This window comes from Rhizobium sp. P1_C7, from assembly GCF_056406295.1.
Genome location: NZ_JBFUAL010000027.1, coordinates 1 through 57,671, shown reverse-complemented (window position 1 = coordinate 57,671; position 57,671 = coordinate 1). Strand labels below are relative to the sequence as shown.

The following is a 57,671-nucleotide window of genomic DNA, read 5'->3' as shown; positions in this document are numbered from 1 at the left end:
TCCTTCTCGAACCGATGGCACGCAACACCGCTGCCGCGGTCGCCGCCGCCGCCACGCTGGTACGCGACCGTTTCGGCGAAGATACGATCATGCACGTGTTGGGTTCCGACTACGAGATTGTCGCGGACGGCTCCTATTTCGACGCTGTGCGCATGGCGGCCGCAGCCGCCGCGGACGGCAAGCTGGTGACCTTCGGCATCAAGCCGACCGAGCCCGCAACCGGCTACGGCTATATCGAAGGAGGCGAAACCCTTCCGAGCGGAGCGCAGACGGTCAAGCGCTTCATCGAGAAGCCGCCGCTGGCCAGCGCGGAGGAAATGCTGGCGGCGGGCGGCTTCTACTGGAACTCGGGCATGTTCATGTTCGCCGCCTCGCACCTGCTCAGCGAAATGGGCAGCTATGCACCCGCCGTTCTGAAAGCCGCGAGCGAAGCAGTCCGCCGAAGTGCCACGGATCTCGATTTCATCAGGCTCGACAAGGCCGCCTTTGCAGAGAGCCCCAACATTTCCATCGACTATGCGATCATGGAGAAGACAAGCAATGCCGCGGTCGTCCCCTCGCCTTTCAAGTGGTCTGACCTTGGTAGCTGGGATTCTGTCTGGAAGAGCGGCAGCCGCGATCACCATGGCAATGTCGCAGCCGCCAATACGACCCTCGTCAACACCAAGAACTCGCTTGTCATGACCCACGGCGTACACCTTGCCGTGCAGGGGATGGAGGACATCGCAGTCGTCGCCAGCGAGGATGCCGTCTACGTGGGCCGGCTGCAAGACAGCCAGGACGTCGGCGCCCTCGTCAAGATGCTCGCCTCAATGCCGTCGACCTCGAAGCTGACGGAGACGCATCCCACCTCCTATCGCCCCTGGGGCGGCTATACGTCCATCCTCAACGGCGACCGCTTCCAGGTGAAGCGCATCTTCGTCACCCCGGGCAAGAAGCTTTCGCTCCAGAAGCATCATCACCGCTCGGAACACTGGATCGTCGTCAAGGGAACCGCGGAGGTGACGATTGGCGAGACCGTCCAGATGCTGCGCGAAAACGAGTCGGTCTACATCCCGCTCGGCGAGGTCCATCGGCTGGCCAACCCTGGCAAGATCCTGCTCGAACTGATCGAGGTACAGACCGGTTCCTATCTCGGCGAAGACGACATTATCCGCATCGTCGACGAGTTCGGACGCAACTGAGCGCCTTTGTCTTGAACTTATAAAATTACCTCTGTAACACCATCGCGACCCTGCCGGTCGGCGGGTCGCGGTCGCTGTCCCAGGGAATGAATCCATGCGTATTGTGATGATTGGCTCGGGCTATGTCGGCCTGGTATCCGGCGCCTGCCTTGCCGATTTCGGCCACCATGTGACCTGCGTCGACAAGTCAGCCGCCAAGATCGACGCGCTGGAGGCCGGCGAAGTCCCTATCTTCGAACCGGGCCTGGAAACGATCATCGCCCACAACCGAAGCGCCGGGCGGCTGGACTTCTCCAAGGATGTCGCCGCTCCGGTTGCCGCGGCCGACGTGGTCTTCATTGCTGTCGGCACGCCGTCGCGCCGTGGCGACGGCCATGCGGATCTGACCTATGTCTATGCGGCAGCACGCGAAATCGCCGCCGCTGTAAACGGCTTTACCGTCGTCGTCACCAAATCGACGGTTCCCGTCGGCACCGGCGACGAAATCGAACGCATCTTCCGCGAGGAGTTCCCGGACAAGGACATCGCCGTCGTCTCCAATCCCGAATTCCTGCGGGAAGGTGCAGCGATCACCGACTTCAAGCGGCCCGACCGCATTGTTCTCGGCACCGAGGAGCCCCGTGCCGTGGAGATCATGCGCGAGGTCTATCGCCCGCTCTATCTGAACGAGGCGCCTCTCTATTTCTGCGAGCGCCGCACTTCCGAACTCATCAAGTATGCCGCCAATGCCTTCCTCGCCATGAAGATCACCTTCATCAACGAAATCGCCGACCTCTGCGAACAGATCGGCGCCGATGTACAGAAGGTCGCCAAGGGTATCGGCATGGACAAGCGCATCGGCGACAAGTTCCTGCATGCCGGCCCGGGCTACGGCGGCTCCTGTTTTCCGAAGGACACGCTGGCGCTCGTCAAGACCGCGCAGGATTTCGACAGCCCGGTCCGCCTGATCGAGACGACCGTGGCCATCAACGACAACCGCAAGCGCGCCATGGGCCGCAAGGTCATCGCCGCCTGCGACGGTACCGTGCGCGGCAAGAAGATCGCCATCCTCGGCCTGACCTTCAAGCCGAACACCGACGACATGCGCGACGCCCCCTCGATCACCATCATCCAGGCGCTGCTCGATGGCGGGGCTGCGGTGCACGTCTACGATCCCGAGGGCATGGACGATGCCAAGGACGTTCTGGGACCGGTCACCTACGGCAAGGATCCCTATGAGATCGCCGAAGGTGCCGATGCCGTCGTGCTGATCACCGAGTGGGATGAATTCCGCGCGCTCGATTTCAAGCGCCTGAAGACGCTGGTGCGCAAGCCGGTGCTCGTCGATCTGCGCAATATCTATCCGATCGCCGAAGTCGTCAGGCATGGCTTCAGCTACTTCGCAGTCGGCAAGAAGAGCGGGCAATAGAGATGCGCTATTTCATCACCGGAACCGCCGGTTTCATCGGCTTTCACCTCGCCCGCCGCCTGCTGCAGGACGGCCATGAGGTGACCGGTTTCGACGGTATGACGCACTATTACAACATCAACTTGAAGCACATGCGCAACGCCGCGCTGGCGCAGTTTCCGGCGTTCCGCCCTGTGACCGCGATGCTGGAGGATCGCACGGCGCTCGAACACGCCGTGGCAGCCGCCAAGCCCGACATCATGATCCATCTCGCGGCCCAGGCCGGCGTCCGCTATAGCAACGAAAATCCGCAGGCCTACCTGTCGTCGAACCTGGTGGGGTCGTGGAACATCCTGGAGATCGCCAAGAATGCGGGCGTCGCCCACCTGTTGCTCGCCTCCACCTCTTCGATCTACGGCGCCAATCCGACAGTGCCGTTCCGCGAGACTGATCGTGCCGACGAGCCGCTGACCTTCTACGCCGCGACGAAGAAGTCGATGGAGCTGATGGCGCACAGCTATTCGCACCTTCACAAGATCCCGACCACCGCATTCCGTTTCTTCACGGTCTACGGCCCCTGGGGCAGGCCCGATATGGCCCTCTTCAAATTCGTCAAGAACATGTTGGAGGACCAGCCGATCGAGATCTATGGCGAAGGCAAGATGAGCCGGGATTTCACCTACATAGACGACCTGGTCGAATCGATAGTCCGGCTCTCGGCAATCATTCCATCGGAGGCCAACCGGGTCGCTGACGAGCGCGTCGAAACGCTGTCGCACCAGGCGCCGTTTCGGATCGTCAACCTTGGTGGCGGCCAACCGACCAGCCTCTTGGACTTCGTCGATACCGTCGAGAAGGCGCTCGCGCGGCCCGCCAGGCGCATCATGCTGCCGATGCAGAAGGGTGACGTGCCGCGCACCTTCGCCAGTCCCGATCTCCTGTTGGCGCTTACCGGCTACAAGCCCGACACGGCCCTCGCCGTCGGTGTCTCAGCCTTCGTCGATTGGTATCTCGAAGCCAGAGCCGAACTCGACACGCCGGCATAGCCGCCGCAATGAAGGCGTTGGACGTGCCTCACCGCTGCCGGCTAACCGGCAACCGGTGTGGCAAACATTTGATCTATCTCCGACGCCGGAAGCGGACGACCAAGCGCAAAGCCCTGCAACGTTTCGCAACCGAGCTTGGCAAGCGTCGTAGCGTGTCCTTCGGTTTCGACCCCTTCGGCAATGACCTTGACACCCAGGGTCTTGGCAATGTCGACGATCGACTTGACGACGCGGCGCTGCTCGTCGGAGGTGTCGATTGCATCGACAAGCTGCCGGTCGATCTTCAGCCTCGTCGGCCGCAGCCGGACAAGCCCGATCAGCGAAGCGTGGCCCGAGCCGAAATCGTCGATCTCGATCTCGATTCCCATCTGCTTGATCTGCTCGACGCTCTGAAGCATTTCGTCGTCGCAATCGTCGAGGAAGATCGTCTCGACAAGCTCGAAGACAATGGCGTTCTGCGGAATGTCGAGGCTCAGCAGATCGTCCTTCAAGCGGGGGTCATAGAGGCGCTGGCCGGAAATGTTTACGGCGATCCGGGGCACCGGCAAACCACGCCCCTCCCATTCGAGGCGATCCTCCAGCACGCGCCTCAGGATCGCAGCATCGATATCGCCCGAAAGACCGTATTCATCTGCGACCTTCAGAAAATCTCCGGGCAATAGGATCCCCCGTTCCGCGTGTTGCCATCGAACAAGGGCTTCAAGGCCGACAATCTCGCGCGTGCGGGCATCGAGCTGCACCTGGTAGAATGGAACGAACTCGCCCGCCTCAAGCGCAAGCTTCAGCTCTTCCCCGATCCGGCGCTTGGCCATGAGTTCGTCCTTCAGCTGTTGCGCGAAGAACTCTATGCGATCGCGCCCGGAGGCCTTTGCCTGGTACAGCGCGATATCGGACTCGGCCAGCAGGTTGGATTCGCTGCGGTCCGCACACCACGAAATCCCTATGGATGCCCCCGACTGCAGCAAATCCGCACCGAAGCGTATTTTCTTGCGCAAGCGCCGCTGCACGTCTCGTGCGATCTGCCGCAGCACGTCCACGCTCCCGAAATTGATCAGGATGATGACGAATTCGTCGCCTCCGATGCGTGCTGCGACGCTGCCGTCCGGAAGCGCGGCCTCGATCCGCATGGCTGCCGCCTTCAACACGCTATCGCCGGCCTCATGGCCATACCCGTCATTGATCTGCTTGAACTCGTCGAGATCGAGGTGCAGCACGGCGAGCGTTGAGACCGCCGGATCCTCGGACAATTGCGCCAGTCGCTTGTCGAAAAGCCGACGGTTCGGCAGGCCTGTCAGGTAGTCGTGCTCGGCGGCATACTCGATACGGGCGGCACTCTGTTCCAAAGCGAGTGCACGCGCTTCGGCGACCGCTCGCTGGCGAGCCGCCTCGGCATTGAGACGGACGTCCGCCGTCACATCCCATTCCGCGCCGATGAAGGAAGGCGCTCCCTCCTCGCTGACATAGAAATGCGCCCGCGACCGGATATATCGAACATCGCCGTCCGGCCAGACGATGCGGAACTCGGAGTTATACTGGCCGCGCCTCGCCACAGCGTCGCTGAATTCGCGTTCGGCACGCTCGCGATCGTCGGGATGAATGGCATCGGACCACACCACCGTCGCAACAAGCCCGCTCTTGCGACCCGTTTGGTAGAGACGGTGCATCTGTGTGTCCCATGAGATTTCGTGCTTCTCCAGGTCGTGCTGCCATACACCGATTTGCGACGCGTCGAGCGCGAGCTCAAGGCGGCGCAAGAGATCCTGAAATTCCCGCTCGGATCGTTTGGAATCGTTAGGGACCAAAGCCGTCTAAGCCTCATGCAGCTTCAAAGCAACAGACCTCCACGTGCCCGACGAGGCGTTCTGTATGTGCCGACCAATCGCTGCGCTAGAGTTTAGTGAGAACCCTCTAAAAATCCATCAATGATTGTGCCGCGCCTCATCATCATTTCTGCTTATCCAATCCATGCCTCGCCGGATCGCTTGTGAGTCACGGCCGCTTTCGCGAGCGTGCGTTCTTCTCTTCAAGATGCAGCAGCAACCCGCTGTGATCGATCTCTCCGCCGCCGCCTTCGACAAAGGCGGCAAATTCCGCGCGAACGCCTTCGGTGAGCGGCAAGGTCAGCGATAGCCTTTCGGCCTCTGCGATAATGTTGTTCAGATCTTTCAGCTGCAGCTTCGATGGACCCGCGTGACCGAAATTGCGCTCGACCATCCGCTGGCCATGAATGTCGAGGATCCGGCTTTCTGCAAAACCGCCGCGGATCGCCCGGCGAAATGCCTCGCGCGAGCCGCCGCCGGCCTCGACCAGCATCATGGCCTCGGCTATGGCGCCGATCGTCACTGCGACGATCTGCTGATTTCCCAGCTTGGCAAGCTGGCCCGTGCCGCTCGGCCCGACATGGGTGACACGACCGAGCGGCGCGAAGACGTCCGCGACCTCCTCGACATCGCCCGCGCCGCCGCCCGCCATGATCGCGAGCGTTCCGGCCGCCGCCCCGACGACACCGCCGGAGACCGGCGCATCGAGGTGCCGGATGCCCTGTTCAGCCAGTCTCGCCGCATGCTCGCGCGCGGCTTCCGGTGCAATCGAGCTCGAGTCGATGACGACGGCTCGCGCTTCAAGGGCGGGAGCGACGCCTTGCGAAAACAGGACATCCCCCACCGCCTTGCCGTCGCTCAGCATCAGGAACACGACGGAAGCCCCCCTCACCGCCTCTGCGGCCGTATCGGCGACGACCGCGCCATCCTCAAGAAGCGCTTCGGCCTTTGTCCTGTCGCGGTTCCACACCGTAACGGCGAACCCGGTTTGCAGCAGGCGGCGCACCATCGGCGCGCCCATGAGCCCGGTCCCCAGAAACGCGATCCTGCGCACCGTGTCCACCATCAGAGATTTCCTCCCATTTCATCATCGATATGCGCCCGGATGATATCGTCGAACGACGCATCGGCCTTGAAGCCCAGCTCCGTCGCTCGCCGCGCCTCGAATGCCTGCGGCCACCCCGCGACGATCTTCATGACCAGTGCATCGGGTTCGCGGCGGATCAGGCCGACGGCTTCGCGGCCCGCAACGCGCCGCAGGGCATCGATCTGATCTGCCACCGTGGCGCTGACACCCGGCATCGTCAGGTTGCGCCGCGAGCCCAGGGGCTGGAGATCAATGCTGGCGGCATGAACGAGGAAGCCGACGGCGGAGCGCGGCGACGCGTGCCAGTGGCGGACCGTATCCGGCACTGGCAGGATTGCCGGCTGCCCGGCAAGCGGTTCACGCAATATGCCGGAGAAGAAGCCGGATGCCGCCTTGTTCGGCTTGCCGGGGCGAATGCAGATCGTCGGCAATCGAATGCCGATGCCATCGATGAATCCGCGGCGGGTATAGTCCGCGAGCAACAGCTCGCCCATCGCCTTCTGTGTGCCGTAGCTCGTCAGTGGCGTCAGATTGAAATCGTCCGGTATTACCTCCGGGAATGGCGCGCCGAAGACCGCGATGGACGACGTGAAGACCACGCATGGCCGGTACCCGTCCTGAAGGTGGGCAAGACGGATCGCCTCGAACAGCAGACGTGTCCCATCGAGGTTGATTCCATATCCCTTTTCGAAATCCAGCTCCGCCTCGCCCGAAACGATAGCCGCAAGGTGGAAAATCACATCCGGCCTGGCTTTGACAAGGTGCGCCGCCTGCCCGGGGCTCGATATGTCGGCAGCACTCGTGTCGAAGCGGCCGCCAAAGCCTTGCGGCACGGCGGGCTCGATCACGTCGACGAGCGAAAGACGCGAAACGACCTGCCCTGCCAAGCGGTTATCGGACACCAGCCGCGCCGTCAACTTGCGCCCGATCATGCCGGCAGCCCCGACGATCGCAATATGCATTGAACGCCTCCATCAACCGATACCGCGCGCGACTCCTCTCGCCCGATGTACGTCAATCAAGACTAGCCGTAGGATCGGCGCATGAAAATAGAAAAGGCGGGATCATGCCCCGCCTTTTGCGTTCGTGACAACGGATCCTACTCGGCAGCCAGTCGTATCACCTCTGCGCCGCCCTCGTCTTGATGCTCCTCCTTGTGCTGCACCAGTGCACGGTTGCCCGTCAGCTTGCGGATCAGCACGTAGAAAACAGGCGTCATGAAGATGCCGAAGAAGGTGACCCCGATCATGCCCGAGAACACCGCGACGCCCATGGCCGCACGCATCTCTGCGCCGGCACCCGTCGAAGTGACCAGCGGCACGACGCCCATGATGAAGGCCATCGAGGTCATCAGGATCGGACGCAGGCGCAGCCGGCTTGCCTCGACCGCCGCCTGAACCGGCGTCCGTCCCTCGAACTCCAGCTCGCGGGCAAACTCCACGATCAAGATCGCGTTCTTCGCCGAGAGACCTACAAGGACGATGAGGCCGATCTGCGTGAAGATGTTGTTATCTCCACCGGTGAGCCAGACGCCGGTCAAGGCGGCCAGAACACCCATCGGCACGATCATGATGATCGCCAGCGGCAGCGTCAGGCTTTCATACTGGGCGGCAAGCACCAGATAGACCAGCAGCAGCGCCAGCGGGAAGACGAGCACGCCCGAGCTTCCGGCAAGGATCTGCTGGTAGGTCAGGTCCGTCCATTCGTAGCCGATGCCCTTCGGCAGTGTCTCGTCCGCAATCCTCTCGATCGCCGCCTGCGCCTGGCCCGACGAGAAGCCCGGTGCCGGACCGCCGTTGATGTCGGCGGCCAGGAAGCCGTTGTAGCGGTTCGTTCGTTCCGGCCCGGTGGTGGCATCGACCTTCAGCAGCGCCGAGAGCGGGATCATCTGGCCCGATGCCGAGCGAACCTTCAACTGGCCGATATCGTCCGCGGTCGCACGGAACTTGGCATCGGCCTGCACCCGGACGCTGTAGGTGCGGCCGAAGGCGTTGAAGTCGTTCACATAGAGCGAACCGAGGTAGATCTGGAGCGTTTCGAACACATCGGTCACCGATACGCCGAGCTGTTCCGCCTTGGCGCGATCGAGGTCCGCATAGAGCTGCGGCACGTTGATCTGGTAGCTGGAGAACAACCCCGCCAGTTCCGGCGACTGATAGGCCTTGGCAAGGAATGCCTTGTTGGCCTCATCGAGTGCCTGGTAGCCGAGGCCTGCACGATCCTCGAGCTGCAGCTTGAAGCCGCCGGTCGTGCCGAGACCCTGGACGGGCGGCGGCGGGAACATGGCGATGAAGGCATCCTGGATCGCACCGAACTTCTGGTTCAGCTGCATGGCGATCGCACCGCCCGAGAGATCGGGCGTCCTGCGCTCGTCGAACGGCTTCAGGCTGACGAAGACGATACCGGCGTTCGAGCTGTTGGTGAAGCCGTTGATCGAAAGGCCCGGAAACGCGATGGCGTGCTCGACGCCCGGCTGCTTCAGGGCGATGTCGCTCATGCGCTTGATGACGTCTTCGGTGCGGTCGAGGCTTGCAGCATCCGGCAGCTGTGCGAAGCCGATCAGATATTGCTTGTCCTGCGCCGGAACGAAGCCGCCGGGAACGGCATTGAAAAGGCCATAAGTCGCTCCGGCCAATGCGAGGTAGATCACCATGACGATGCTCTTTCTCGACAACAGACCGCCGACACCCTTGCCGTAGGCGTTCGAACCGGCACTGAAGGCGCGGTTGAAGCCCCGGAAGAACCAGCCGAAGACGAAGTCCATGCCCCGCGTCAGCCAATCCTTCGGTGCGTGATGGTCCTTGAGAAGAAGGGCCGCCAGAGCCGGAGACAGCGTCAGCGAGTTGATGGCCGAGATGACGGTCGAGATCGCGATCGTCAGCGCGAACTGGCGATAGAACTGTCCGGACAAGCCGGTGATGAAGGCCAGCGGCACGAAGACGGCCACCAGAACCAGCGCGATCGCAACGATCGGGCCGGACACTTCCTTCATTGCGCGATAGGTCGCCTCACGCGGACTGAGCCCGTTTTCGATATTGCGTTCGACGTTTTCCACGACGACGATAGCGTCGTCCACGACGATGCCGATAGCCAGCACGAGCCCAAAGAGACTAAGCGCGTTGATCGAGAAGCCGAAGACATACATGACTGCGAACGTACCGATGATCGATACCGGAACCGCAATCAGCGGAATGATCGACGCGCGCCACGTCTGCAGGAAGAGAATGACGACGATGACGACCAGCGCGATCGCTTCCAATAGCGTGTCAACCACCTTCTCGATCGAGGCACGGACGAACTTCGTCGTATCGTAGACGATCTCGTACTTCACGCCCTCAGGCATCGCCAGCTGCAGCTCGTTCATGGTCTTGACGACCTCGTCCGAGATGGTGATGGCGTTGGAGCCCGGCGCCTGGAAGACCGGGATGGCGACCGCCGCCTTGCTGTCGAGCAGCGAACGCAGCGAGTAATCGGCGGCACCAAGCTCGACGCGGGCGACATCGCGCAGGCGGGTGATCTCGCCATTTGCGCCGCTCTTGACGATGATGTTGCCGAACTCTTCCGGTGTCTGAAGACGGCCCTGCGCGTTGACGTTCAGCTGGACGTCGATGCCCCGCAGGCTCGGCGATGCGCCGATGGTACCGGCGGCCGCTTGGACGTTCTGCTGGCGGATGGCGTTGGTGATGTCGCTTGCGGCAAGGCCATGTTCGGCCGCCTTCTGCGGATCGATCCAGACGCGCATCGAGTAATCGCCCGAACCGAAGATCTGCACCTGGCCAACGCCCTGGATGCGTGCCAGCCGATCCTTCACGTTCAAGACACCGTAGTTGCGCAGATAGGTGATGTCGTAACGGTTGTCAGGCGAGGTCAGGTTCACGACCATCATCAGGTCAGGCGAACTCTTGACCGTGGTGACGCCGATGCTCTTCACCTCTTCCGGAAGGCGGGGTTCTGCCTGCGAGACGCGGTTCTGGACGAGCTGCTGTGCCTGATCGGGGTCGGTGCCGAGCTTGAAGGTGACGGTGAGCGTCATCACGCCGTCCGATGTCGCCTGGCTGGACATGTAAAGCATGCCCTCGACGCCATTGATCTGCTCTTCGAGCGGCGTGGCGACGGTTTCGGCGATCACCTTCGGGTTGGCTCCGGGATAGGTGGCGCGCACGACGATCGACGGCGGGACGACTTCCGGATATTCGGATATCGGCAGCGATCGCATGCCGATGAGGCCGGCGACGACGATGAGGACCGACAGAACCCCGGCGAACACAGGGCGGTCGACAAAGAATCTTGAGATGTTCATTTCAAAGCCCTCTCCGGGATGAAATTGGGATGCAACGGCCCTCTCCGGCGGTTGGGATGCCGCCGGTGGGTCAGGTCATTTCGAGTGAAATCCCTTTCTCCGCCGAGGAGAAGGGAGATCCAACAAGCGGCCTACTGAGCGGCCGCGACTTTCTCTTCCATCTGCGGCGCCACGACCGCGCCGGGACGAATGCGCTGCAAGCCGTTGACGACAATCTTGTCGCCGACCGCAAGGCCGCTTTCGACAACGCGCTCACCCTCGGCAGCTATGCCGAGCTGTACCGGCCGGTAGCTCACCTTGTTCTCGCCATCGACGACGAAGACGAATTTCTTGTCCTGGTCGGTGCCGATGGCGCGCTCGCTGATCAGCACCTTGTTCTCAGCCTTGGGCTGGCCCATCCGGACGCGGACGAACTGGCCGGGGATCAGTTTGCCGCCCGGATTGTCGAAGACGGCGCGAACACCGATCGTACCGCTTGCGGCATCGACCTGGTTGTCGATCAGCTGCAGCTTGCCCTTGATCGGCGTACCCTGATCGGCAAGCGTGCCGACTTCGACGGGAACCTGTTCGAGGGCGGGCACTGCACCGTCGCCGGCAGGAAGCTGCGCGAGCGCCTTGGCGACCATCTCTTCGCTGGCATTGAAGCTGGCGTAGATGGGATCGACGGAGACGAGCGTCGTAAGTGCCGGCGAGGTCGATCCTGCCGCAACCAGGTTGCCGACGGTGATCTCGAACTTGCCAACGCGCCCCGCGACCGGTGCGCGGACTTCTGTGTAGCCAAGCTCCAGCTGAGCCGATTGAAGGGCGGCCTGGGCAGTACGTTGCCCAGCCTGCGCTTCGGTAAACGCATTCTGGCGCTGGTCCATGTCGCTTTGCGAAATGGTCTTGTTTTCGGAAAGCCTGCGGCCGCGTTCAAGCTCGATCTGCGAGAGATTGACCTTTGCTTCGGCGGAAGCCAGCTGCCCTTCCGCCTGCGAGACGGCGGCCTGGTATGGCGAAGGATCGATGGTGAAGAGCAGATCGCCCGCCTTTACCAGCGCCCCTTCGCGGAAGTGAACCGACTGGACGGCACCGGCAACGCGCGAACGGATCTGTACGCGGTCGACGGCTTCAAGCCGGCCCGAGAATTCTTCCCAGTTGGTGATGTCGCGGCTGGCGACGACGGCAACCGTTACCGGCACAGCGGGAGCCTGTGCTGGAGCGGAAGCGGCCGTGGCGGTCGCGCTCATCGGCAGTTCGAAAAAGATGGCTGCGGCCGAAACGGACGCAGCAAGGCCCAAGCCGGCGCCCACAAGGGCCCAGCGCTTCTTACTGGACGTCATTGGTACTCTCCTTACGGCCCTCACGGCCGGAAATGATCAGTTCGTCTTCAATGCAATGGGTTGAACGCTAAGGGTCTTGACGAAGCTTGCGAACTCGCTGCTGACAGTTTCCTGCCAGGTGGAAGCCTCTTCGGACGTCCCGCCATAAATAGATGGCCAGCCTGTCCCGGCGGGAAGGACATGCTGACGAACTCCGACGCCTGCCTGCTTGAGGCGATCGGCATAGCCGAGCGCCTCGTCGCGGAGCGGATCGTCTTCAGCCGAAAAAACCAGTGCAGGCGCAACGCCCGAAATACGCGAACACAGACACGGTGCCGCATAGGGATGGCAGCCGCCACCGCTGAGATAATGGCTCCAGCCTTCGGCCCAGCGCTGACGCATGCCGATGCCGTCGGCCTTTCGAATGGACGACGTTCCCATGAAGGGATCAAGCAGCGGCGAAATCAGGATCTGACCGTCGAGCGCGTCGGCATAATGGTCGCGCGCCTTGAACGCGACACCGGCCGCAATGTTGCCGCCCGCTTCCTCGCCGGCAACCAACAGGAGCGAATTGCGATCGCCGAGACCCGACGCGCGCTTGTTTGCCATGTAGGAAAACAGCGAATAGCCGACTTCCAGTGGCTTCGGGAAGACATTGCCGAGCGGCGCGTTATAATCTGCGACGACGACGATCGCACCGGTGCTTGCAATAGTTTCAGCAACGGGGCTGTCCTTGACGCCAGACTGCTGAAACGCGCCACCGTGGAAAAACAGCACAATGGGCGAACCCTTGCCATATTCGGCGCCCTGATAGACGCGTGCAGAAACGGGGCCGATGGCCACCTTTTCAAACACCATGTCTTTCACCTGCACCGCCATCGCTCCGGCTTTCGCTTCATCGGTGTAACGTATTGCTTGCCGCCACGGCTTGCAATTTCTGAAAAAAAGATATTGTTATTCCAGTCTCGGAATAAGAAGCGCCATCGCGATTACACTGTTCCGAATTTCGAACAATACCGCAGTGCAACCTTCTTAGGTGTTTTCCGATGGACCAGCTCTCGGCAATGCGCGCCTTCATTCGCGTCGTAGAGACGGGCAATTTCACACGGGCCGCCGACACGCTCGCCATGCCCAAGGCGACGGTGACCAATCTTATTCAAGGGCTTGAGGCGCATCTGCACACCAAGCTTCTCAACCGCACCACCCGACGCGTCATGGTAACGACAGACGGCGCGCTCTATTACGAACGAGCGGCACAAATCGTTTCCGAACTCGAAGAGCTGGACGGAAGCCTGACGAACTCGCAGGGCCTTCCGAGCGGACGCCTGCGCGTCGAGATGGCCGGCGCCTTTGCGGACTGGATCGTCGTGCCTGCGCTCTGCGATTTCTACCAGAAATATCCTGATATCCGCATCGATCTCGGCGTCGGGGACCGGACTGTGGACTATCTCGCGGAGAACGTGGACTGCGCGCTGCGCGCCGGCACGCCGGCCGACCAGTCCCTGATCGCAAGACGCGTCTCGGAAGTCGATCTGATCACCTGCGCTTCGCCGCTCTACCTCGAGAAATTCGGCAGGCCGGAGCGGCCGGAAGATCTTGAAAACGATCATTATTCCGTGAGCTATTTTCGCGCACAGACCAACCGGACGCTTCCGTTCGAGTTCCGCAAGGATAACGAACAACTGGAGATCAGCCCGCGTTACATGGTGTCGGTCAACGACAGCAGAACCTTCGTGACCGCAGCAATGACCGGCCTCGGTATTGCGCAGCTGCCTCGCTTCATGATCCGCGAGGCGTTGGCAAAGGGAGAACTGGTGCAGGTGCTGCCGGAATGGAACCGCGAACCGCTCGCGCTCTACATCGTTTATCCGCCCAACCGACACCTAAGCAACAAGGTACGCGTCTTCGTGGATTGGTTGGTCAAGCTCTTGGTGGAAGCCAAGCTAAACGAGACCTGACAGAAGTGCGGCCCGGAAGGGAATTCCTTCGACGGGCCGCAACTGTCTGATTTTTATTTTATTCTTGCATGGCCTGCCGCGTCACCAGGGGAAATGGCCCAGCAGGTATTTGAGGCCGGAGATCCGGGATTGGAGGCGTCCCGGCTGCCCCTACTCCGCTAATATAGACAATACGAATACAAATGTAAGAGCCCATTGTCTCGCTCGATCATTCGCGGAAGTGAACAATGCCGGCCAGGAGGGCCAGCTTTCGATCCTGAAAGCCGGCGCGGGGGGCTTGCATGGTCTCAACCGATAGTCGCCGGCTTCAGCAGATCGCCGAGACCTATATTGCGGAACATCTCCGCCCGGACACGGTCAGCAACGCCGTTGACAATCTCGGCGCCATCCTGAGACGGATCGACGTGGACGCGGAAGGGGCGCTTGCCGAACGGCATGGCGACGACATCGACGATGGCAACCGCGACGGAGCCTGCGTCGGCATCCTCTGGCTCAAGGGCAGCCAGACCTTGCAATGCCTGTTCCGGCACGCCCTTGTAGGGGCCCTCGTTGTATTCGGCGGTCCGCGCCGTGTCGGCCGGCGAGCCTGCATGGGCGAAATGGTTGGTACCCTTGGTGAAAGCGCCGGGAACGATGATCGACGTCTCGATGCCCCACCGGGTCAGCTCGGCAGCGTAGGAAACGGCCAGCGAATCCATCGCTGCCTTGGCTGCGAAGTAGGGCGAGAGATAGGGAGGCGTTCCGCCGCGGGTGCTGGAGTAAGAGACCCAGACGACCAGGCCCCTACCCTGCTTGCGCAGGTAGGGAAGTGCTGCACGGTTCACCCGCTGCGTGGAGAGCACGTTGATGTCGAAAAGTTCGGCAAACTGTTCCGGTGTGAACGCTTCCGCCGGGCCGAACGACATATGGCCGGCATTGTGGATGACGACGTCGAGGCGGCCGGCCTCGGCGATGATCTTGGCGATGCCTTCTTCGACGGAGGCGTCCGAGGCAACATCGAGTTCTACCGAGCGCAGGTCCACGCCGTTCTCCTTGGCGAAGGCTGCGGCATCGGCCACCGCCGTGGCGTTGCGACCTTCCGTGGCGCGCATGCCGGCGTAGACGATATGACCTTCGCTGGCGAGAGCGCGGGCGGTGAGAGCGCCGAAGCCGCTGGATGCACCGGTGATGACGATAACTTGCTTGCTCATTGTCGTGTTCCTTCTTCGTGATGGGGGGCTTGCTGATCGGCTCGTTTGGGGTCGGCGGCGCGATACCCGCCGCCGGTTGTTGAAGGATCAGACCATGCCGCCGTTGGCGCGCAGCACCTGGCCGTTGATCCACGAACCGTCGGGACCTGCCAGGAAGGAGACTGATGCCGCAATATCCTGCGGTGTCCCCAAGCGTTCGAGCGGGTTCATCTTCGACATGCGGGCAACGAGTTCGTCGGACTTGCCGTTCAGGAAGAGATCGGTGGCGGTCGGGCCTGGTGCGACGGCGTTGACGGTGATGTCGCGGCCGCGCATTTCCTTCGACATGATCGCCGTCAACGTTTCTACGGCGGCCTTGGTGGCGGCATAGACGCCATAGGTCTCAAGCTTGGCGCCGACAACCGAGGTCGAGAAGTTGACGATCCGGCCGCCGTCCCTCAGACGCTTGCCAGCTTCGCGCAGCGTATTGAACGTACCCTTCAGGTTGACGCTGATCTGTCGGTCGAAGTTGGCATCGTCGGCGTCGGCGATCGAGGACAGCACCATGATGCCGGCATTGTTGACGAGGACATCAATCCCGCCGAAAGCTGCTTCGGCTGCATCGAACATGCGGCGAACCGCTTCGGCGTCGCTCACATCGGCCTTTGCCGTCAGTGCCTTGCCGCCGTTCCTTTCGATCTTCGCTGCCAGTTCCTCGGCCGGAGCTGAATTGCCGGAGTAGTTGATGACGACGGTGAACCCGTCCTTGGCCAGACGTTCCGCGATCGCTGCACCGATGCCTCTGGAAGCGCCGGTAACCAGTGCAACTTTGTTTCCTGATGTGGCCATTGTCTTTCTCCTTCAGTCGTTTGCGCCGCAGCGCGTTTTCGATGTGCAGAAGATGACGCTTTTCTTTACACGGATAATCATCCATAATTCAGCATCACTATCCGGGAAATACGAACAAATAAGATGGACAGATTCGATGCCATGCGGGTGTTCTCCCGTGTCGTGGAGCGCCGCAGTTTTACCGCCGCCGCCGAAGATACAGGCCTGCCGCGCTCGACCGTGACCGATGCCGTCAAACGGCTGGAAGCCCGCCTTGGCGTCCGCCTGCTGCAGCGGACGACGCGCCATGTGAGCCCGACGCTCGACGGGCAAGCCTACTACCAACGCTGCCTGACGATCCTATCCGATATCGAGGATGCTGAGGGTGCCTTTGCCGGCGCCAAGCCGAAGGGCATGTTGCGGGTCGATGTGCATGGCACGCTCGCCCGGCATTTCGTTCTGCCCAGCCTGCCCTCCTTTCTGGAGACCTACCCAGACATCGAATTCTATATGAGCGAGGGAGACCGGCTGGTGGACCTCGTGCGCGAAGGCATCGACTGCGTGCTGCGCGTCGGCACCCCGCAGGACAGCGACATGGTGGCCAGGCGTGTTGCCATGCTGGAGGAAGTCACGCTCGCCTCGCCCAGCTATGTCGAGAAATACGGCATGCCGGAGCATCCGGAAAAGCTGGACGGGCACCGCATGGTCGGCTTCCGATCGACGGCGACAGGAGGCGTTCTGCCGCTCGAGTTCATTGTTGACGGCGCCGTCCGCAACATCGCGCTGCCTGCCATCGTGACCGTGAATGCAGCCGAGAGCTTCGTCTCTGCCGCACGCCTCGGCCTCGGCCTGATCCAGGTGCCGCGCTATCATGCGGAAAAGGATCTGGCATCCGGCGCGCTCGTGCACGTCTTGTCGGATTTCCCGCTGACGCGGACGCCGGTCTCGCTGCTCTATCCCCGCAACAGGCAGCTCTCGCCGCGCGTACGCGTCTTCATCGACTGGCTGATGAAGGTCTTCGCTCGACAATCCTAGCAAAAAGCGCTTCACTTCCCGCAATTGTCCGAACCGGGAGACACGTCCATGGCCATCACAGATGTCACAGTCCACCCGAAGGACGGCGGCTTCGTCGTTGCCTTCGGAGATCAGTCGGGAAACGGTATAGCAGTCACCCTCTATACCGCAGCCTCTCCGGGACTGACGAGCGACAACGCCATCACGCGCGCCAGGGCGCTGCTCGCGACCGCGCTCCAGAGCTCGCAGACGGATGGCCCGCGCGGCAAGGATCGAGCGCTTCTGGAAGAGGAGCTGGAGGAAGGCCTTGAAGATACGTTCCCGGCAAGCGATCCGGTTTCGGTGACCGGGTCGTCTATCGCTCACTCCAAAGCCGGCCAATAGCCAAGCCAATCAACAGAACGCCACGGTTCCGAATCGTCTCGGCCGCGGTCGCGGCAGAACATCGTGCCAAAATCCGAAGGACAGATGACGCAAGCGCTTGGTGCAATCGGCACCGCCCCCCTCACCGGCCACGAGCTTCAGAGCTTCTTCGAGCGCGACGCGATCACCGTCGCGCGGGATCTGCTGGGCTGCCATCTCCTCGTGGGCAATGCCGGCGGCCGTATCGCGGAGACGGAGGCGTACTTCCCCGGCGACGAAGCCTCTCATGCCTTTCGCGGTCCGACACCGCGAAACGGTGCAATGTTCGGTCGCCCCGGCAACGTCTACATCTACCGCATCTACGGAGTGCATTGGTGCCTGAACTTTGTCTGCACCCCGGGCTCGGCAGTGCTCATTCGGGCAATGGAACCGGAGATCGGGCTTGCCGGAATGATCGCGCGCCGCGGCACCGATGTTCCGACGCAACTTTGCAGCGGCCCGGGCAAGCTCTGCCAGGCGCTCGGCATCGACATCACCCTGAATGACCGGCTGCTCGACCGCGATCCCTTTTCGATCGCGCCGTCCGCGCGGCCTGCGGAGATCGTCTCCGGCAAGCGCATCGGCATAACGAAAAATGCCGAAGTACCGTGGCGCTTCGGCATTTTGGGGTCGCGCTATCTCAGCAAGCCGTTTCGGTGATCATTCCATGACGGCACTGTGGTCCATCACAGGCGCCACCTTCGGCTTGCGCAGCAAGAGCGCCAGCGGAATGACCGCAAGCGACATGATCATCAGCAGCTTGAAGTCGTCCATATAGGCGATGATGGTGGATTGCAGCGTGATCAGCTCGTTCAGCGATGCTCGTCCGGCCGCAGTCAGCGGGCTCAACCCATGTGCAGCTGTTGTCTCGAATGCCCGGTTGAACGGCGTCACATAGGCCGCAATCGTCTCGTGGTTCACCTGCGCGTTTTCGACCAACAGAGCGGAAACGATCGAGATGCCGACGCTGGAGCCGATGTTTCGCGACAAATTGTAGAGACCCGTTCCTTCACCGCGCAGGTGCGCGGGCAGCGTCGAGAACGCGATCGTCGTCAAAGGCACGAACAGGAAGCCGAGCCCAGCGCCCTGGACGAAGCCGACCGATACGATGGTCCACTGCGACACGTCGGGCGTCCAGCCGGTCATGTCGTACATCGCCCATGCCGTCAGGCTGAGCCCGAGCACGAGGAGGAGGCGGGTGTCCACCTTGCCGATCAGCCTGCCGACGATGAACATGCAGAGCATGGTCCCCAGTCCGCGCGGCCCCATGACGATGCCGGCGGTGATCACAGGGTAGCCCATCAGCGTCTGCAGATAGGGCGTCATCAGCGCCAGCGATGCAAGATAGGTGATCCCGATGACGAAGATGAAGATCATGCTGACGCTGAAGTTCCGGTCCAGAAACAGCTTCGGATTGACGAAGGATTTCTCGGTCGTCAGCGTGTGCACGATCAACAGATAGAAGGCCGCTGCGCAGACGATCGCCTCGATCATGATTTCGCCCGACGCGAACCAGTTGAGCTGCTCGCCGCGGTCGAGAAACAGCTGCAGCGACGCGATCCCGAGACTCATCATCCCGAAACCGAACCAGTCCAGCTTGGCCAGCATGTCACGCTTCGTCTCCGTGACATAGATGACGATGCCCGCGAACGCCAGCGCACCGATCGGCACGTTGATGTAGAAGACCCAGCGCCAGCTGATGTTGTCGGTCAGCCAGCCGCCGATGACTGGCCCGAGGACCGGCCCGACCATGACCGAGACGCCGAATAGGGCCATGGCCGAGCCGCGCTCCTCGACGGTATAGATGTCGAGGAGGATGCCCTGAGACAGGGGAACCAGCGAAGCGCCGAACAGCCCCTGGAGGAGACGGAATGCGACGATCTGGTTGAGGGACTGCGCAAGACCGCAAAGAACAGACGCAACGACGAAGCCGACAATCGCGGTCAGCAGCACGCGCTTGCGCCCGAACTTGGCAGCCAGGAAACCCGACGGCGGCGTCATGATGGCGGCCGCGACGATATAGGAGGTCAGCACCCAGTTGATCTGGTCGGCGCTCGCCGACACGCTGCCCTGAATATAGGGCAGCGCCACGTTGGCGATCGTCGTGTCCAGCGCCTGCATGATGACGGCCAGGATGACGCAGGCCGTGATCGCGCCTCGGTTGGCAACCGGGGCGACCGGAGAAGACGCGACGCTACTCATGATCCTTGCCGCCGGCGCGGCCCAAAAGCTTGGAGACAAAATCCGGAAGACCGCGGGCACGGCCGGTGTCGACATCGACGACGGTGCTCATGCCAACGCGAAGCGGCGGCTTGCCTGTCGTGTCCTCGATGCTGACGCGCATCGGAATGCGCTGCACGACCTTGACCCAGTTGCCTGTGGTATTCTGCGCCGGCAGCAGCGAGAAGCTGGACCCCGACGCGGGGCTGATGCTCTCCACCTTGCCCTTCCACTCGACGCCCGGATACGTATCGACATAGATGCTGACCGCCTGGCCGGGCTTTACGTATGTCAGTTCCGTTTCCTTCGGGCTTGCCGCAATCCAGAGGTTGCTCGTCGACACCAGCGCAAAGGCCTGCGACGACGCCTGCAGGTAGGAGCCCGGCTGAAGAGAGTTCACATTGGTCGCGATACCGTCGAACGGCGCCTTGACAACGCTGTGGTCGAGTTCGCGCTGGGCATCGTCGACCTTGGCCTTTGCCTCGAGGTAGAGCGGGTTCTGCTCGACAGGCTGATCGGCGTTGCCGCCGAGCTGCGCCAGCGTTGCCGCGGCGTCCGCCTTGGCGACGGCGACCTTCTGGTGGCCGGCATCGAGATTGTGCTTGGCCTGATCGAAGGCGGCACGCGTTGCAGCCGCGCTGTTGATGAGGTTCTGCTGGCGATCGAACTCGCTCTGATAATAAGGAATATCGGCTTCGGCCTGGGTGATCTCGGCAAGCGACTGCTGATAGCTTGCCTTCAGATTCAGGATCTGGTTGCGCACCGCCCCGAGCTGAGCCTCAGCGCCATCGAGAGCGATCTTGAAGGAATCCTGCCGCAGGCTGAAGAGGACCTCCCCCTTCTTGACCGCCTCGTTTTCATGAACGTTGATCTGGTCGACGATACCGGAAACATCGGTCGTCAGGCCAACCATGTCAGCCTGAATATAGGCGTTGTCCGTCGACATGATCTGACCGCCGTTGACGTAGTAGTATCCGCCAACGACGAGCGCGACCGGCAACAAGGCAAAAAGAACGGGCCGTGAGAGGCTGCGCCGGCGGCGGACCTTTGTGCCGCCGGGCGCAGCCACGGCAGTAGCGGGCGCTGAATTGGATGAAGGCGCCTCGGCTACCGTTTCCTTGCGTTCGGAAACGTCGATTTCTTCAGCTGGGGTCTTGGTCTTGGCATTTGCGTCGGTAACGACGCGCAGGGAGTGTTTGTCAGCCATGGTTGGTCTCATTTTCGGCCAGGGGGGTCCGGCAGGCCTGCACTAGGTTGGTTTTCATCAGGGACAGGATCTGGAACAGCGCGTCGCGCTGTTTAGGCGACACGCCGTCCAATGCTTCCCCGCGCGTCAAATCTCCGATCTCGCGCATCGCCGCCAAAAGCGGGCGGGCTTCGTCTCTCATGTAGAGAAGCCAGATCCGGCGATCGGTCGGATGCTGGCGTCGCTCGACAAGCCCACGCTCGGCGAGCTTGTCCAAGCTACGCACAAGTGTGATCGGCTCTATTTCAAGGATCTCGGCGAGCCCGCCTTGGTGGATTCCCTCGTTGTTCGAGAGATACGCCAGCGTCTGCCACTGCGACCGCGTCAATCCCAGGCATTTGGCACGCTGCTCGAACCGCTTGCCCAGCAGGCGAGCGATATCATGCATGAGAAAGCCGAGGGTCGGATTGCCGTTCATTGATGTCTGCACCAATCATAAGCACACTTATAATGTGCTCAGATATATTAAGCGTGTACGGCGCACAAGTGCGCCGACTACAGATTCGGCCGCCGCGACCAAAATGCCGCACCGGCATACCCACAGCAAAACGATCCAGTGGCGGAAGCTGCCCAGAAACAATGAAACGATAATCGCCACACGCTGCGATTATGACGCTCACTCGAAATTGCAACCGGTTGGCATTTGCTATTTCCTCTTCAGGCCGTTTATATACCCTGCACAGATACTTAGCCGCATGCCCCTGGCCTGCGCGCACTGATTTCGAGCACGGCAGGTACCCACGAGCATCATCGCGGACGCTCTAGACAGCAGTCAAAATGCGGGCGAAGCATTTTCGTCCGAATGCAGCAAGACATGACACGCATTATCTCATCGACATAACGGGCGGTGCCGGCCAGCCGCCTCAACCGGGGGACTGCTATGCCTTTCTCGCTCAGACACGCGCTTCTGCTGAGCAGCCTAATTGTGCTGCCGATTGCGAACGCGGCAGCCCAGGACGCGCCGCCTCCTCCGCCGGTCACCGTTGCCAAACCCGTGGTTCGCGATGTCATCGACAAGGACGAGTTCATCGGCCGGTTCCAGGCCGTGGACGAGGTGGCCGTTCGCTCGCGTGTCGGCGGTTATCTGCAGGAGGTGCACTTTACCGATGGCACTCTGGTCAAAAAGGGCGATCTTCTCTTCGTCATTGACCAAAGGCCATTTGTCACGGCCTTGAATGAGGCAAATGCAGCCCTGGAAGTCGCCAAATCCACGCTGGTCTATGCCGAAGCACAGTTCAAGCGGGCGGAAAGCCTGGCCACCAGCGGCAGCCAGTCGGTTTCCATACTGGATGACCGTCGCCGCGAATGGGTCTCCGCCCAAGCCAACGTGCGCGGCGCCCAGGCAACCGCTGACCGCGCGTCGCTCGACCTTGAATATACCAAGATAACGGCTCCGCTCAGCGGACGCATCGACCGGCGGCTGATCTCCACGGGCAATCTCGTCCAGGCGGATCAGTCCATCCTGACGACAATCGTTTCGCTCGATCCGATCGACTTCTACTTCGATGTCGACGAACGGCGGCTGCTAAATTTTGCACAGACGGCGCGCGAACGCGGCAGCGACCTGCAGCAGGGCGGCGGCGGCGTCGACGTCAAAGTGAAGATTGCCGACTCGAGCGAGCATCCGTTCGAGGGCAAGATGGACTTCGCCGAAAACCGCATCGACACTCAAACCGGCACGATCCGCATCCGCGCCCGCTTCGACAACCCGGACTACATTCTTCAGCCGGGCCTTTTCGGCCGCGTCTCCGTCGAGGCATCGAATACGTACAAGGCCATTCTCATACCGGACGAAGCGATCGGCTCCGACCAGAGCCAACGGGTCGTCTATATCGTCGGGGATGACGGAACAGTGTCGGCAAAGCCGGTGCGGCCCGGCCCACGGCTTTATGGCTACCGCGTTATCCGCGAGGGGCTGGATGGAAATGAAACGCTCGTCATCAACGGCCTGATGCGCGCCCGCCCCGGCAGCAAGATCACGCCGCAGCTGATCGAGCTGCCACAGAGCCGCGACGACATGCCGCCGGAAGCGGCAGGCATGGAGCTCAGCCGATGAGGTTTGCACACTTCTTTGTCGATCGGCCGATCTTCGCCTCGGTTCTCTCCATCGTGCTGCTCATCGTCGGCGGCATCGCCTATTTCCAGCTCCCGGTCGCCCAATATCCGGAAATCGCACCCCCAACCATTGTCATCCGCACGGCCTATCCCGGCGCCGATGCCGAAACGATCGCCAATACGGTCGCAACGCCGATCGAGCAGGAAGTGAACGGCGTCGAGGACATGCTCTACATGTCTTCCTATTCGACCGCGGACGGCTCCATGGCGCTCACGGTCACCTTCAAGCTCGGCACCGATCTCGACAAGGCGCAGGTCCTGGTTCAGAACCGCGTGGCAATCGCGGAACCACGCCTGCCCGAAGAAGTCCGGCGCATCGGCATCACGACGGCGAAAAGCTCACCTGACCTGATGATGGTCGTGCACCTGCTCTCGCCGAACGAGCGTTACGATCAGCTCTACGTATCCAACTACGCGCGCACCCGCATTCGCGACACGCTCGTTCGCCTCGATGGCGTCGGAGACGTCATTCTGTTCGGGGAGCGCGAATATTCGCTGCGCATCTGGCTCGACCCGCAGAAGCTTTCCGCCTATGGGATGACGTCGGCCGACGTCGTGCAGGCATTGCGCGATCAGAACGTACAGGTCTCCGGCGGTTCCATCGGCGGACCGCCGACATCAGGTACCAACGCGTTCCAGTACACGGTCACGACGGAAGGCCGCTTCTCCGATGCCAGGCAGTTCCGCTACGTCATCGTGAAGGCAACGCCCGATGGCCGTCTCGTTCAGCTGCAGGATATCGCCCGCATCGAGCTCGGCGCCAAGGACTACGTCACCAACAGCTATCTCAACGGCAAGCCGGCGGTCGCGCTTGGCATATTCGCCCGTCCCGGCACCAATGCCCTCGACGCAGCCGCCTCGATCAGGAAGACAATGGACTCCGTCTCGCATGATTTCCCGCAGGGCCTGTCCTACGACATCGTCTATAATCCCACGGAGTTTATCGCGGAGTCGATCCACGAAGTCTACAAGACGATCGCCGAAGCCGCGATCCTCGTCGCCATCGTCGTTCTCGTCTTCCTGCAGTCCTGGCGCACCGCGATCATTCCGATCGTCGCCATCCCGGTCTCGCTGATCGGGACCTTCGCTTTCCTGCTCGCCTTTGGGTTTTCGTTGAACATGCTGACCCTCTTCGGCCTCGTGCTGGCGATCGGCATCGTTGTGGACGACGCCATCGTCGTCGTGGAGAATGTGGAGCGCAACCTTGCAAAGGGCATGACGCCCCGCCAGGCCGCCCATGTCACAATGGATGAAGTCGGCACAGCCGTTATCGCAATCTCGCTGGTGCTTATCGCCGTCTTCGTGCCGACGGCCTTCATCCCCGGCCTCTCCGGACAATTCTACCGACAGTTCGCGGTGACCATTTCGGTGGCAACGGCGATTTCGGCTCTCAATTCGCTGACCCTGTCGCCGGCGCTCGCAGCTCTCGTTCTCAAGCCGCATGAAGAAAATCACAAACACCGCAACGTCATTTCCCGCTTCGGCGGCGCGTTGGCGGATGGTTTCAACACGGGCTTCGACAAGGTCAGCGCGGGCTATTCCTGGATCGTTCGGCACACGGTCCGGACCGTTGCGGGCCGCTGTATCGCCCTGCTCGCCTTCGCCTGCCTGCTCGGCGCCACGTATTACATGAGCCGGATCGTCCCGAGTGGCTTCGTACCTGTCATGGACCAGGGCTACGCCATCGTCGTCGTGCAACTGCCCGATGGCGCTGCCCTATCGCGCACCGACGCGGTCATCGAACGTGCCTCTGAGATCATCAGAAACACACCGGGCGTCAAGAATGCCGTCGCATTTTCTGGCTTCAGCGGCGCAACCTTCACCAACGCTTCCAATGCGGGCGTCGTCTTTGCCGCCTTCGACACGTTCGAAAACCGGCTTGAACACGGGCAGACCGCCAACAAGATCATCGGACAGCTCTACGGCAGCCTGCAGGCGATCCAGGAAGCCTTCATCATCGCCATTCCGCCACCGCCGATTTCCGGCATCGGCAACGCCGGCGGCTTCAAGATGCAGCTGGTGGACCGCGAAGGATCCGACATGCGTCGCGTGCTTGGCGCCGCCTACCAGCTTATGGGAACCGCGAACAAGACGGCTGGGCTCACCGGCGTCTTCACCACCTTCTCCGCCAGCAGCCCGCAGTATTTTCTCCAGATAGACCGCGACAAGGCGCGCGCGCTGAACGTTCCGATCCCAAATATCTTCGACACGCTCTCGATCAACCTCGGCACGTCCTATGTCAACGACTTCAACGCCTTTGGCCGCGTCTACCAGGTGCGCGCGCAGGCCGACCAGCAGTACCGCGTCGAGCGCGACGATATCCTGGCGCTCAAGGTGCGCTCGGCCACCGGCGCCCTCGTGCCGCTCGGAACACTGATAGACATTCTCGACACCAGCGGCCCCTCGCTCGTCCAGCACTACAATATGTACGTTTCGGTGCCGGTGCAGGGTAACGCCGCGCGGGGCGTTTCCACCGGAAGCGCGCTCGACACGATGGAGGGCCTCGCCAAAGAGATCCTGCCGGCGGGAACGACATTCGAATGGACAGAGATCGCCTTTCAGGAACGAAACACCGGCAATACCGCGATCTACATCTTCGCGCTCTCGGTGGTCTTCGTGTTCCTGGCGCTGTCGGCACAGTATGAAAGCTGGGTTCTGCCGCTCGCAATCATTCTGATCGTCCCCCTCGCCATCCTTGCCGCGCTGATCGGCGTGCACCTGCGAGGGATGGACAACAATATCCTCACGCAGATCGGCCTGATCGTGCTGATCGGTCTGGCGGCGAAGAACGCGATCCTGATCGTCGAGTTTGCAAGGCAGGCGCAGGACGAAGGAAAGTCGGCCGTCGAAGCCGCCATCGAGGCCAGCCACCTGCGTCTGCGTCCGATCCTGATGACGGCCTTTGCTTTTATCTTCGGCGTCGTGCCGCTGATGCTCGCCACCGGCCCCGGCGCCGAAATGCGCCAATCACTGGGGACGGCCGTTTTCTCCGGGATGCTTGGCGTAACGATCTTCGGCCTGTTCCTGACACCCGTTTTCTATGTCGTACTGCGTGCACGCTGGCGGAAGTCTGCCCCGACCGCCGGAGCCGAAACGTCCGCCGCCGAAGAACCGGCGGTCGAACCCTCGTCATAAGGGGCGCCGCGCGAGTGCGCCCTGCTTCGGTCCGGTGCGGGAAAACAGCTTTCTCAACGGCTTCTCTACAAGTTCGAAGGCCGCGGCGCCAAGGATCGTACCGCCGATGACGGCGGCAACGACGGTGGCGGCCGTCGAGAGGCCGACCACGCCAGCCGCCTTGACGATCACCGAGATTGCCAGCGTGTGCCAAAGATAGATCGAGTAGGACGCATCGCCGAGATAGGTCAGAACCGGAACGCGACCGATGCTTCCATCGGTTTCGAGCGACACCATGCCGTAGACGAGGGCCATCGCCAGCGGGCCGCAGATCGCCTCATCGAACTCGGCTCCGATCAGGAAGATGGCGGCAAAGCCGGAGAGCGACGCGCCGATGCAGGCCAGCCCCAGACTTGTCCCGGCAATCCACCGGCGCAGCCAGAGTTCCGCCAGGAACACACCCCCAAGAAACTCGAGGATGATCGGCCGGGTGTAGGTATAGAGGGCTGGCGACGCCGGTTGGACGATCAGCCCGATCAGGAAGAAGCCGCCGAAGGCAGCCGACAGGAAAATCAGCCTCCAGTGTCGTGGCAGAAAGAGCGCGCCCGCAAAGAGCACATAGAAGAAGATTTCGAAATTCAGCGTCCATCCCTGCACGAGAACGGGCCAGATCTCGCCGTTGCTCGGCGAACGCATCGGCATGAAGAACAGCGAGCCGAGAACATGCGCGCCCGTCAGCTGCAGGTTCGGAAAGAGCCCCGTGACGGCACCGACGATCATCACGGCGGTCACCAGCCAGTAGGAGGGGGCGATGCGCCGAATGCGGTCGAGCAAAAAACCCTGCGGCGTCATCGGCCGGCGATCGCTGATCACCCACATGATGAAGCCGCTGATGACGAAGAACACATCGACGCCTGCAGCACCGATCGCAAAGTGCTCGCCCGACTTTTCCGCCGCGTGAAAGACGACGACGGCAAGCGCCGCAAAGGCGCGCAAATATTGGATGCCGTAAAGAGTCTTCATCCGGTTCCCTCGAATAACCGGTCAGAGCCGGTTCAAAAATGCAAATGTCGTTATGATATGGCGGGTTGTTGCGGCCTCTCGCGCCGCCATGTCCCGGCAACGGGCTGGCGACGCGAGACCGCCAATTTCCCACCCGCGAAATAGAAGAGGAACGTGCCGACGTTATAGGGCGTCAGAATGTCGATCTCGACGAAGGAGCGGATCGTGAGCAGCACTGCAATCGAGAACAGCAGATGCGACTCGTCGTTCCTGACGTCCTCGATCAGGCGGCGAAGATGCCCCCACAGGATCTTCAGGAGCGTCACCGCAAGGATCAGCACCCCGGCCAACCCAAGCTCGACGGCCGTCTCGATGTAGGTGTTGTGGAAGTGGAAACCGCTGCGTGAGCCGATAAAGAACTCTTCCCACAGGCGCTCTGGTTCGGAAAAGCCCTGCACCCAGTAGGCCTGGTATCCGACACCGAAAATCGGGTTCTGCGTTGCCGCCTCGATGCCCTGCTGCCAGAGATAGGTACGCCCTGTCAGCGTCGAATCCTTGCCGAAGATGCCGAGCACGGCGTCGACCGCACCGAGATAGACGCCCGCGACCGCCAGCACGACGACGGCCACGCCTCCGCCCACGACCAGCAGCTTTCGCTGATCGGGCGACAAAGACAGGACGACCCGAAGTCCCAACATCAGCGCAATGACGACAACCGTCGTCAGCACCGATGTCGCCGACTGGCAGGCAAGCAGACAATAGGCCGACAGCAGTCCGACAACGCCCGCAGCCGCCATCCAAAGTCGCCGTTCGCCGAAGATGAAAACTGCGGCAACGCAGACGATCAGACCAAGCGACGCATAGAAACCAAGCTGGTTCTTGGATGCGAAGGCACCGACGAAACTGAACGTGCCATCGAGCGGGTCATACTCGTAATAGCCGAACAACAGCGAGTAGATGAGTACGATGCCGACGCCCGCGATCATGCCGACCGTCAGCGTCCGCACATCGAGGACCCTGACCGCAACCAGTGCGCAGATCACCTGCGTCAGATACTGGATACTGGCACGCATCGAAATACCGGGAACCGCGGACCAGAAGACCGACAGGAACGCCAGCGCGGCGAAGGCAAAGAGCCAGAGGTATCTGTTATAGTTCCCGAGCACGGTCCGATAGTCGACCACTATCAGCGGCAGCCAGAGCGCATAGTACAGCAGTATCGCCACCTGCCCGAACTTGATCGAATAGGCAAAGCAGAAAAGCGATAGCGCCACGGCGGGAACGGCATAGGCTTGATTCCCGCCGGGCTGAATGAGCGCCGACTTTGCGATACGCATGCCGCCCCGTTACCTCATGTACAGTCCGGCAGTCACCTTGATCAGGTCGCCGGGCTGCAGTGCGGTGTTCTCCTGCACCGGAATTTCCTTCGGCTGTCCGTCGACTTCGCGAATGATCGAATAGGCGATGCTCGCAGCACCGCTCGTATTGTCGAAACGCGCCGCATCGGTCGACTGCGTGAGAGCCTCGGACATCAACGAATTGCTGGTCGCAAGCTTGAGGTTGAGTTCGTCAAGCTGGGCATCGGCATTCTGGAGCTCCTGCGCAATCTGGGCATCCCGATCGTTTCGAAGCGTGATCTCGTCCTGGTTGGCCTTGCTGATGTCCTGCTTGGCCTTCAACGAATTGGTATCGATATCGAGAAGCGTCGCCTCGATATCGGCGGCACGCTGTTCGGCTGCTATCTTGCGGGCGCTGAGAGCCAGGCCCTTCTCCGCCAGATCCTCGACCTTGTCGCGGTCTTCTGTCGCAAGCTGAAGCTGGCGGCTCTGCGTCTCGGTCTTCTTGGCCAGCGTCTCGACTTCGCTCTGCAGCAAAGCCCGCAGGTCATCGAGCGCCTGAAGCTGTAGCGTCAGCCGCTTCTTGCGCGAGGTCATGAGCGCTGACTCGCTTCCGAACAACGCCTTTGCCTCGGGCTTGTCCTGAAGCTCCTTCGGCATATCGAAGGAATCCTGGTTTGCGGCTTCGGCGCGCAGCCGGGCCTGCTTCACCAAAAGCCGCGCCCGGTCCGCCATGTAAACGACGGCATCGCCCTTGGCGTTGATGAAGTCGCGGGCGAACCGCTGGCCGGCCTCTGCGCGGCGTAGCCCGCCGGCGATACTCACCGCCTTGACGACCGTGAGGTTCGGGGCAAACGGATATTCGCCTGGCTTTTCGATATCACCGGATAGATAAACCGGCCGGAACTGCGACAGCTCGACGGATGCAGACGGTCGATCCTTCAGAGCGAATTGCTTCTGCAGAGCCGAACCGATCTCCTTGGCAATCGCATCGGTCGTCTTGCCCGAGGCCGGCATGTCGCCGACGAACGGCAAGGAAATGCTTCCGGATGGCCCCACCGTGTAGTCCCCGCTGATGACAGACCAGTCGCGGATCGTTCCATCGGCCGTCTGCCACTCGGCTACGCGAATAGCGAGCTTGTCCATCACCCCAAGGCGGTACTCATCCGCGCTGACAATGCAAGCGGATAGCAGAAAGGCACCCAACCCGGCCGCAACTGCGATACCGGATTGCAGAACACGGGTTCGCCCTGCCTTGTCATCCCCGGCCTTGCCATCAATGAAGCGTTTTTCCATAACTTTACCCGTATTTCGGCACGACAAAGCCTAAGCGTTGCCGCGCAGTTTCTCGTTGAGCTTTGAATGCGCGGCTCAGTAGCTGCCGCGTTGGGCGCAAACCGCGGGGATGGTGCGTGCGATGATCACGACATCCCGGACCAGCGACCAGTTTTCGACATAGTGGGTGTCGAAAGCAACGCGGGCTGCATAGGAGACATCGTTGCGTCCGCTCACCTGCCAGAGGCCGGTCAGGCCCGGGCGCGATTGCAGATAGTAGACGGCCGCATGTTCGTACATTTCAAGTTCGTCTTGCACGACGGGACGGGGACCGACGATGCTCATTTCGCCGCGCAGGATGTTGAAGAGCTGCGGCAGCTCATCAAGGCTCAACTTGCGCAACACGGCTCCGACAGCAGTCACCCGGGGGTCATGCTGCAGTTTGCGCGTTGCACGCCATTCTTCCATGGCTTGGGGATTGTTTCGCAGGTACTCCTGCAAGACCTTGTCCCCTTCGGTGACCATTGTCCGGAATTTCAGGCAACGGAACTCCTGGCCGTTATGGCCGATACGGCGATGCCCATAGAAGGCCGGACCTTTGTCCGAGAGCTTCACAAGCAACATCACCATCAAAAATATCGGGCTTAGAAAGACAAGCCCGAGGAAGGCAGCGGACACATCGAATGCCCGTTTTGCGAAACCGCCCGTGGGCGGAAACGCGCTTTCGTGAACTACGCCATAAAATGGCGAACTGTCCGATCTCGTCGCAGACTTCATAGAGGTAACTCCACTTATGTTTGCCGTTTGGTCGGTGGCTCAGGACGCTTAGCTAGCGCTGACGAGTTCGGAGTGTATGAGCGGATTTTGTTTTTTTAAGCCACATTTTTAAAACCAATTGTTTTCGAAGGGTTTTGGCAACGTTTGTTCAACTTTTTGTTTTTCAGAAATCACTTAAACAGATCTACATCCGATAGACTTCTTTGAAATAACCTTCATGCGTTGAAATAGAACTTGCCCTCATTGCTTCCGCGTCCAAAACTACTGAAGTCTAGGTCGTTGCGGCGCATCGGCGCAAAGTCATCGTTTGCACGAATGGCTTCTGCACCAGTCGCAGATTTGATCTTGCCACGACGATTTCTATTGCATCGCAGCATTAATTTTGCGCCGCACTCACAAATCGTTTGAAATTAAAACTTTGTAATAAAAGTTGAACGCACAACGACGTCTACGCCGCCCCGGGAGAGGGAATTGTGGCACGAACAAGAACGTGCATTGCCAAATTCGACGCAACCTTTGCGTATAACGTAACTTTAATGATGTTGCGCGTTTCGGGCAGTTCGGCACCGATAAGTGGCATTTTTACCAATCGCCGGAACAAACATTTAAGATGGTTCCAGTACTACCGGACCGCGGACGCAAAAAACGTCTCCAGAGCTTCTGTTATACGGCGAAGTCCTGTAAACATATCTACACAAGGGTCCTGGGGGAGCGGTCGTATTCAATGGATGTTCATTGAACGAGGCCCCGATGGGGAGGCAACACAATGTATGCACCTCGCGTTTTTGTCAGCATGCTCGGCGCACTGGGCGTTTTTGCTGTCGCGACCTATTTCCTGAGCGGTTCCGTGTCCGGCACCCTTATCAAGACGCTGATTTGTGCGATTCTCCTGCAGGCGGGTTATTTCGGCGGCGTCTTGTATCTCGTCTGGAAAGAATCCAGGAGCCGCAACGTCAACCAGGCTGCTCCCAGCCGAAGCGAAGAGCCTGAAAAGCTGCACGTCACGCCCTTCAACGGCTCCGAACCTTTCAATCGCTGAGCCCTCTGCCAGGCGAATATTATCCGCCGCCTTCAGCCCCGGCGCCCTTTCCCGTAACATCATGTGAACCGGCATGCGTTGTGTGCTGCGCTCCGACGGCCTAGTTCTGGGACGAAACAACGGAGGTAAAGCGTGGCTCAAACGGCTAGCATATGTGTGATCATCGCCGCAAAGAACGCGGCCGAGACGATCCAGACCGCTGTAAAATCCGCTCTCCTCGAGCCTGAAGTAGCCGAGGTTGTGGTCGTCGACGATGGATCCGATGACGGCACTGCCGAAGTGGCAAGGCGCGCCGACGACGCCAGCGGCAGGCTGACAATCGTCAGGTTCGAAAGGAACAAGGGGCCGTCGGCCGCCCGCAACCACGCAATCGACATCTCCTCTGCCCCCCTGATCGCAATTCTCGATGCCGACGATTTCTTCTTCGCCGGGCGCTTCCGTCGTATGCTCGCGCAGGACGACTGGGAGTTTGTTGCCGACAACATCGCCTTCGTGGACGCCGAGACCGTGGCACAGGCACCTGAGCGACTCGACCAGTTCGCGGAAGACCCGCTTGTTCTCGACCTTGCGACCTTCGTGGACGGAAACATCTCCAAGCGCGGCGTCCGGCGCGGCGAGATCGGCTTTCTGAAGCCGGTCATGTTGCGGAGCTTTCTCGACAAGCACGCGCTCCGCTACCGGGAAGACATGCGCCTTGGTGAAGACTACGACCTCTACATCCGCGCGCTGGCTCACGGCGCGCGCTACAAGGTCATCCATAGCTGCGGCTACGGCGCCGTCGTGCGCGGCGATTCCCTGAGTGGCAGCCACCGTACCGAAGATCTCGGTCGACTGTACGAAGCTGACCGGGCGTTGCTCAAGGCTTTCAAACTTCCGCCGCAAGCCGCCGAAGCGGTGCGGCGACACGAGCGGCATGTCCGCGGTAAATACGAGCTGCGCCGGTTTCTCGACATAAAGGCCAAATCAGGACGATCGGCCGCTATCGCCTATGTCGCAGCACACCCTTCGGCCCTTCCGGCAATCGCAAAAGGCATCCTGTCGGACAAGACCGAACGCTGGCGCAATCCGGCTGGCGTATCGGTCACCTCGCGAGGCGACCGGCTGAGATACCTCCTGGACGCTCCGGCGAAGTAGCCCGGCTACTTCACGAGCTTTCCCGCCGCAAGCTGCAGAGCGCTCTGCAGCAGGAGCGGATCCTGAAAACACCAGCGCGCAAGCAAGGCGAAATCGGGGCGACGGCGCAGGCGCAGCAGGCCAATCTGGCTCCATAGCGCCTGCTTTCGAGCCTGGCTCTTGTGCGCCTTGATGGTGGCGATCTCACGCGGCCTCGCCGAGAACCGGCTTTCGAGCCGATCGAGCGCCATCCAGGTGATGAACTGCTGCTTCAGGAATTCCGGAGAGGTGTTGTCGACGCCGTGGAAGATGTTGATGCCCTCCCCGCGCAGCGCACCTGAATCGGCGCAAAGCAGGACGTGGCGAGCCGCCAGCATGCAATCGCAGAAAAACAGCACGTCTTCGGCGGCCAGCCGCAGGGCTGCGTCGAAGCGCACGGTCTCGATCAGTGGCCTTGCGATGACCATGCACGACATGTGGAGGAAGGCCCAGTTGTTGACCATCACGCCAGCGATGTCGGGAACGTCCAGGACCAGCGGCTTTTCCATCAGCCGTCTTGCGCCCTCGATCTGGCCCAGCGCGGCAATGCCGAAATGGTAGTCGAATTCCTCACCACCCTCGATCGACGCCCAGTAGCAATCGCCGTCGAGCGTCCGCATCGCGGTGAAGGCGTTCGCCAGGTGATCGGGCGTCCAGATATCGTCGGAATCGAGAAAGGCCACATACGTCGTCTCGGCCGGAACATGGTCAAGACCAGTGTTGCGGGCCCCGCCCGGTCCGGCGTTCCGCTGGCTCACGACTGTAATGCGCGCGCGCTCCTCGTCCGTCAAAGGCGCCAGCTCGTCTGCAGGCGAATACGGCGACTGATCGTCGACGACAATGACCTCGAAATCCTGGAAGGTCTGTTGGAAAGCCGACGCAAGCGCGCGCCGGAGAATACCGTCATCCCGCTGATAGAACGGAATGATGATCGTAAACGTCGCCATACTCTCTCCTTGAGAGGTTCGAATTGGTGCTTCAGCCGGGCATCTAGCGGCCAAGAGGTCGGCGGCAAGCTGCTGCACTGCACAATCATCAGGGTCATTTCGTCCGAAATTTGTCAAAGCCTGCAAACAGCACCAAAGCCGGTCCCTGCTCCAAAATGGAGCATCGACACCCCCGATTGCCCCATTCCGGCCACAAAAGGCGCGTCGTGCGCCAGCCGCGATTGTAACATTCTTCACCAACGCGCAAAAACTTTCGTGTTCGCCAGCGGGTCGGAAACGGCTAAGTCAGTGAATATAATCATTTTCTTGAATGCACTGCTGACGCTGGCTTTAACGCCGCCTCACGACGCTCTGCAGACCACCGATTGAGCTGCCGTAACGGCGGGCCGGGATCGTTTCAAAGCGGGACCGACGATCACTTTTTGCTGCGGTGCCATATTTTCTTCCGTGAATTAGCCCTAGCTTCTGGGCTGCGGGCTCGAGTCTGCTCTGATTGAAACGGTCGCAAGGGGAGGTGCGGCCCAAAAGGGGTGACTGATAACGTGAATGTTGATGCCAACGTATCCTCACGGATCAACCTGATGCGGATCGTGCTCATTTCGGGCATTGTGTTCGTTCATATACCATTCGATGTCGCGAGCAGTCCGTTCAATGGGACCTACGGTACCTTTGACTGGATCAGGGTGTTTCTGACGGAAGCGCTGTTTCGAGTCGGCGTGCCATGCCTTAGCGTGATCTCCGGCTATCTGCTGTTTCGCGGCGGACTGGAGAACTTCAGCTATCTGAAAACCGTCCGCACGAAATCGCAGACGGTTCTCTTGCCATTCCTGCTTTGGAACTGTGCGTTTTTTCTGGTGGTCCTTGTCGCGCTCGGCATGGATCTCGGCAATGGCTACGTACCGGATCCCTGGCACGCATCCGCCCGCGATCTGATGACGCAACTGTTTGCAGTAGAGGATTTCCCGGTCAATGTTCCGCTCTATTTCCTGCGCGATCTTTTCGCCTGCGTCCTGCTGTCGCCTGTCCTGGCGTGGCTTATCCTTCGTGTGCCCCTGCTCACACTATCAGTCTTGCTGGTGCTGGCGTTGATCCCGGAGATGCCGCTCTATGTGGTTCTCAAACGCTCGATCCTCTTCAGCTTCAGCCTCGGCATCTATATTGGCCTCTACAAGGTTGATCTGAAGGCGCTCGATCGCTTCGCGCCGGTCGGCGGGGCGCTTTTGATTGCCAGCTCGGCGCTTCTGGCAACGGCGATCTACACCACGGGACCGGTCATGCCGGACTGGGTGCAGCTGTTCCGAAACACGCTGGCGATCGCCGGCGCGCTCGGCTTCTGGCTGCTCTCGGCGCCGCTGATCAAAACGCAGATCGGCCAACGCCTATCGAAAACCGGGAGCCTCAGTTTCTGGATCTTCTGCGCTCACTACCCGCTCCTGATCCTCCTCTGGATCGTCTGGGGCAAGACGGGCGCAACCAACTATCCATTGTTCTTTGTGCTCTCGCTGGCTCTGCTGTTTCCATTCCTGACCCTCACCAACAGCCTCTGCCGCAAAGCGGCCCCGCGCCTATACGCGGTGCTGACGGGCGGGCGCACCAGGAAACAGCCCGAACGCCCCGTATCCGCCAAGAACATCTCCTCCGAACTCATCTCACAGCAAAGGTGACACATGACGACAAAAATCGCCCATGCGCGAAAACCTTGCCCGACCCTCAGCCTGTTCGGCGCCCTGTTGCTCGGCGCCTCGTCAGCGATTGCCCAGCAGGCCGGCAGCACCTCTTTCGTCGAAAACTTCGACAAGCTCGACCGCGGCATTTGGTACATATCCGACGGCTGGAACAATGGCGCGCATCAGAACTGCACATGGTCGAAGAACCAGGTGAAGGTCGATGGAGGATCGCTTCGACTGTCATTTGCGGACGGAAAATCCAAGGATCGCAACTATCTCTGCGGCGAGATCCAGACCAAGAAACGCTACGGATATGGAACCTATGAAGCGCGCATGAAGGCCGGCACGGGCTCGGGCCTGAACTCCGCATTCTTCACCTACATCGGCCCCGCCGACAAACAGCAGCAGGACGAGATCGACTTCGAGGTTCTGGGCAAGAACGCCAGCCAGGTACAGGTCAATCAGTACGTCAAGGCGAAGGGCGGCAACGAAAAGCTCGTTCCCATCGGCAGCAGGGCCGACGGGGAATTCAACGATTACGCCTTCGTCTGGGAGCCGGGCCGGCTGCGCTATTACCTGAACGGCAAGCTCGTCCAGGATGTCACCGACCCATCGAAGATACCGAGCAGCCCGCAGAAGATCTTCTTCAGCCTCTGGGGTTCCGACACGTTGACCGACTGGATGGGCCACTTTGCCTATACAAAGCCGACGACGCTTGAGGTCGAGCGCGTTGCCTACACGGCCGTCGGCGACAAATGCCAGTTTCCCGAATCGGTTGCGTGCGCGCTCAACTAATCGAAGCCATCAGCTCGTAAGGAATATTGATGCTCAAAGTCCTCTATCTCGTGCACGATCTGGCCGACCCCGCCGTCCGGCGCCGGGTGCTGATGCTGCGCGAGGGCGGTGCCGACGTGGTGCTCGCCGGCTTCCGACGGGGAGAAAACCGCCTGGCCGAGGTGCATGGGGTGACGCCGATCGAACTCGGGCGCACAGCCGACGCAAAATTCCCCCAGCGCATGGCAGCCGTCGCAAAGGCGATGGCAGCACTCAAGACCCTGCTGAATGGCGTCGACAAGCCCGACGTCATCATCGGGCGCAATCTCGAGGCACTGGCAGTCGCACATCGGGCCAACAAGCTTTTCGGGGGCAACGTCCCTGTTGTCTACGAGTGCCTCGACATTCACCGCCTTCTGTCGCGCGACGATATCGTCGGCCAGGCGATGCGCCGAGCCGAGGCGTATTTCGGCCAGGACGCCAAACTCGTGATCACAAGTTCGCCCGCATTTGTCGAAAACCACTTCGCCAGGCGTTCCGGCATCCGCGCAGCCAGCCTTCTCGTCGAAAACAAGGTCATCGCGCTCGATGAAGCCACGATCACCCAGTCGATCGCCCGCCCGCTCCGACAACCCGGCCAACCCTGGAAAATCGGCTGGTACGGCGCCCTTCGCTGCCGCAAGTCGCTTGGCCTGCTCGCCGCCTTCTCTCGCCGCTTGGAGGGTCGCGTAGAGATCGTGCTGCGCGGTCGCCCTGCCTATTCAGAATTCGAGAATTTCGACGCCTTCGTCCGCGACGAACCCTATGTCAGCTTCGAAGGTCCCTATCGCAACCCGGAGGATCTGCAGGCGATCTACGACGATGTCGATTTCGCCTGGGCGATCGATTTCTTCGAAGAAGGCCTCAATTCGAGCTGGCTGCTGCCCAACCGGCTGTACGAGGGTTGCCTCTACGGCACAGTCCCGGTCGCGCTCGAGGGTACGCAGACCGCGCGCTTCCTGAGCGAAAGGGGCATCGGCCTTGTTCTGCCAGAGGCAAGCCCATCGGGGCTGGAAGCACTGTTCGAAGGCCTGACGGGAGAGCAATACCGCGCCTTGAGCGAGGCCGTTGCTGCCCACGACCGTAAAACCTGGCTCGCCGACCGCAGCGACTGCGAAGCGCTCGTGGCAAGCCTTTCCCGTCTTGTTCCGGCTTTCGCAGATCAGCGTGAAGCCGAAACAACCAGTCTCCAAACAATATCTCAAGAAGGGTGGACCACCATGAAGCCTGATGTTTGTAAAAGCGTCTCCAGTCTCATCATCATCCCCTGCCTGAACGAAGAGAAACATATCGAGCCCCTGCTTGCAAAGCTGAGCAAGGAGATCGACCACATGAACGCGACGATCGTCGTCGCCGATGGCGGCAGCAAGGATGCAACGCGCGAGATCGTGGCCCGCGTCAGCACCACCGATCCGCGCACCCTCCTGCTGGACAATCCGCGTCGGATTCAGAGCGCCGCCGTCAATCTGGCCGTTGCAACCTTCGGCCGCGATCATGACTACATGATCCGCATTGACGCGCACGGCGACTACCCCGACGACTACTGCCGAAAACTGGTTGAGGAGGCTGTGTCGACGCAGGCCGATTCCGTCGTCGTGGCAATGGAGACGGTCGGCTTCGGTACATTCCAGAAGGCGACGGCAGTCGCCCAGAACTCGAAATTGGGCAACGGCGGCTCCAAGCACCGCGAGGGTGCCGAGGGCCACTGGACCAACCATGGCCATCATGCCTTGATGCGCATCGCGGCCTTCGATGCCGTCGGCGGTTACGACGAGACCTTCAGCCACAACGAGGATGCAGAACTCGACTACCGCCTGAAGAAGGCCGGCTTTGGCATCTGGATGACCGACAAGACCCGGATGGTCTATTATCCGCGCGCGAGCGTCGGCAAACTCTTTCGCCAATATCTCGGCTACGGCCGCGGCCGGGCAAAAAACATCCTGAAGCACGGCAGCATGCCCAATCTGCGTCAGATGCTACCTCTTCTCGTCGTACCGGTTTTCATCGGCGCCTTCCTCGCCGTGTTGAACTGGGCGGCAGTCATCCCCTTCAGCCTCTGGGCGGTTGCCTGCGTCGGCTACGGCTTCTGGATGGCCGTCGGGCAGCGCAATCCCTACGGGCCGCTGGCAGCGCTCTCCGCCATGGTCATGCACTTTGCCTGGTCGGCCGGCTTCTGGATGGAGCTTCTGAGCTTTCGCGGACGAAAGGTCTCCCAATGATCAAAGACAGATCCATCCAGATCGATATCGGCATTTGCACCTATCGCCGCGCTTCACTTGATGAAGCGCTGCTTTCGCTTGCGGTCCTTGCAGTTCCGGCGGACACGAAACTGCGCATCATCGTCGCCGATAACGACAAGGTGGCAACCGCGAGAGAACGCGTCGATGCGCTGCGTCCCACGATTCCGCACGAGATCGCCTACGTCCATTGCCCGGCCGCAAACATTTCGATCGCCCGCAATGCCTGCCTCGACAACGCCACCGGCGATTTCCTGGCATTCATCGACGACGACGAGGATGCCAGCGAGGAATGGCTGATCGAGCTCCTCGCCACAGCCGAGACCACCAGGGCGGATGCCGTCCTCGGCCCTGTTCGCAGCGTCTATTCGTCGACCGCCCCTGACTGGATGCGTGAGGGTGATTTCCACTCGACGCTACCGGTCTGGGTCGACGGCGAGATTCGCACCGGCTACACCTGCAATGTCCTTTTGCGCCTTGCCTCCCCACCTGTCGCCGGCCGCCGCTTCAACCTCGCGCTCGGGCGCACCGGCGGCGAGGACACGGAGTTCTTCAGCCATATGCATGGCGACGGCGGCAAGATCGCATTTGCCGAGAAAGCCTATGTCTACGAGCCGGTGACGGAAAGCCGCGCCGGTCTGGGCTGGCTCGCCAAGCGCCGCTTCCGCTTCGGACAGACGCATGGGCGACTGCTCCAGGAGAAGAGCCCGGGCTTCACCCGGCTAAGGCAGCTCGGCCTTGCCTCGGCAAAAGCGCTGTTCTGCTATGCGGCCGCCATCGGCTGCATTTTCTCGACTGTTCCGCGCTATCGCTATGCGCTTCGCGGCGTCATGCACTCAGGCGTCGTCAGCGGCCTGCTGGGGGTCCGAGAAATCCGTCAGTACGGAACGGCGGAGGCTGTATGACGCAAACCCAGCCGGACGTCAGTTTCATCATTGCCGCCTACAACGCGGCCGGGACGCTTGCCAAGGCGATCGACAGCGCCCTTGCCCAGCGCGGCGTGTCGGTCGAGGTGATCGTGGCTGATGATTGCTCGACGGACGAAACGAGAGCGGTGGCGGAGAGTTATGGCGCACACAATGTCCGCCTGTTGGTGCTTTCGCGCAACGGCGGCCCCTCCGTCGCTCGCAACACAGCGATTGCGAACGCCAGCGGCCGCTGGCTTGCGGTTCTCGATTCCGACGATACGGTGGAGCCGGACAGGCTGCAGCGCATGATCGCGCGTGCCGAGAAAGCCGGAGCGCAGATCGCGGTCGACAACCTGCGTGTCGTCAGAACCGATGGCACGCCGCCTGAAACGATGTTCGCCGAGCGATCGCTGTCGCAGACCCCGGAGCTGACGCTGCCGGCGTTCATTCGCTCCAACGCCCTTTTTCAAACCACGCATAATTTCGGCTATCTCAAACCAATCTTTCAGCGCGCCTTCATCGACAAACATGCACTTCGCTTCAACGAAGCCTTGAAGATCGGCGAGGACTATCTGTTCCTGGCGGCGGCAATGGCACTCGGCGGACGCTGCGTCATGGAGCCGGTCGCCGGCTACGACTATCATATCCGGGACGGTTCCATTTCACGCGTTCTCGCCCTTCATCACATCGATGCCATGATCGAAGGCGATAAGGCCTTCCTTCGAAATCACACGCTGGATGCAGAGGCGGCGGCCGCGCAGGAATTCAGGACACGAAGCCTGCGCCGGGGACATGCGTTCCTCGTCCTCGTTCAGAACATCAAAGACAGGTCGGTCTTCGGAGCGATCAGAACAGCCTGGGGCAACCCGTCGGCGGTGGCGCATCTCAGCATGCCAATCGCCGCACGGATGAGACGCGTGATCGCGCCGCTCCGCAAACTGATTGGCCAGCAGGCCGACCTCACAGCCATCGATGGCGCGACCCGCTCCCGCAAAGGATAGAGCCATGAACCAACGGAACATCACCTTGCACAGCACTCTTCCCAAAGCGGCCGACGACTCCGATTCCTTCATCGACATCGACCGCCTGATCGCAATCGTGATACGCCGCGCCGGCTCGGTTGCGCTGTGCGTGGGCGCAATGGTGGCGCTTGCACTGGTCTTTCTGCTGTTCTCCACGGCCCAGTACACCTCGATGACACAGATTCTGCTCGATGACAGCATGACGAAATATGCGCAGGACGCGCCTCCTGTGGCGAATTCCCAGCAGGTGGACATGCAGATGGCCAGCGCTGTCGAAATCCTGAAATCGAACGAGCTGGCACTGCGTGTCGTCGACGCGGAGCAGCTGCAGGACAACGGTACGATCCTCGATCCGCCACTATCGCCCGTCGCTCTCGTCAAGTCGGGCGTCAAGCTGATCGCTAGCGCGCTGCTTCCGGGCAGGCCGCCGGCCAAGGAGGACGATGCCCGCAACGGACGCCGCCAGAAGGCAGCCGCCCTGCTGCAGGACGCCCTGACGGTGTCCCGCGTCAACCGCAGCGCGGTTCTTGCCGTTTCCTTCCGCTCCACCGACCGGCTTCTCGCCGCGCGCATCACCAAGGCCTATGCCACGGCCTACCTCAGCGATCAGCTGAACGCCAACTTCGACGCAACGGAAAGCGCTTCCGTCTGGCTCCAGCAGCGTCTGACCGATCTCAGGGAACGCTCGCAGCAGGCGGCGCTTGATGTTGCCAAGTTCAAGTCCGATAATGGCCTGACATCGGCCAACGGAGAACTGATGTCGGAGCAGCAGCTCGCCGACCTCAACAAGCAGTTGATCGTCGCCCAGGCAGATAGCGCCAGCGCGTCGGCCCGCTACAACCAGTTCAAGTCCATCGTCGAACTCGGGCCTGATAGTGCGGTCAACAACGCCGCCATCTCGTCCGGCCAGACCGACAAGACGGTCATCCAGGACTTGCGCACGCGCTACATCTCGGTCAGCAAGCGTGAGCAGGAGGTATCGACCAACTTCGGCGAGGACCACCCGCAAGCGGTCGCATTGCGCAACGAAAAGCAGGACTTGACGCGCCAGATCTACCAGGAGTTGCAGCAGCTGACGTCGAGCTACCGCAACGAGTTCGAAGTCGCCCGGTCTCGTGAGGCATCGCTGCGCCAGAACATCGAGCACCTGACGGGCAAGAACTCCGAGTCCGACAGGTCTGTGGTCCGGCTGAACGATCTGGAACAGCGCGCCGCCGCGCTGAAAAGGCTCTACGAGTCCTACCTCGGCAAGTACGAGGAAGCCTCGCAGCAGCAATCTTTCCCGATCGCCAAGGCGCGCGTGATCTCCGAAGCCGGCGTGCCGGTCTCGCCGTCCAGTCCGAAAAAGACGATGACGCTCGGACTTGCCATCGTGCTCGGCCTCATGGCCGGCGGCGCGCTGACGGCATTTCAGGAGTTTCGTGAGCGCTTCTTCCGCGTGGAGGGCGATGTCCGCACGATCCTCGGCCTGAAGTTCCTCGGCTATCTGCCGCTGGTCGGCAAGGGACCCCGGGAAAAGAAGATCTTCCGCCCTCGCACCCAGCCGGCAGCCCAGCCGGCCGATCCCGCCCCAGACAGCGGTGCGACGTTCCAGCGCATCATGCGTGTCGTCCTTGAGGCACCGCGTTCTGTCTTCGCGGAGACCCTGCGCAATGCCAAGCTTGCAAGCGATGTGATGTTCCAGGGCAAATCCGACCGCGTCATCGGTGTGGTCTCCGCAATGCCGGGCGAAGGCAAGTCGACCACGGCGGCAAACTTCGCCGCCCTACTCGCCTCGAGCGGCAAGCGAACGCTTCTGATCGACGCCGACCTTCGCAACCCGGGCCTGACGCGCATGCTGAAGACGCCGCCGCAGTACGGTCTCGTTGAGGCCGTTCTTGGTGACGTTCCTTGGGCGAGTGCGGTCAAGGTTGATCCGGTAACGAAGCTTGCCATCCTGCCGGTTCTGCCGAACGATCACCTCATGCACACCAGCGAGCTTCTGGCCTCGCAGGGCATGTTCAACCTCATGGAAAATGCCCGCAAGATGTTCGACTACATCGTGGTCGACCTTGCGCCGCTCGGTCCGGTCATCGATGCCAAGGCGTTCGCCTCGCAGGTAGACGGTTTCCTGTTCGTCGCGGAATGGGGTTCGACGCCGACCAATGTCGTGCGCGACATCCTCAATGCCGAGCCCCAGATCAAGTCGAAGATTCTGGGCGTGATCCTCAACAAGACCGATATGACCGAACTCGGCAAGTTCACCAATTTCGGCGGTGCCGAGCGCTATCGCCAGAAATATGTGAGCTACTATACCGACGAAACGCCGAAGGTACGCGAGCCGGCGGACGCCGGCGCCTGATCAGGTCGAGAAGAGATGCACGCGCCCTTGCCACAACCGCGCCACGGTCAGCCTGTCGCTGTGGAAGGCGCCGGTATCGATATTCAGCCTGGTCGGCTTCGTCTCGGGTCGATCGACGGGCGTATGGCCATGAACGATCAGTTTCGGCAGCGGCACCAGGCTTTCGAAGAAGCGGTGGCGGATGTAGACCAGGTCGTCATCGTTCTGATTTTCGATGGACCGCAGCGGATCGATGCCTGCATGCACGAAGAGCACGTCGGGCGTATCGACTAGGATCGGCAGTGAGCGCAGGAATTCGATGTGCGGCTTGGGCAGCGATTGCCGGATGAACGCGTCAAGCTTGGTCGCCGCTGGAAAGATCAGCGGTAGTTGCTCTACATCCAGTCCGTAGGAGCGAAGCAGCGCATCCGCCCCCATCGGCATCCAGTCGGAAAAGGAAATCCGTCCGTCGACATAGTCGAGCATGACGATCTCATGGTTTCCCGTCAGGCAGATGCGGTCGAAATGCTCTGGCGGGGGTGCCATGAGGTGCGAGATGACCTGCGCCGACGATGGGCCACGGTCAACGTAGTCGCCGAGCGTGATCATCAGTTTGCGGCCCGGCAACCGCGAGGCATCATCGACGATTGCCTGCTCTGCTTGTTGCAGCAGATCAAACCTGCCGTGTATGTCGCCGATCGCATAGATCGGCATGTCGCCGGGATCGAGTGTAAGCCGCTTGCGGCCGGCCGATGGCATATGGGACCTTACCCTCCACTACATGTTCAGCCGCCGGGACGAGCCCGACAGGCAAGAAAACCATAACTACCCCGCTCTTTGCCACAATCAAGCGTGTAATAAAATTTCAGTAGTGCCTGCATTTCTGGAAAAACACGCCTTATCATCGCACCTTCGATCGATCACTCCTATAGCTGTCATAAAATGAGAGCAGCCGATGGGAACCGTATCGCAGTTTCACGACAGTACAAGGCCTGCAGCGCGGCGGATAGGAAGCGAAGAAGAAGCGATTGCAACTGCGCGCAGCCTTTCTGCAGCCTTCGCCGTTCAATCGAGTGAGCGCGATATCAACCGTATTCTTCCCCATGCCGAGCTAGATGCCCTGTCGCAATCCGGGCTGACCGCAATTACGGTCCCGCCCGAACATGAAGGCCTCGACGTCGCCAATGCGCTTCTTGGCGAGATCGTCGCGATCATTGCCGAAGGCGATTCGTCGATAGCGGAATGCCTCGAGCTTCACTTTCGCGTGCTGGAACAGCTTCGCGTTCAGCCGAGCGAGGAGCTGAAGAGCATCCTCTTTGCCCGTGCGCTCGCCGGCGAACGGTTCGCAACTGCGAGCTTTGCCGCACCCGGCGCAATCGCCGCCTCCGGCCTTGGCTACCGGCTGGATGGCAGGAGCGCGCCCTCGTCCGGCATTCTGTTTGCCGACTGGGTCGCCGTCGACGGCAATGCCACGGAAGGGGCTGGGATCACGCTCTACCTGCCGCGCGAAACCGAGGGTCTGCAATTCGTTGACGATTGGGATGGCTTCGGACAGCGAACCAATGGTACCGGCACGCTCATCGCAAGCCAAGTTCCGCTAGCGTCAGGCTCCGCAGTGATCGGCCCGCAGCGCGATCCCTCGACCGCCTCGGCACTGGGCGCATTGTTGCACGCCGGCACCGACCTCGGCATCGCCCGCGCGGCGCTCGCAAACCTTCACGGAGCGCCATATACGTCCCATGTCGGCAAGCTTGCCGTCGATGTCGAAACTGCCGCAGCCCTTATTGAGCGCGCCGGCGGCAAGCTGGACTTCGCGCAGGTCAATCCCTCCGCGCGATCGATCGAAATTGCCTTCTTTTCCGCGTCCGCCGCAATGATCACTGCAAGCGCTGCAGCCGTGGAAACCGCCAACGCGCTGTTCGAGCTATCCGGGAGCAACACGACAAGCATCGGCCGGAACCTTGACCGGCACTGGCGCAATGCTCGCTTGCGCGGGGTAGGTACGGAAGCGGACGATCTTTACCGGAAGGCGGCTGCCCACCACTTTGGCGGGAGCCGCTGATGGTTCACTTCGCGGCTGACATCGGTAGGGTTTCGTCGGCCTCGTCGAGCTTGTTGCCGGAAGCAACGAACTGCTCAAGCGTCATGTTGTCAAGAATATCGGCTATCGCGTCCCTTACCTCTGTCATCGAGCGCCGGACCTGACAGGTTTCGGGGTCGGAACAGTCGTCGCAAGCCTCGAACGCCGTGCGGCTGGCGCAGCGGATCGGCGCCAACGGTCCATCGAGCGTGCGGATGACGTGACCGATGCGGATTTCAGAGGCCGCGCGAGATAGGGAGTAGCCGCCCCCGGGACCTTTCTTCGATCGAAGGATGCCGACGTTGCGCAGTTCCAGCAGGATCGTGTCCAGGAACTTCTTCGGAATGTTGTTGCGTGCGGCAACGTCATTGATGAAGGCCGTTTCGCCTGGCGCAAGCCGCGCGAGATCCACCAGTGCCTTCAGGCCGTATTTCCCTTTTTTCGTCAGCATTTTCGATCGCCTTGCAGCCCCTAAGTTTCCGTCCCCTATCAATCAGCAAATAGCGCCAAAACCATGGACAGACAACTAATAGCTAGCATTTATATAGTTTATGTTCACGTTTAGCCCGACGATCGGAATTTCTGATCTTGCTTGCGGTTGGCTGGCGCAATAATTTTCCCCTCTATTCAAGCAGGCATTGAAATTGACATGGAAACTCTGAGCAATCTTGAGTCTTTCGTCCGCAGTGCCGAGCTTGGCGGGTTCTCGGCTGCAGCCCGACGGCTGGCGCTGACGCCCGCGGCGGTGAGCCGCAATGTCGCGACGCTCGAAACGAATCTCGGCGTGCGCCTCTTTCAACGCAGTACGCGCAAACTCACATTGACCGAGGCCGGCGAACGCTTTCTCCTCGCGATCGGCAACAATCTCGAAAACCTGCAGGATGCGATAGCCTCTGTCACGACGGATCGTGGCGAACCTTCCGGCTTGCTCAGGGTCAGCATGAGCCCGACGATCGGCATCGGCTACCTGCTCCCCCTGCTTCCCGAGTTTCTGCGGCGGTACCCGCTCATTCGCCCGGAATGGATGTTCGAGAACCGCCAGGTCGACTTGATAGCAGAAGGATACGACGCTGCCGTCGGCGGCGGCTTTGAATTGACCCCGGGGCGTGATCGCACGCGCGCTCGCCCCGGCGCATCTCGTCGCGGTCGCCTCGCCCGGCTACATGCAGCACCGGCTTCCGCCATTCAATCCGTCAGGGCTTGCTGCGCTGGACGGGATCGTCATGCGATCAAGCAGTACCGGCCGGATCCGCCAGTGGATCATGCGCAATTCCGCAGGCGACGACATGCCTGCAGAACTGCCGGAGAGGATCGTCGTCAACGATCCCGCCGCCATGCGCGCCGCCGCCATGCACGGCCTCGGCGTCGCACTGATCGCGCTGCCTGATGCGTTGCCCTATCTGGAGACCGGCGAACTGCTCCGCCTGGTCCCGCACTGGTATGCCGATGCCGGACCCATATCGGTCTACTATGCCAACCGCACGCTGCTTCCCGCAAAGACCCGAGCCTTTGTCGACTTCATCACGGAACGCTTTCAGAAAGACGGGCTGGCGCAGCGCTTCGCCGGGAGCCTCGGCTGATCCGCACAAACTGCGCCGGCCCCACCGCGTTTACCGCCGTATGGTCGTGGCCGCCTCACCTGAAGGATCGGCGAGGGTGGGATTTGGACCGCCGCTTGTCCAGACGCCGAACGCGAGTGCCACCATTCCTGTCACGAAGACCATGGCGCCGATCACTGCCCAAACAGAAGCCTCCGACCCTCGCTGAGCATGTGCTCTTCTTCTGCCCCGTAGTCGATCTTCCTCTCGACGGCTCGCTCGTTCGCGCCGTCATCGTCTTCACTCATGCTCCAATCTCCAGCGATGGAAAAGCCGATCTTACTCGGTCCGTTTAATGAGGTCAGATCAGCGGGTCGCGTCCCTCCGCAAAGCTTCGGTTCAACTCGTCGGCGATGTCTCGCGCGTCTTCCTTGGCGAGACCGATGAAATCCCTTCCGTCGGTCGCCGCGGGAAGCAACGTCAGCATGTCGACGACGGTCCAGCGACCCGTCGCCTCCGGGCGGATTTCATAACGGGGAAGATCCTCGGAACATTCGCGTATCATCGGCAGGTTCCTCCTGAGCTCCTTGGTAGACTATCTGCGGCAAAGGCTCTTTTCGGCAAGGACAGGCGTGACGATCCTGTCAGTTATCGCCGTCAGGCACGTTTGCCTTCAGCTCCTTGATCCAGATCCGGGCATTTCCATCGGAGGGAGCCCGCCAGTCCCCGCGTGGCGAAAGCGAGCCGCCGGAGGTGACCTTTGGCCCATTTGGCGACGCGGACCGTTTGAACTGGCTGATCGTGAAGAAGCGGAACAGGAACACTTCCATCCAGTGCTTGATGGCAGGAAGATCGAAGCTCCGGCGCTTGTCGTCGGGAAAATGCGGAGGCCACTCCCCCGCGTCAGCGTCTTTCCACGCAATGTATGCAAGGAAGGCGACCTTCGACGGACGCAGCCCGAAGCGCGTCGTATAATAGAGCGAAAAGTCGTGCAGATCATAAGGGCCGATCTTGTCCTCGGTGCTCTGCATGACGCCATTCTCATCGGCGGGGACGAGTTCCGGCGAGATCAAGGTGCCGAGAATGCGCTCCAGGGTCCCCTTCGTCTCTCCGTCGAAATCGCCGGTGCGGATAACCCAGCGGATCAGATGCTGGATCAGCGTCTTCGGCACCGAGGCGTTGACGTTGTAGTGGCTCATCTGGTCGCCGACGCCGTAGGTGGACCACCCAAGGCCGATCTCCGACAAATCTCCCGTACCGAGTACAAGCGCGTTGCGCTGGTTGGCGGCCCGGAACAGGAAGTCGGTTCGCAACCCTGCCTGCACGTTTTCGAAGGTCGTGTCGTAGACCGGTTTGCCGCCGGCAAATGGGTGCTTCAAATCCCTCAGCAGTTGTAGGGCAAGCGGCCGTATATCCACCTCCTCGGCGGTGACGCCCATGCTCCGCATCAGCGCCCAGGCATTCGCCTTCGTCTCGTTGCCGGTCGCAAATCCCGGCATCGTGAAGCAAAGAATGTCGGTGTGTGGCCAGCCCAGGCGATCAAAAGCCCGCGCCGCGACAAGCAACGCATGGGTCGAATCGAGCCCGCCCGAAATGCCCAGGCAAAGCCGCTTGATCCCTGTCGTGCGCAGCCGCTTCATCAGGCCCTGCACCTGGATGTTGAAGGTCTCGTAGCAGTCCTGATCAAGCCTGCTCTCGTCGGCGGGAACGAACGGAAAGCGCGCAATGTCGCGCTGAAGGCCTATATCACCCTCCGGCTTGGCGAACTGGAACGAGACCCGCCGGAATTCGCGGTCGGCGGTCAGATTGAGCGTCGCCGCGTCGTTGAACGTACCCGTTCTCAACCGCTCCAGCCGCAGGCGTTCGACGTCGATATCGGCAACGCACATCTGCGAGGAGGTCGGAAAACGCTCCGTCTCCCCCAGCAGGCCGCCGAGCTCGTAGACGCAGGCCTGGCCGTCCCATGCCAGATCGGTCGTCGATTCACCAGGTCCAGCGGCCGAATAGATATAGGCCGAGAGGCTGCGCGCCGACTGCGCCGAGCATAGCAGCTTGCGGATGTCGGCCTTGCCGACGGTGACGTTGCTTGCCGAAAGATTGGCAAGGATCAGCGCACCGGCCAGCGCGCCGAAATCGCTTGGCGGCGCCGGCGCCCAAAGGTCCTCGCAGATCTCGATATGAAACACGAAATCCTCGATATTTTCCGCTGCAAAGATCACATCCGTGCCGAAAGGAACGACCTCGGCGCCGACACGGATACTCTTTCCGCGAACGTTCCGCCCCGACGCAAACCAACGTTTTTCGTAGAATTCCCGATAGTTCGGCAGATGCATCTTCGGAACGACGCCGAGAATCCGGCCCGCGTGAACTGCGACAGCGCAGTTATAAAGGCGGCCTTCGCTCTGCAGCGGGGCACCAACGAGCAGCACCGGCGTCAGATCCCGGCTGGCCCGAACAATTTCGGCGATGGCGGCGTCAACCGATTTCAGCAACGCATCCTGCCCCAGCAGATCGTCGATCGAATAGCCTGAAATACCGAGCTCCGGAAACACCATCAGGCCTACGCCCTGCGCGTGGCCCTGACGGGCAAGCTCCAGTGTGGCGTTCGCATTGAAATCCGGGTCGCCAATCTCGCAGATCGGCGTGCAAGCCGCAACGCGGACAAATCCCTGATCATAAGCTGAATAGAAATTCACAAATGCCTCCAGCTGCCAAGCGCTTCGACACCAACCATTACATCCAAATGCGCCGGCGCAAAACCGGATCTCGCTTCAAGATGGCGTTTCGAACACGGTGGTCGATGAGAGCTTTCGGACAGTCTTTTCCAGCAGAAGCTTACCTGAAGTTAAAGCCTTGAAAAACATGCCGTGGCTGTCGGCGAAAAATTGCTAAATCGTCATAAAACTATGGGACAGACATCCTATATCGCTCCCGCGCCCCTTCGAATGCCCTCTGACAGAGCGATGAATGTCCAACCTTGCCCACGCCCATGCAGGACTGCTTCGGGAAACCTATCCCGGTGAGCGCCGCGTTGGGTTGACGCCGGAGGATGTGGGCCGGTTGTCGCAGTGCATGGCGGTCAGCTTCGAGCCGGGCTGTGGAACCGCGGCTGGCCATGACGACGAAGCCTATGTCGCCGCCGGCGGACGGCCTGCCGGTCTCGGCGACATCGCGGCAAGGTGCGAAATCATAGTGAGCGTCCGACAATCGCAGGCCGCTGCCACATTCCGCAAGGCTGCCGTCCTTGTCTTCCTCGGAACACATGCCGCATCTGCGGACGGCTTGCGTGCTGATGGCGAACCGCTGGAACTCGATCTTGCCAGGCTTGAGGGCCTGCATGACGCAGGCTGCATGGATGCGGCGACGACACAGGCGACGATCAGCGGACACGCAGCCGTCTTGGAAGGCGCCCGCCAACTCGGCGTCGGACACCCGATGCTGATGATCGACGGAAGCTTCGTCCGGCCGATCAGGATGGCAGCTGTCGGCGCCGACGCGGCAAGCCTTCAGGCGATCGCCACCGCACGGCGGCTGGGCGCACTCACCCACGCGTTCGCATTCACCGACGAGGAACGGCACAAGATAGAAAAGCTCGGGGCAAAGTGCCTTGCAACATTCCCAGCCTTCGTTCCGGCGGGCCGGGGGCAGTCACCGGCCGAACAGGCAGCGCTCCGTCGGCAACTGGCCGGCCATCTGGCTCAGACGCAGCTGATCGTCACAAGCGTCGGCGATTCCATCCGGCCAGCGCCGCTTCTCCTCGATGAGGAGACAGTATCGACGTTGGCAGCGGGAACGGTCGTGATCGACCTCGCCGCGTCGAGAGGAGGTAATTGCTCCCTGACGAGAGCCGAGCAAGTCGTGACGGCAAGCGGTGTTCGCATACTCGGATCGACCACTTTCGCCAGCCATGAAGCTAAAGAGGCCAGTCGGTTGCTTGGCAAAGGCGTTCGGGCTGTGCTGGAACGCCTGATCGGAGACGACAGGCGCCTTCGGCTGGATCGCCACGATCCGATCATCGATCGGTTGCTCGGCTGGCAGGCAACGGGAGCCCGAATCGCCTCGTAACCAGTTCCCTCCGAAAGCCCGCGGGCCATCGAAATGCTGCGACGCGGCATCGATGGAAGGCGACAGATGCGGCGATAATGCATTGAGAATGGCTGGCTTTTTGCCCTTCTCTTGATGCGCCTTGTTGCGTGAAAGGCAACAGTTGCCATTCTGCAACACCAAGATTTTGCATTGCAAAATACCCCGATTATGACTGCATCTATAATTGATACATTAAGGCCAAAATGTAATTTGGCGGCGCGGGAAACACCACGTCTCCCGTGAGCGCTTGTATGAAAATTGGGGTAGGTAGGGCAGTTTTCGGCAATGATGACCTGTGCCCGATCCACAAACGATTGGACAAAACTATGAATATTAAAATTATGCTCATCAGCTCCGCAGCGGCTCTCAGCGCCATCTCCGGCGCTCACGCAGCGGATGCCATTGTCGCTGCTGAGCCGGAAGCGGTCGAGTATGTCCGCGTCTGCGATGCCTACGGCACCGGCTACTTCTACATTCCGGGCACTGAGACCTGCCTGAAGATCAACGGCTACATTCGTGTCCAGGTCAACGGTGGTCCGAACGCTGTCACCGGCGGCGCATCAACCGCCGGCACGTCTGACTGGGATGCCGTCACCCGCGGCCAGCTTCAGTTCACGGCCAAGAGCGACACCGAATACGGTGCGCTGACGGGCGTTATCGTTCTACAGACGAATGCCGACAATGCGAGCGCGCAGATCTCGAAGCTCGACTCCGCTTACATTGACATCGCCGGCTTCCGCGCCGGTCTGTTCTACAGCTGGTGGGACGATGGCCTCTCGGGCGAAACCGATGACATCGGCAGCAAGGTAACCCTGCACAACTCGTTCCGTTATCAGTACGAGACCGACAGCTTCTACGCTGGCCTCAGCGCCGACGAGCTGGAAGACGGCTACCACGCCGCCGGAGAAAAGCCGAACAACATCGGCATCGCCGCCGCTGTCGGCGGCAAGGCCGGCGCATTCACCTACCAGGTCACTGCCGGTTACGACACGGACAACGAGGAAGGCGCCGTCCGCGCTATGGGTACGGTTGCTATCGGCCCGGGTACGCTCGGCCTCGCAGGCGTCTATTCCAGCGGTCCGAACTCCTACTACCAGGCAGCTGAATGGGCGATCGCTGCGGAATACGCGATCAAGGCAACTGACAAGCTGAAGATCACTCCCGGCGTTCAGTACTACGGCAACTACGGCATCGTCGCAGGCGACTTCAACGACAACAACGATGCCTGGAAGGTCGGTTTGACGGTTGACTACCAGTTCGTCGACAATTTCTACGCCAAGGCGACCGTAAATTATCTGGATCCGGACCAGGGCTCAGAGGTCACGAGCGGCTTCTTCCGCCTCCAGCGCGCGTTCTAATCGACAGTCGAGGGCCGCTCGATGCCAAGCGCTGCTCCCCATGGGGCCGGCRCAAGGCTACGGCGGCGCTCGAGCACAATGTTTCTGATCAGATTGACCTCCGATCAGTTAGGGGGGTGGCTTGGGTTCCCTGCCGGACCGCCCCTCTTTTGCCATGACCGGCTTACTCGGCAGCGTGACGCCCATCGACCGCGGCGGCGTTGTGTTTCTCCAAGTCGAGACGGCGAAGTTCGGCAACGCTGTCTTCTATGGTAACCGATCCGAGCATGTCGACGACGGCCTTCTCCGCCCGATCGCAGAGATATTCTGACAGATCGCCGATATTCTGGCCCACGAGACCCTCGTGCGGAATCTCGTGCCGCGTGGCCCAGAGCTTCTTGTCGCCCGTGACGGATGAATAAATCTCGCTCAGCAGAATCTCATTGCGCGGGCGCGCCAGGCGAATACCGCCATTGCCACCGGCCGAAGCGGCCAGAATGCCGCTTTCGCTCAAAGGCAGAAGCAATTTCCGGACGAAGCTTGCATTGGTGTCGAGCCCCTTCGCAAGAGACTGGCTGGTCGTGCGGACATCAGCCTCCTCGTTTACCGCGACGCTTATGACAATCTGCATCGCGGTCGAAAAGCGAGTATCGATCATGCCTATCCCGGCCTTACTTTAACGCGATCCATCGGCGCGTCGCGCCCAACGGGTCTGTGACATCTGCATATGCAGATATTTCCGCTTAAATTCGGTTGTCAAGAAAGGCGAACTAAAATCACGGTTGCCTGATGGAAGAAATACTCGTAACGCGGACGCCGTTGCCTTCCTAGTCAGCTACAGCCAGCCGATTCGCCGCAGGGCCCACAGCGTCGCGATCGAGGTGATTGTCACGAACGCAACGATGACGACGAATGCCCAGGTGTCGTTGACACCGGGTATCCCGCCCACGTTCATTCCGAAGAGCCCTGCCACGACGCTTGGCGGCAGAAGCAGGGCGGCGAGTGCCGCCAGCCGGTTTGAATTGCGTGCGATGCGCTCGCTGATCACCGTGGAAAGGTCGTCATGGAGGATGCCCGTCCGGTCGCGTATGGCGTCGAGATACTCGATGAAGCGCATAAGTTTGTCGATCACCTCGCGCAGCCGCAGCTTGTCCCTCTCGATAAGCCACGGCGCGTCGTCATGTTCTATCCTGTTCAAGGCGTCGCGCTGCGGCGCCAGATAGCGGCGAAGCTGCACCGAGCGGCGCCTCAGCAGTTTCAGCCGTTCCCGCACTTGGCTCGCGTCCCCATGAAAGATCATCTCATCGAGCTCATCGACCTCTTCATCCATCGAATCGAGGACCGGCTCGAGGTCCCGCACCAGCTTTTCGCCGATCAGAGCCAACAGGTCGCCGGTGCGCTGCGGCCCCTTGCCTTTGTCGAACGCCGACCGAATGTCGCGCAACGCCGTGATGTAGTGACCACTGTCGCGGAGCGACACGACCCGGTTGCCATCGACCCAGAGATGAAGCGGCACAAGATCGATATCGGGGTGCGGCTCATCGGCTTCGTCGGGCGACGTGGCGCACACGCCCCGCAGAATGATCAGCAATCCGGCATCGACAGGCTCGACGCGTGGCCGCGTCTCTTCCTCAAGCAGTGCGTCGGCCACGAAGGGGTCGAAGCGCCCTTGCTTGTTCACCCATTCAGCGGCAGCCGGATGATCGCGCTCGAAATGCAACCATATCGCACCGTCCTCCGGCTTCCACGCGCATACACCTGCCATGTCGATCTGTCTGCCACCGCCATGGCCGTCCAGCAACAGCGCAAAACGAAGTCCTGGCTCCGCACCATAGCTTGCCGTCGAGGTATTGATCGCCTTCATTGGGGCCCGCCTGACAGTATCAACGCGCAAGAAACACAGACACCGGATCGAATATCTGCAACGATTCTAGCAGTTTGCGCGCAGGGCGCAACAGCATTGCGCCTTTCTCGGAGCCTCGTCCCGAAACGCGGAGCGGAACCGGCCGGCGGCGCATTTCGGCACAGCGCCGCTGGGGCCCGTACCGGGTGAACAGTGAAGCACGAGGCAAACACCAGCGCCTCGGCCGTCGGACGCCATCGTCTAAGCCATTCCTTGCTCAGCCTCCCCAGCAGTACTGCAGTCTCTCCGTTTTTGTCAGCTTCCCAATCCGAGCGCCTTGTTGATCGCCATGACGAGCACGGCTCCCGCGAAGGGCTTTCGCAGATAGGCGATGCACCCTGCACGCTCTGCCTCCGTTCTCAGTCGGTCGTCTTCGAGCGCCGTGATGAAAATCACCGGCAGGTTCACCGCGGCGTTTTTCAGTCTGCGCTGCAATTCGATGCCGCTCATGCCACCGAGATCGATGTCCAGGACAAGGCAGTCGATCGCCACCCCCGGATCGCGAACGAGGAAGGCTTGCGCGGATGCATACTCGACGGCCGCGAACCCGTAGGCGTTGACCAGTCGGCCGACGCTTCGACGTAGGCTTGCGTCATCGTCGATGACTGCGATCGTGCGGCGCAGGTCGCCCACCTTAGGTCCCCCGTGAATTCGTGGTTCCTTGCCACAGTAGGCCTGGTAGGTTTCGATTGATATTGTCCTAAGGGGAAGGTCGCCCGATCAAATCCCAGGCGGTAGTGTGCCCCGGTCAGTGAGATCGATACTTGCGGCTATAGACACCGCCTCGGCCAGCGACCGTACGCCGAGCTTCTCCATCACCCGATGACGGTGCACCTTGACCGTTCGCTCCGATATGCCAAGTGCGTGAGCGATCTGTTTGTTGAGCTGGCCCCGAATGATTAACTTAAAGACTTCGGTCTCGCGCACGCTCAAGCTTGCGACCAACGTGCGCTGTTCATGAAGACGCTCATGCTCGACCCGTCGCCTTTCATATTGAGCCAACGCTCGCTCTATCGTCTCTATCAGCACCGCCGCCGAGGTGGGCTTTTCCAGGAAATCTTTTGCGCCCGCCTTCATTGCCTCGACTCCAGCCTTGATGTCCCCCTCTCCCGTTAGGAAAACGATCGGCATGAGAGGTGCCAGCTCGGACAGCCGTTGTTGAAGTTGGAGTCCAGATAGGCCGGGCATCAGCAAGTCGAGAAGAACGCAGCCGGGCTCGCAATCGGGAAGGCGGTCGAGAAACTGGTCTGCAGATTCATAGGCTTCGACTTTGAGGCCATAGGCGGTGAGCAACCTTGCAGTCGCTGTTCGGTAGGATCTGTCGTCGTCGACGACATGGATGACCGGTTTCATCAGCCTCGCTCCCCGCGTCGGGCGAGAGGCAGCACCATGCGAAAGATGGCGCCGCCTTCGGGCTGGTTGTCCGCAGAGATGGTGCCGCCATAGGTCTCGACAATGGCGCGCGCGATGGAAAGGCCCAGCCCGGTTCCTGCCTGCTTGGTGGTATAGAACGGCTCAAATATGCTGGACAGGCGCTCCTCCGGTATACCGTTGCCAGTGTCGGCCACACAGAGTTCAGCCTTCTCCTTCTCAAATCCTGTCGCGAACGTCAGGATTCTCCTGTGAGAGGCGGCGTCATTCATGGCGTCCATCGCATTGGTCGCAAGATTGAGGACGACCTGCTGCACATGAACTTTGTCTGCCCGTACCAGCAGCGCGGTCGTCGGCCGATTTGTCGTGAGCGTAATCCCTCTGCGTTCTGCCTCGCCGTGAATGATATGGACCGCGCTGGACGTAACGTCGTTCAGGTCGAATTCCTGCCAATCGATCTCGCTTCTCTTCTTGAGCAGCCCTCTCATCCGGCCAATGATATCCCCGGCACGTTGGTCGTCCTCCTGGATGTCGAGTAGTATCTGCTGAATCAACTCCAGATCTGGCTTCGCGCCTCGAAGCAGTTGGGACGCCGCCTCGGCATTGTTTCGAATGGCAGATAGCGGCTGGTTCAGTTCGTGGGCGATCGACGACGACAGGGCCCCAGCCGTTGCCGACTGGTTGAGGTGGACAGCTTCGAGCAGGTGAAGCCGTGACCGGCTCTCTGCATCCTGACGGCGACGTCGCTCGAGCAGGAGGAGTGCGATCACACCGGCCTGCGTCAAGACAACACCAAATGCTCCCGTCACTGCCAACCAGTGTTGGTCCCACAGGCTCTTTTCTCGGTACATCTGGATGGTACCCTGAGGCAGGTTCTTCTCCGCCAGGCCCCAACGTCGGAGTTCTCGGGCATCTGCGATATATGTCTGGGGTGCCTGAAGATCTGCCACCTGCTTGCCGGCGATCGCATCGAGGACAAGATCGCCAACGGTCCTGCCCAAGGTGTCGAAGGTGACGGTATTTCCGCCGACGACGCCGTAGTCGATATAGGTTTGATAGGGACCATAGATAGGGGCGCTGGCGGTTGCCGCGATTTGCCTCAGCGCTTCCCGCGGGATAAAATTGCGCCCTGCTCCATCCTTAAAAATTGTCAATGCCAGGATGATGCTGTCCGATGGGACATCCGACACCCGTTCAATGAATTCGTCGATCGACAGACCTTCAAGATACGTCGTTTCATATGATTTGGAAAACTCGCTGAGATCGGCGCGCGCCGTCGCCAGCCATCCCTTGTCGAAGTCCGACGATCCGCCGATGATATAGAGGTGACGAGCGTTGGGCTGGAGATCGCGAGCCATTTCAGCCGTCTTCAGAATATCGAACGTCGTGAACGCCCCGGTTACGTCGTCAGGCAGGTCTATGTTCTCGGCGGTGGAGTTGCCGAAGCCGGCGGCGATTATTTTGGCGGTGGGCGCGATCAAGTTGCGGTTCTCCGAGACGAAGCTGGCAGACTCCTTGCCCAATGCGACGACCACATCGGGACGATGGGCGGCGTATTTGTCGGCGAGATATCGGGCCATGCGTGCCACATGCTCGGCCTCGGGGAACCTCGACAGATCCAGGAACTCCGAAAACAGGTCGATCTTGCCATCCGTCGTTTCCAGCAAACGCTTTCGCAACGCTTCTCCAGCCGCCGTCGTTGCGGCGATCCTCTCATCATAAGGATAGAGAACGAGTATTCGAGGGACGCGACCAATCTCGGTCGACGCGCCGAATGCGAAGGCATAGGGTCTAAAGACCCCTATTGAGAGCAGCAGCACCAACCAGGCGGCGCGATGCAATCGACCCGACCAATGGCATCCCGAGCTCATCAGCCTCCCCCCGACGATGACTGATTATACCAGTTCCTTGTAGCGGCGTCACTTGTTCAAAGCTACTACTAACGATTGTCGTAGACTGACATTCAAGCACCTCCGGATCGGGTGTACGGCACGAATAGATGACCGCGGGGCTACGGAATGACATTGACTGCACGCGCGGCAACGAGGACGAGTGTGAGGAGCGAAATGGCACTTTCGAGCATCATGAGCACCTTCGCACGTGGGGTGAGCGGCAGCACGTCGGCAGGACTGAAGGCAGTTGCCGTATTGAATGCCAGTGCCAGATAATCAATGTAGAGCGGCCGCCAATCGGGCGATGCGAATTCGGGAGCCGACGCCTGAGGAAAGAGCCAGTCGGGTCTCCTTGCTATCCCACGTGCGATGCGCGACGGACCACCGGCATCGACCTGCCAGTAGAGCAGCGAAAAGGTGAGAACGTTGGTGACCCAGATGGTGAAGGACGACGTCAGCAGCGATACCGCGCGCGTCTCCGGTGGGTGCAGGGTGATGATCCCGATCATGTCTCCAAGTTCCGCCGCCACCATTCTCCTCGAGAATTTTTGAATAGAGACATACTCCGCTGCCATCCCACCAGACAATGCGGATCCGGTCTGCTCGTTTCGAGCGGAATACATGAAGCGCACCACTGAACGGGTCGAGGCCGCCATCCCGTACCAAAACCATCAGCGATGCCGGCCCCTTGCGGAAGTCGACCGGCTGACAGGACACGTAAACCACGACACCGGAGGCGATCATGCCTCACGCACCGCTTTGACGATGCCGCTCAGT

At 60.9% G+C, this 57,671-nt stretch carries 46 protein-coding genes and 3 pseudogenes (1 of these 49 running past the window's edge); 22 read left to right on the top strand and 27 right to left on the bottom strand.

Going from position 1 to position 57,671, the window contains the following annotated elements; translation table 11 throughout:
* The 3 genes from AC1D2R_RS28185 to AC1D2R_RS28175 form a co-directional block, all read left to right on the top strand.
* Nucleotides 1-1,184: the 3' portion of a mannose-1-phosphate guanylyltransferase/mannose-6-phosphate isomerase gene (locus tag AC1D2R_RS28185; protein WP_477972610.1), read on the top strand. It extends 244 nt beyond the left edge of the window; only the last 1,184 of its 1,428 coding nucleotides appear in the window; its start codon lies off the left edge, out of view; its stop codon occupies nt 1,182-1,184.
* Nucleotides 1,185-1,278: 94 nt separating this feature from the next.
* Nucleotides 1,279-2,592, top strand: a complete 1,314-nt coding sequence (locus AC1D2R_RS28180) for a UDP-glucose dehydrogenase family protein (protein WP_477972608.1) — start codon at nt 1,279-1,281, stop codon at nt 2,590-2,592.
* Between the two features lie 2 nt (nt 2,593-2,594).
* A complete protein-coding gene (locus AC1D2R_RS28175) occupies nt 2,595-3,617 on the top strand; it encodes an NAD-dependent epimerase/dehydratase family protein (protein ID WP_477972606.1) in 1,023 nt (340 codons plus the stop codon).
* 41 nt (nt 3,618-3,658) lie between these two features.
* Here AC1D2R_RS28175 and AC1D2R_RS28170 read toward each other — a convergent pair whose 3' ends face one another.
* The 6 genes from AC1D2R_RS28170 to AC1D2R_RS28145 all read right to left on the bottom strand — a co-directional run bounded on the left by AC1D2R_RS28170 (nt 3,659) and on the right by AC1D2R_RS28145 (nt 13,004).
* Nucleotides 3,659-5,419, bottom strand: a complete 1,761-nt coding sequence (locus AC1D2R_RS28170) for a putative bifunctional diguanylate cyclase/phosphodiesterase (RefSeq protein WP_477972604.1) — start codon at nt 5,417-5,419, stop codon at nt 3,659-3,661.
* A 187-nt stretch (nt 5,420-5,606) separates the two neighbouring features.
* On the bottom strand, nt 5,607-6,503 hold the full coding sequence (locus AC1D2R_RS28165) for an NAD(P)-dependent oxidoreductase (protein WP_477972602.1): 897 nt from the start codon (nt 6,501-6,503) through the stop codon (nt 5,607-5,609).
* The gene (denD, locus tag AC1D2R_RS28160) at nt 6,503-7,486 is read right to left on the bottom strand and encodes a D-erythronate dehydrogenase (RefSeq protein ID WP_477972601.1); all 984 of its coding nucleotides are present in this window, start codon (nt 7,484-7,486) and stop codon (nt 6,503-6,505) included. Before denD ends, AC1D2R_RS28165 begins: the two co-directional genes overlap by 1 nt.
* A gap of 137 nt (nt 7,487-7,623) precedes the next feature.
* Nucleotides 7,624-10,824: an efflux RND transporter permease subunit gene (locus AC1D2R_RS28155; protein WP_477972599.1), complete on the bottom strand. Its 3,201-nt coding sequence runs from the start codon at nt 10,822-10,824 to the stop codon at nt 7,624-7,626.
* Nucleotides 10,825-10,955: 131 nt separating this feature from the next.
* Nucleotides 10,956-12,146, bottom strand: coding sequence for an efflux RND transporter periplasmic adaptor subunit (locus AC1D2R_RS28150; protein WP_477972598.1), 1,191 nt, complete (start codon nt 12,144-12,146; stop codon nt 10,956-10,958).
* A 36-nt stretch (nt 12,147-12,182) separates the two neighbouring features.
* Complete coding sequence (locus AC1D2R_RS28145; RefSeq protein WP_477972597.1) at nt 12,183-13,004, bottom strand: alpha/beta hydrolase fold domain-containing protein; 822 nt, start codon at nt 13,002-13,004, stop codon at nt 12,183-12,185.
* Between the two features lie 167 nt (nt 13,005-13,171).
* Between AC1D2R_RS28145 and AC1D2R_RS28140 the strand changes: the two genes are divergently transcribed.
* Nucleotides 13,172-14,083 (top strand): LysR family transcriptional regulator, encoded by a 912-nt coding sequence (locus AC1D2R_RS28140; RefSeq protein ID WP_477972595.1) that lies wholly within the window; start codon nt 13,172-13,174, stop codon nt 14,081-14,083.
* Between the two features lie 287 nt (nt 14,084-14,370).
* Here the strand turns inward: AC1D2R_RS28140 and AC1D2R_RS28135 are convergent, their stop codons facing one another.
* Together AC1D2R_RS28135 and AC1D2R_RS28130 are read right to left on the bottom strand one after the other, a co-directional pair.
* On the bottom strand, nt 14,371-15,273 hold the full coding sequence (locus AC1D2R_RS28135) for an SDR family oxidoreductase (RefSeq protein WP_477972593.1): 903 nt from the start codon (nt 15,271-15,273) through the stop codon (nt 14,371-14,373).
* An 87-nt stretch (nt 15,274-15,360) separates the two neighbouring features.
* Nucleotides 15,361-16,101 carry an SDR family oxidoreductase gene (locus tag AC1D2R_RS28130; protein ID WP_477972591.1) on the bottom strand — a complete coding sequence of 247 codons (741 nt, stop codon included), beginning with the start codon at nt 16,099-16,101 and terminating at the stop codon, nt 15,361-15,363.
* A gap of 123 nt (nt 16,102-16,224) precedes the next feature.
* On the opposite strand from AC1D2R_RS28130, the gene AC1D2R_RS28125 reads away from it, so the two are divergent.
* The 3 genes from AC1D2R_RS28125 (at nt 16,225) to AC1D2R_RS28115 (ending at nt 18,156) form a co-directional block, all read left to right on the top strand.
* Nucleotides 16,225-17,115, top strand: a complete 891-nt coding sequence (locus AC1D2R_RS28125; RefSeq protein ID WP_477972590.1) for a LysR family transcriptional regulator — start codon at nt 16,225-16,227, stop codon at nt 17,113-17,115.
* Between the two features lie 48 nt (nt 17,116-17,163).
* Complete coding sequence (locus AC1D2R_RS28120) at nt 17,164-17,478, top strand: hypothetical protein (RefSeq protein WP_477972588.1); 315 nt, start codon at nt 17,164-17,166, stop codon at nt 17,476-17,478.
* An 84-nt stretch (nt 17,479-17,562) separates the two neighbouring features.
* A complete protein-coding gene (locus AC1D2R_RS28115) occupies nt 17,563-18,156 on the top strand; it encodes a DNA-3-methyladenine glycosylase (protein WP_477972586.1) in 594 nt (197 codons plus the stop codon).
* Here the strand turns inward: AC1D2R_RS28115 and AC1D2R_RS28110 are convergent, their stop codons facing one another.
* The 3 genes from AC1D2R_RS28110 to AC1D2R_RS28100 are packed head-to-tail and all read right to left on the bottom strand — an operon-like array spanning nt 18,157 to nt 21,380.
* Nucleotides 18,157-19,698 carry a DHA2 family efflux MFS transporter permease subunit gene (locus tag AC1D2R_RS28110; protein ID WP_477972584.1) on the bottom strand — a complete coding sequence of 514 codons (1,542 nt, stop codon included), beginning with the start codon at nt 19,696-19,698 and terminating at the stop codon, nt 18,157-18,159.
* Nucleotides 19,691-20,923, bottom strand: coding sequence for an HlyD family secretion protein (locus AC1D2R_RS28105; protein WP_477972582.1), 1,233 nt, complete (start codon nt 20,921-20,923; stop codon nt 19,691-19,693). The genes AC1D2R_RS28110 and AC1D2R_RS28105 overlap by 8 nt, the downstream gene beginning before the upstream one ends.
* Nucleotides 20,916-21,380, bottom strand: coding sequence for a MarR family winged helix-turn-helix transcriptional regulator (locus AC1D2R_RS28100; RefSeq protein WP_477972581.1), 465 nt, complete (start codon nt 21,378-21,380; stop codon nt 20,916-20,918). Before AC1D2R_RS28100 ends, AC1D2R_RS28105 begins: the two co-directional genes overlap by 8 nt.
* Nucleotides 21,381-21,842: 462 nt before the next feature.
* Here AC1D2R_RS28100 and AC1D2R_RS28095 point away from each other — a divergent pair, with 462 nt between their 5' ends.
* Nucleotides 21,843-23,018: an efflux RND transporter periplasmic adaptor subunit gene (locus tag AC1D2R_RS28095; RefSeq protein ID WP_477972579.1), complete on the top strand. Its 1,176-nt coding sequence runs from the start codon at nt 21,843-21,845 to the stop codon at nt 23,016-23,018.
* Entirely contained in the window at nt 23,015-26,212 is a 3,198-nt protein-coding gene (locus AC1D2R_RS28090) for an efflux RND transporter permease subunit (RefSeq protein ID WP_477972577.1), read from the top strand. Before AC1D2R_RS28095 ends, AC1D2R_RS28090 begins: the two co-directional genes overlap by 4 nt.
* On the opposite strand, the gene AC1D2R_RS28085 is transcribed toward AC1D2R_RS28090, so the two are convergent.
* The 4 genes from AC1D2R_RS28085 to AC1D2R_RS28070 all read right to left on the bottom strand — a co-directional run bounded on the left by AC1D2R_RS28085 (nt 26,207) and on the right by AC1D2R_RS28070 (nt 30,582).
* Nucleotides 26,207-27,214: an acyltransferase family protein gene (locus tag AC1D2R_RS28085; RefSeq protein WP_477972575.1), complete on the bottom strand. Its 1,008-nt coding sequence runs from the start codon at nt 27,212-27,214 to the stop codon at nt 26,207-26,209. The two genes, AC1D2R_RS28090 and AC1D2R_RS28085, sit on opposite strands and share 6 nt — an antisense overlap.
* A 50-nt stretch (nt 27,215-27,264) precedes the next feature.
* Nucleotides 27,265-28,530, bottom strand: coding sequence for an O-antigen ligase family protein (locus AC1D2R_RS28080; RefSeq protein WP_477972573.1), 1,266 nt, complete (start codon nt 28,528-28,530; stop codon nt 27,265-27,267).
* A gap of 9 nt (nt 28,531-28,539) precedes the next feature.
* On the bottom strand, nt 28,540-29,826 hold the full coding sequence (locus tag AC1D2R_RS28075) for a polysaccharide biosynthesis/export family protein (RefSeq protein WP_477972571.1): 1,287 nt from the start codon (nt 29,824-29,826) through the stop codon (nt 28,540-28,542).
* A 75-nt stretch (nt 29,827-29,901) separates the two neighbouring features.
* A complete protein-coding gene (locus AC1D2R_RS28070; protein ID WP_477972569.1) occupies nt 29,902-30,582 on the bottom strand; it encodes a sugar transferase in 681 nt (226 codons plus the stop codon).
* 766 nt (nt 30,583-31,348) lie between these two features.
* On the opposite strand from AC1D2R_RS28070, the gene AC1D2R_RS28065 reads away from it, so the two are divergent.
* The gene (locus AC1D2R_RS28065) at nt 31,349-31,621 is read left to right on the top strand and encodes an exopolysaccharide production repressor protein (RefSeq protein ID WP_477972567.1); all 273 of its coding nucleotides are present in this window, start codon (nt 31,349-31,351) and stop codon (nt 31,619-31,621) included.
* 132 nt (nt 31,622-31,753) lie between these two features.
* Nucleotides 31,754-32,755 carry a glycosyltransferase family 2 protein gene (locus AC1D2R_RS28060; protein WP_477972566.1) on the top strand — a complete coding sequence of 334 codons (1,002 nt, stop codon included), beginning with the start codon at nt 31,754-31,756 and terminating at the stop codon, nt 32,753-32,755.
* Nucleotides 32,756-32,760: 5 nt separating this feature from the next.
* Here AC1D2R_RS28060 and AC1D2R_RS28055 read toward each other — a convergent pair whose 3' ends face one another.
* The gene (locus tag AC1D2R_RS28055) at nt 32,761-33,720 is read right to left on the bottom strand and encodes a glycosyltransferase family 2 protein (RefSeq protein WP_477972564.1); all 960 of its coding nucleotides are present in this window, start codon (nt 33,718-33,720) and stop codon (nt 32,761-32,763) included.
* A gap of 581 nt (nt 33,721-34,301) precedes the next feature.
* On the opposite strand from AC1D2R_RS28055, the gene AC1D2R_RS28050 reads away from it, so the two are divergent.
* The 6 genes from AC1D2R_RS28050 (at nt 34,302) to AC1D2R_RS28025 (ending at nt 42,708) form a co-directional block, all read left to right on the top strand.
* Nucleotides 34,302-35,384, top strand: coding sequence for an acyltransferase family protein (locus AC1D2R_RS28050; RefSeq protein ID WP_477972563.1), 1,083 nt, complete (start codon nt 34,302-34,304; stop codon nt 35,382-35,384).
* Between the two features lie 3 nt (nt 35,385-35,387).
* The gene (gene exoK, locus AC1D2R_RS28045) at nt 35,388-36,182 is read left to right on the top strand and encodes an endo-1,3-1,4-beta-glycanase ExoK (RefSeq protein WP_477972562.1); all 795 of its coding nucleotides are present in this window, start codon (nt 35,388-35,390) and stop codon (nt 36,180-36,182) included.
* Between the two features lie 1,238 nt (nt 36,183-37,420).
* Nucleotides 37,421-38,419 carry a glycosyltransferase family 2 protein gene (locus tag AC1D2R_RS28040; protein ID WP_477972611.1) on the top strand — a complete coding sequence of 333 codons (999 nt, stop codon included), beginning with the start codon at nt 37,421-37,423 and terminating at the stop codon, nt 38,417-38,419.
* Nucleotides 38,416-39,342 (top strand): glycosyltransferase family 2 protein, encoded by a 927-nt coding sequence (locus AC1D2R_RS28035; protein ID WP_477972560.1) that lies wholly within the window; start codon nt 38,416-38,418, stop codon nt 39,340-39,342. The genes AC1D2R_RS28040 and AC1D2R_RS28035 overlap by 4 nt, the downstream gene beginning before the upstream one ends.
* A complete protein-coding gene (locus AC1D2R_RS28030; RefSeq protein WP_477972558.1) occupies nt 39,339-40,346 on the top strand; it encodes a glycosyltransferase family 2 protein in 1,008 nt (335 codons plus the stop codon). Before AC1D2R_RS28035 ends, AC1D2R_RS28030 begins: the two co-directional genes overlap by 4 nt.
* A gap of 4 nt (nt 40,347-40,350) precedes the next feature.
* On the top strand, nt 40,351-42,708 hold the full coding sequence (locus tag AC1D2R_RS28025) for a polysaccharide biosynthesis tyrosine autokinase (RefSeq protein WP_477972556.1): 2,358 nt from the start codon (nt 40,351-40,353) through the stop codon (nt 42,706-42,708).
* Here AC1D2R_RS28025 and AC1D2R_RS28020 read toward each other — a convergent pair whose 3' ends face one another.
* Nucleotides 42,709-43,446 carry a metallophosphoesterase family protein gene (locus AC1D2R_RS28020; protein WP_477972555.1) on the bottom strand — a complete coding sequence of 246 codons (738 nt, stop codon included), beginning with the start codon at nt 43,444-43,446 and terminating at the stop codon, nt 42,709-42,711.
* 196 nt (nt 43,447-43,642) lie between these two features.
* On the opposite strand from AC1D2R_RS28020, the gene AC1D2R_RS28015 reads away from it, so the two are divergent.
* On the top strand, nt 43,643-44,749 hold the full coding sequence (locus AC1D2R_RS28015) for a monooxygenase (RefSeq protein WP_477972554.1): 1,107 nt from the start codon (nt 43,643-43,645) through the stop codon (nt 44,747-44,749).
* Between the two features lie 4 nt (nt 44,750-44,753).
* On the opposite strand, the gene AC1D2R_RS28010 is transcribed toward AC1D2R_RS28015, so the two are convergent.
* A complete protein-coding gene (locus AC1D2R_RS28010; RefSeq protein ID WP_477972552.1) occupies nt 44,754-45,218 on the bottom strand; it encodes an RrF2 family transcriptional regulator in 465 nt (154 codons plus the stop codon).
* Nucleotides 45,219-45,416: 198 nt separating this feature from the next.
* Here AC1D2R_RS28010 and AC1D2R_RS28005 point away from each other — a divergent pair.
* Nucleotides 45,417-45,545 (top strand): annotated as a pseudogene (locus AC1D2R_RS28005) (helix-turn-helix domain-containing protein); the annotation flags it as partial.
* A 162-nt stretch (nt 45,546-45,707) separates the two neighbouring features.
* A pseudogene (locus AC1D2R_RS28000) lies at nt 45,708-46,347 on the top strand (substrate binding domain-containing protein).
* Nucleotides 46,348-46,666: 319 nt separating this feature from the next.
* Here the strand turns inward: AC1D2R_RS28000 and AC1D2R_RS27995 are convergent.
* Nucleotides 46,667-46,870 (bottom strand): hypothetical protein, encoded by a 204-nt coding sequence (locus tag AC1D2R_RS27995; RefSeq protein WP_477972550.1) that lies wholly within the window; start codon nt 46,868-46,870, stop codon nt 46,667-46,669.
* Between the two features lie 79 nt (nt 46,871-46,949).
* Nucleotides 46,950-49,001: an NAD(+) synthase gene (locus tag AC1D2R_RS27990; RefSeq protein ID WP_477972548.1), complete on the bottom strand. Its 2,052-nt coding sequence runs from the start codon at nt 48,999-49,001 to the stop codon at nt 46,950-46,952.
* Nucleotides 49,002-49,272: 271 nt separating this feature from the next.
* Here AC1D2R_RS27990 and AC1D2R_RS27985 point away from each other — a divergent pair, with 271 nt between their 5' ends.
* On the top strand, nt 49,273-50,370 hold the full coding sequence (locus AC1D2R_RS27985; protein ID WP_477972546.1) for a Rossmann-fold NAD(P)-binding domain-containing protein: 1,098 nt from the start codon (nt 49,273-49,275) through the stop codon (nt 50,368-50,370).
* A 347-nt stretch (nt 50,371-50,717) separates the two neighbouring features.
* Nucleotides 50,718-51,749 (top strand): porin, encoded by a 1,032-nt coding sequence (locus tag AC1D2R_RS27980; protein ID WP_477972544.1) that lies wholly within the window; start codon nt 50,718-50,720, stop codon nt 51,747-51,749.
* Nucleotides 51,750-51,912: 163 nt separating this feature from the next.
* Here AC1D2R_RS27980 and AC1D2R_RS27975 read toward each other — a convergent pair whose 3' ends face one another.
* The 7 genes and pseudogenes from AC1D2R_RS27975 to tnpB form a co-directional block, all read right to left on the bottom strand.
* Nucleotides 51,913-52,386: an RrF2 family transcriptional regulator gene (locus AC1D2R_RS27975; RefSeq protein ID WP_477972542.1), complete on the bottom strand. Its 474-nt coding sequence runs from the start codon at nt 52,384-52,386 to the stop codon at nt 51,913-51,915.
* 177 nt (nt 52,387-52,563) lie between these two features.
* Nucleotides 52,564-53,592: a CorA family divalent cation transporter gene (locus tag AC1D2R_RS27970; protein ID WP_477972540.1), complete on the bottom strand. Its 1,029-nt coding sequence runs from the start codon at nt 53,590-53,592 to the stop codon at nt 52,564-52,566.
* Between the two features lie 294 nt (nt 53,593-53,886).
* The gene (locus AC1D2R_RS27965; protein ID WP_477972538.1) at nt 53,887-54,264 is read right to left on the bottom strand and encodes a response regulator transcription factor; all 378 of its coding nucleotides are present in this window, start codon (nt 54,262-54,264) and stop codon (nt 53,887-53,889) included.
* A gap of 87 nt (nt 54,265-54,351) precedes the next feature.
* Entirely contained in the window at nt 54,352-54,984 is a 633-nt protein-coding gene (locus AC1D2R_RS27960; protein WP_477972536.1) for a response regulator transcription factor, read from the bottom strand.
* Nucleotides 54,984-56,873, bottom strand: coding sequence for a sensor histidine kinase (locus AC1D2R_RS27955; protein ID WP_477972534.1), 1,890 nt, complete (start codon nt 56,871-56,873; stop codon nt 54,984-54,986). Before AC1D2R_RS27955 ends, AC1D2R_RS27960 begins: the two co-directional genes overlap by 1 nt.
* 140 nt (nt 56,874-57,013) lie before the next feature.
* Complete coding sequence (locus AC1D2R_RS27950) at nt 57,014-57,424, bottom strand: hypothetical protein (RefSeq protein ID WP_477972612.1); 411 nt, start codon at nt 57,422-57,424, stop codon at nt 57,014-57,016.
* Nucleotides 57,425-57,437: 13 nt separating this feature from the next.
* Nucleotides 57,438-57,638: pseudogene (gene tnpB / locus AC1D2R_RS27945) on the bottom strand (IS66 family insertion sequence element accessory protein TnpB); the annotation flags it as partial.
* Between the last annotated feature and the right edge of the window lie 33 nt (nt 57,639-57,671).

Coding starts and splice junctions, on each gene's coding strand:
- AC1D2R_RS28085 (WP_477972575.1), bottom strand. CDS start 27,214: ATGAAGACTCTTTACGGCATCCAATATTTGCGCGCCTTTGCGGCGCTT.
- AC1D2R_RS28015 (WP_477972554.1), top strand. CDS start 43,643: ATGGGAACCGTATCGCAGTTTCACGACAGTACAAGGCCTGCAGCGCGG.
- AC1D2R_RS28055 (WP_477972564.1), bottom strand. CDS start 33,720: ATGGCGACGTTTACGATCATCATTCCGTTCTATCAGCGGGATGACGGT.
- AC1D2R_RS28105 (WP_477972582.1), bottom strand. CDS start 20,923: ATGGCTGACAAACACTCCCTGCGCGTCGTTACCGACGCAAATGCCAAG.
- AC1D2R_RS27975 (WP_477972542.1), bottom strand. CDS start 52,386: ATGATCGATACTCGCTTTTCGACCGCGATGCAGATTGTCATAAGCGTC.
- AC1D2R_RS27955 (WP_477972534.1), bottom strand. CDS start 56,873: ATGAGCTCGGGATGCCATTGGTCGGGTCGATTGCATCGCGCCGCCTGG.
- AC1D2R_RS28095 (WP_477972579.1), top strand. CDS start 21,843: ATGCCTTTCTCGCTCAGACACGCGCTTCTGCTGAGCAGCCTAATTGTG.
- AC1D2R_RS28100 (WP_477972581.1), bottom strand. CDS start 21,380: ATGAACGGCAATCCGACCCTCGGCTTTCTCATGCATGATATCGCTCGC.
- AC1D2R_RS27970 (WP_477972540.1), bottom strand. CDS start 53,592: ATGAAGGCGATCAATACCTCGACGGCAAGCTATGGTGCGGAGCCAGGA.
- AC1D2R_RS27985 (WP_477972546.1), top strand. CDS start 49,273: ATGTCCAACCTTGCCCACGCCCATGCAGGACTGCTTCGGGAAACCTAT.
- AC1D2R_RS28130 (WP_477972591.1), bottom strand. CDS start 16,101: ATGGCCACATCAGGAAACAAAGTTGCACTGGTTACCGGCGCTTCCAGA.
- AC1D2R_RS28180 (WP_477972608.1), top strand. CDS start 1,279: ATGCGTATTGTGATGATTGGCTCGGGCTATGTCGGCCTGGTATCCGGC.
- AC1D2R_RS28070 (WP_477972569.1), bottom strand. CDS start 30,582: ATGAAGTCTGCGACGAGATCGGACAGTTCGCCATTTTATGGCGTAGTT.
- AC1D2R_RS28115 (WP_477972586.1), top strand. CDS start 17,563: ATGACGCAAGCGCTTGGTGCAATCGGCACCGCCCCCCTCACCGGCCAC.
- AC1D2R_RS28165 (WP_477972602.1), bottom strand. CDS start 6,503: ATGGTGGACACGGTGCGCAGGATCGCGTTTCTGGGGACCGGGCTCATG.
- AC1D2R_RS28125 (WP_477972590.1), top strand. CDS start 16,225: ATGGACAGATTCGATGCCATGCGGGTGTTCTCCCGTGTCGTGGAGCGC.
- AC1D2R_RS27960 (WP_477972536.1), bottom strand. CDS start 54,984: ATGAAACCGGTCATCCATGTCGTCGACGACGACAGATCCTACCGAACA.
- AC1D2R_RS28020 (WP_477972555.1), bottom strand. CDS start 43,446: ATGCCATCGGCCGGCCGCAAGCGGCTTACACTCGATCCCGGCGACATG.
- AC1D2R_RS28035 (WP_477972560.1), top strand. CDS start 38,416: ATGATCAAAGACAGATCCATCCAGATCGATATCGGCATTTGCACCTAT.
- denD (WP_477972601.1), bottom strand. CDS start 7,486: ATGCATATTGCGATCGTCGGGGCTGCCGGCATGATCGGGCGCAAGTTG.
- exoK (WP_477972562.1), top strand. CDS start 35,388: ATGACGACAAAAATCGCCCATGCGCGAAAACCTTGCCCGACCCTCAGC.
- AC1D2R_RS28025 (WP_477972556.1), top strand. CDS start 40,351: ATGAACCAACGGAACATCACCTTGCACAGCACTCTTCCCAAAGCGGCC.
- AC1D2R_RS28040 (WP_477972611.1), top strand. CDS start 37,421: ATGAAGCCTGATGTTTGTAAAAGCGTCTCCAGTCTCATCATCATCCCC.
- AC1D2R_RS28030 (WP_477972558.1), top strand. CDS start 39,339: ATGACGCAAACCCAGCCGGACGTCAGTTTCATCATTGCCGCCTACAAC.
- AC1D2R_RS28175 (WP_477972606.1), top strand. CDS start 2,595: ATGCGCTATTTCATCACCGGAACCGCCGGTTTCATCGGCTTTCACCTC.
- AC1D2R_RS28090 (WP_477972577.1), top strand. CDS start 23,015: ATGAGGTTTGCACACTTCTTTGTCGATCGGCCGATCTTCGCCTCGGTT.
- AC1D2R_RS28050 (WP_477972563.1), top strand. CDS start 34,302: ATGCGGATCGTGCTCATTTCGGGCATTGTGTTCGTTCATATACCATTC.
- AC1D2R_RS28145 (WP_477972597.1), bottom strand. CDS start 13,004: ATGGCGGTGCAGGTGAAAGACATGGTGTTTGAAAAGGTGGCCATCGGC.
- AC1D2R_RS28155 (WP_477972599.1), bottom strand. CDS start 10,824: ATGAACATCTCAAGATTCTTTGTCGACCGCCCTGTGTTCGCCGGGGTT.
- AC1D2R_RS28135 (WP_477972593.1), bottom strand. CDS start 15,273: ATGAGCAAGCAAGTTATCGTCATCACCGGTGCATCCAGCGGCTTCGGC.
- AC1D2R_RS28120 (WP_477972588.1), top strand. CDS start 17,164: ATGGCCATCACAGATGTCACAGTCCACCCGAAGGACGGCGGCTTCGTC.
- AC1D2R_RS28065 (WP_477972567.1), top strand. CDS start 31,349: ATGTATGCACCTCGCGTTTTTGTCAGCATGCTCGGCGCACTGGGCGTT.
- AC1D2R_RS28110 (WP_477972584.1), bottom strand. CDS start 19,698: ATGAGTAGCGTCGCGTCTTCTCCGGTCGCCCCGGTTGCCAACCGAGGC.
- AC1D2R_RS28140 (WP_477972595.1), top strand. CDS start 13,172: ATGGACCAGCTCTCGGCAATGCGCGCCTTCATTCGCGTCGTAGAGACG.
- AC1D2R_RS27995 (WP_477972550.1), bottom strand. CDS start 46,870: ATGATACGCGAATGTTCCGAGGATCTTCCCCGTTATGAAATCCGCCCG.
- AC1D2R_RS28075 (WP_477972571.1), bottom strand. CDS start 29,826: ATGGAAAAACGCTTCATTGATGGCAAGGCCGGGGATGACAAGGCAGGG.
- AC1D2R_RS28150 (WP_477972598.1), bottom strand. CDS start 12,146: ATGACGTCCAGTAAGAAGCGCTGGGCCCTTGTGGGCGCCGGCTTGGGC.
- AC1D2R_RS28080 (WP_477972573.1), bottom strand. CDS start 28,530: ATGCGTATCGCAAAGTCGGCGCTCATTCAGCCCGGCGGGAATCAAGCC.
- AC1D2R_RS28010 (WP_477972552.1), bottom strand. CDS start 45,218: ATGCTGACGAAAAAAGGGAAATACGGCCTGAAGGCACTGGTGGATCTC.
- AC1D2R_RS27980 (WP_477972544.1), top strand. CDS start 50,718: ATGAATATTAAAATTATGCTCATCAGCTCCGCAGCGGCTCTCAGCGCC.